Origin of the sequence: Kribbella sp. NPDC059898, from assembly GCF_042730855.1 — a bacterium.
Classification (GTDB): domain Bacteria; phylum Actinomycetota; class Actinomycetes; order Propionibacteriales; family Kribbellaceae; genus Kribbella.
Window position 1 is genome coordinate 284,620 of sequence record NZ_JBHWKR010000002.1, and the last position, 55,785, is coordinate 340,404.

55 protein-coding genes (2 of these 55 cut by a window edge) are annotated in these 55,785 nt (G+C 69.0%); 19 read left to right on the forward strand and 36 right to left on the reverse strand.

Translation table 11 applies throughout. The annotated features are described in order from the left end of the window. A protein-coding gene (locus ACFV9C_RS06900; protein WP_380191197.1) for a helix-turn-helix domain-containing protein crosses the window boundary here: on the reverse strand, nucleotides 1–134 show its start. Its footprint begins 751 nt before the window's first position; the window shows 134 of its 885 coding nt (coding positions 1–134); it begins with the start codon at nucleotides 132–134; the stop codon falls past the left edge of the window. A 264-nt stretch (nucleotides 135–398) separates the two neighbouring features. Here ACFV9C_RS06900 and ACFV9C_RS06905 point away from each other — a divergent pair, with 264 nt between their 5' ends. Further along, complete coding sequence (locus ACFV9C_RS06905; RefSeq protein ID WP_380191199.1) at nucleotides 399–584, forward strand: hypothetical protein; 186 nt, start codon at nucleotides 399–401, stop codon at nucleotides 582–584. A gap of 982 nt (nucleotides 585–1,566) precedes the next feature. Here ACFV9C_RS06905 and ACFV9C_RS06910 read toward each other — a convergent pair. The 5 genes from ACFV9C_RS06910 to ACFV9C_RS06930 form a co-directional block, all read right to left on the reverse strand. Then, entirely contained in the window at nucleotides 1,567–1,884 is a 318-nt protein-coding gene (locus tag ACFV9C_RS06910) for a hypothetical protein (RefSeq protein WP_380191201.1), read from the reverse strand. A 352-nt stretch (nucleotides 1,885–2,236) separates the two neighbouring features. Then, a complete protein-coding gene (locus ACFV9C_RS06915) occupies nucleotides 2,237–2,569 on the reverse strand; it encodes a hypothetical protein (protein WP_380191203.1) in 333 nt (110 codons plus the stop codon). Between the two features lie 3 nt (nucleotides 2,570–2,572). Next, nucleotides 2,573–3,109 carry a hypothetical protein gene (locus ACFV9C_RS06920; RefSeq protein WP_380191205.1) on the reverse strand — a complete coding sequence of 179 codons (537 nt, stop codon included), beginning with the start codon at nucleotides 3,107–3,109 and terminating at the stop codon, nucleotides 2,573–2,575. 181 nt (nucleotides 3,110–3,290) lie between these two features. Further along, the gene (locus ACFV9C_RS06925; protein ID WP_380191207.1) at nucleotides 3,291–3,842 is read right to left on the reverse strand and encodes a hypothetical protein; all 552 of its coding nucleotides are present in this window, start codon (nucleotides 3,840–3,842) and stop codon (nucleotides 3,291–3,293) included. A 950-nt stretch (nucleotides 3,843–4,792) separates the two neighbouring features. Further along, nucleotides 4,793–5,419: a DUF2461 domain-containing protein gene (locus tag ACFV9C_RS06930; RefSeq protein WP_380191209.1), complete on the reverse strand. Its 627-nt coding sequence runs from the start codon at nucleotides 5,417–5,419 to the stop codon at nucleotides 4,793–4,795. 42 nt (nucleotides 5,420–5,461) lie between these two features. Between ACFV9C_RS06930 and ACFV9C_RS06935 the strand changes: the two genes are divergently transcribed. Continuing rightward, nucleotides 5,462–6,412, forward strand: a complete 951-nt coding sequence (locus ACFV9C_RS06935) for a zinc-binding alcohol dehydrogenase family protein (RefSeq protein WP_380191211.1) — start codon at nucleotides 5,462–5,464, stop codon at nucleotides 6,410–6,412. On the opposite strand, the gene ACFV9C_RS06940 is transcribed toward ACFV9C_RS06935, so the two are convergent. From ACFV9C_RS06940 to ACFV9C_RS06950, 3 genes are all read right to left on the reverse strand, one after another. After that, a complete protein-coding gene (locus ACFV9C_RS06940) occupies nucleotides 6,402–7,514 on the reverse strand; it encodes an epoxide hydrolase family protein (protein WP_380191213.1) in 1,113 nt (370 codons plus the stop codon). The two genes, ACFV9C_RS06935 and ACFV9C_RS06940, sit on opposite strands and share 11 nt — an antisense overlap. Before the next feature lie 28 nt (nucleotides 7,515–7,542). Beyond that, a complete protein-coding gene (locus ACFV9C_RS06945) occupies nucleotides 7,543–7,815 on the reverse strand; it encodes a hypothetical protein (protein WP_380191215.1) in 273 nt (90 codons plus the stop codon). Between the two features lie 220 nt (nucleotides 7,816–8,035). Then, nucleotides 8,036–8,311: a DUF1905 domain-containing protein gene (locus ACFV9C_RS06950; RefSeq protein ID WP_380191217.1), complete on the reverse strand. Its 276-nt coding sequence runs from the start codon at nucleotides 8,309–8,311 to the stop codon at nucleotides 8,036–8,038. Nucleotides 8,312–8,378: 67 nt separating this feature from the next. On the opposite strand from ACFV9C_RS06950, the gene ACFV9C_RS06955 reads away from it, so the two are divergent. Continuing rightward, the gene (locus ACFV9C_RS06955) at nucleotides 8,379–8,894 is read left to right on the forward strand and encodes a GNAT family N-acetyltransferase (RefSeq protein ID WP_380191219.1); all 516 of its coding nucleotides are present in this window, start codon (nucleotides 8,379–8,381) and stop codon (nucleotides 8,892–8,894) included. On the opposite strand, the gene ACFV9C_RS06960 is transcribed toward ACFV9C_RS06955, so the two are convergent. Together ACFV9C_RS06960 and ACFV9C_RS06965 are read right to left on the reverse strand one after the other, a co-directional pair. Continuing rightward, nucleotides 8,845–9,822, reverse strand: a complete 978-nt coding sequence (locus ACFV9C_RS06960; protein WP_380191221.1) for a cation diffusion facilitator family transporter — start codon at nucleotides 9,820–9,822, stop codon at nucleotides 8,845–8,847. The genes ACFV9C_RS06955 and ACFV9C_RS06960 overlap by 50 nt on opposite strands. Beyond that, entirely contained in the window at nucleotides 9,819–10,238 is a 420-nt protein-coding gene (locus tag ACFV9C_RS06965; protein WP_380191223.1) for an ArsR/SmtB family transcription factor, read from the reverse strand. The genes ACFV9C_RS06960 and ACFV9C_RS06965 overlap by 4 nt, the downstream gene beginning before the upstream one ends. Nucleotides 10,239–10,285: 47 nt before the next feature. Between ACFV9C_RS06965 and ACFV9C_RS06970 the strand changes: the two genes are divergently transcribed. Beyond that, complete coding sequence (locus ACFV9C_RS06970) at nucleotides 10,286–10,801, forward strand: DUF664 domain-containing protein (RefSeq protein WP_380191225.1); 516 nt, start codon at nucleotides 10,286–10,288, stop codon at nucleotides 10,799–10,801. Here the strand turns inward: ACFV9C_RS06970 and ACFV9C_RS06975 are convergent. The 6 genes from ACFV9C_RS06975 to ACFV9C_RS07000 form a co-directional block, all read right to left on the reverse strand. Then, a complete protein-coding gene (locus ACFV9C_RS06975) occupies nucleotides 10,780–11,412 on the reverse strand; it encodes a response regulator (RefSeq protein ID WP_380191227.1) in 633 nt (210 codons plus the stop codon). The genes ACFV9C_RS06970 and ACFV9C_RS06975 overlap by 22 nt on opposite strands. Further along, nucleotides 11,409–12,560: a sensor histidine kinase gene (locus ACFV9C_RS06980; RefSeq protein ID WP_380191229.1), complete on the reverse strand. Its 1,152-nt coding sequence runs from the start codon at nucleotides 12,558–12,560 to the stop codon at nucleotides 11,409–11,411. Before ACFV9C_RS06980 ends, ACFV9C_RS06975 begins: the two co-directional genes overlap by 4 nt. A gap of 7 nt (nucleotides 12,561–12,567) precedes the next feature. Further along, nucleotides 12,568–13,050, reverse strand: coding sequence for a hypothetical protein (locus tag ACFV9C_RS06985; protein ID WP_380191231.1), 483 nt, complete (start codon nucleotides 13,048–13,050; stop codon nucleotides 12,568–12,570). A gap of 117 nt (nucleotides 13,051–13,167) precedes the next feature. Then, on the reverse strand, nucleotides 13,168–14,760 hold the full coding sequence (locus tag ACFV9C_RS06990) for an ABC-F family ATP-binding cassette domain-containing protein (RefSeq protein WP_380191233.1): 1,593 nt from the start codon (nucleotides 14,758–14,760) through the stop codon (nucleotides 13,168–13,170). A gap of 116 nt (nucleotides 14,761–14,876) precedes the next feature. After that, the gene (locus ACFV9C_RS06995) at nucleotides 14,877–16,292 is read right to left on the reverse strand and encodes an ATP-binding protein (RefSeq protein ID WP_380191235.1); all 1,416 of its coding nucleotides are present in this window, start codon (nucleotides 16,290–16,292) and stop codon (nucleotides 14,877–14,879) included. 2 nt (nucleotides 16,293–16,294) lie between these two features. After that, a complete protein-coding gene (locus ACFV9C_RS07000; RefSeq protein ID WP_380191237.1) occupies nucleotides 16,295–16,978 on the reverse strand; it encodes a response regulator in 684 nt (227 codons plus the stop codon). Between the two features lie 166 nt (nucleotides 16,979–17,144). Here ACFV9C_RS07000 and ACFV9C_RS07005 point away from each other — a divergent pair, with 166 nt between their 5' ends. From ACFV9C_RS07005 to ACFV9C_RS07030, 6 genes are all read left to right on the forward strand, one after another. Then, the gene (locus tag ACFV9C_RS07005) at nucleotides 17,145–18,932 is read left to right on the forward strand and encodes an ABC transporter substrate-binding protein (RefSeq protein ID WP_380191239.1); all 1,788 of its coding nucleotides are present in this window, start codon (nucleotides 17,145–17,147) and stop codon (nucleotides 18,930–18,932) included. Nucleotides 18,933–18,936: 4 nt separating this feature from the next. After that, nucleotides 18,937–19,914: an ABC transporter ATP-binding protein gene (locus ACFV9C_RS07010; RefSeq protein WP_380191241.1), complete on the forward strand. Its 978-nt coding sequence runs from the start codon at nucleotides 18,937–18,939 to the stop codon at nucleotides 19,912–19,914. Further along, the gene (locus ACFV9C_RS07015) at nucleotides 19,911–20,927 is read left to right on the forward strand and encodes an ABC transporter ATP-binding protein (RefSeq protein WP_380191243.1); all 1,017 of its coding nucleotides are present in this window, start codon (nucleotides 19,911–19,913) and stop codon (nucleotides 20,925–20,927) included. The genes ACFV9C_RS07010 and ACFV9C_RS07015 overlap by 4 nt, the downstream gene beginning before the upstream one ends. Then, the gene (locus tag ACFV9C_RS07020) at nucleotides 20,924–21,850 is read left to right on the forward strand and encodes an ABC transporter permease (protein WP_380191245.1); all 927 of its coding nucleotides are present in this window, start codon (nucleotides 20,924–20,926) and stop codon (nucleotides 21,848–21,850) included. The genes ACFV9C_RS07015 and ACFV9C_RS07020 overlap by 4 nt, the downstream gene beginning before the upstream one ends. Before the next feature lie 2 nt (nucleotides 21,851–21,852). Beyond that, nucleotides 21,853–22,812, forward strand: a complete 960-nt coding sequence (locus ACFV9C_RS07025; protein ID WP_380191247.1) for an ABC transporter permease — start codon at nucleotides 21,853–21,855, stop codon at nucleotides 22,810–22,812. A 112-nt stretch (nucleotides 22,813–22,924) separates the two neighbouring features. Further along, entirely contained in the window at nucleotides 22,925–23,911 is a 987-nt protein-coding gene (locus ACFV9C_RS07030; protein ID WP_380191249.1) for a 2-dehydropantoate 2-reductase, read from the forward strand. On the opposite strand, the gene ACFV9C_RS07035 is transcribed toward ACFV9C_RS07030, so the two are convergent. Next, nucleotides 23,876–24,784 (reverse strand): GNAT family N-acetyltransferase, encoded by a 909-nt coding sequence (locus ACFV9C_RS07035; RefSeq protein WP_380191250.1) that lies wholly within the window; start codon nucleotides 24,782–24,784, stop codon nucleotides 23,876–23,878. The genes ACFV9C_RS07030 and ACFV9C_RS07035 overlap by 36 nt on opposite strands. Nucleotides 24,785–24,865: 81 nt before the next feature. On the opposite strand from ACFV9C_RS07035, the gene ACFV9C_RS07040 reads away from it, so the two are divergent. Then, the gene (locus ACFV9C_RS07040) at nucleotides 24,866–25,747 is read left to right on the forward strand and encodes an NAD(P)/FAD-dependent oxidoreductase (protein ID WP_380191252.1); all 882 of its coding nucleotides are present in this window, start codon (nucleotides 24,866–24,868) and stop codon (nucleotides 25,745–25,747) included. Here the strand turns inward: ACFV9C_RS07040 and idi are convergent. After that, a complete protein-coding gene (gene idi / locus ACFV9C_RS07045) occupies nucleotides 25,724–26,281 on the reverse strand; it encodes an isopentenyl-diphosphate Delta-isomerase (RefSeq protein ID WP_380191254.1) in 558 nt (185 codons plus the stop codon). The genes ACFV9C_RS07040 and idi overlap by 24 nt on opposite strands. Before the next feature lie 230 nt (nucleotides 26,282–26,511). Here idi and tyrS point away from each other — a divergent pair, with 230 nt between their 5' ends. After that, the gene (tyrS, locus tag ACFV9C_RS07050; protein ID WP_380191256.1) at nucleotides 26,512–27,699 is read left to right on the forward strand and encodes a tyrosine--tRNA ligase; all 1,188 of its coding nucleotides are present in this window, start codon (nucleotides 26,512–26,514) and stop codon (nucleotides 27,697–27,699) included. A gap of 784 nt (nucleotides 27,700–28,483) precedes the next feature. On the opposite strand, the gene ACFV9C_RS07055 is transcribed toward tyrS, so the two are convergent. The 11 genes from ACFV9C_RS07055 to ACFV9C_RS07105 all read right to left on the reverse strand — a co-directional run bounded on the left by ACFV9C_RS07055 (nucleotide 28,484) and on the right by ACFV9C_RS07105 (nucleotide 42,296). Next, nucleotides 28,484–29,698, reverse strand: a complete 1,215-nt coding sequence (locus tag ACFV9C_RS07055; RefSeq protein WP_380191258.1) for a lytic transglycosylase domain-containing protein — start codon at nucleotides 29,696–29,698, stop codon at nucleotides 28,484–28,486. Continuing rightward, entirely contained in the window at nucleotides 29,695–30,537 is an 843-nt protein-coding gene (locus tag ACFV9C_RS07060; protein ID WP_380191259.1) for a phosphate ABC transporter ATP-binding protein, read from the reverse strand. Before ACFV9C_RS07060 ends, ACFV9C_RS07055 begins: the two co-directional genes overlap by 4 nt. A 32-nt stretch (nucleotides 30,538–30,569) precedes the next feature. Next, nucleotides 30,570–33,275, reverse strand: a complete 2,706-nt coding sequence (locus ACFV9C_RS07065) for a hypothetical protein (RefSeq protein WP_380191261.1) — start codon at nucleotides 33,273–33,275, stop codon at nucleotides 30,570–30,572. 200 nt (nucleotides 33,276–33,475) lie between these two features. Continuing rightward, a complete protein-coding gene (locus ACFV9C_RS07070; RefSeq protein WP_380191263.1) occupies nucleotides 33,476–34,474 on the reverse strand; it encodes a substrate-binding domain-containing protein in 999 nt (332 codons plus the stop codon). A gap of 159 nt (nucleotides 34,475–34,633) precedes the next feature. Then, a complete protein-coding gene (locus ACFV9C_RS07075) occupies nucleotides 34,634–35,389 on the reverse strand; it encodes a lytic murein transglycosylase (protein WP_380191265.1) in 756 nt (251 codons plus the stop codon). Further along, nucleotides 35,380–37,089 carry a PPC domain-containing protein gene (locus tag ACFV9C_RS07080; protein ID WP_380191267.1) on the reverse strand — a complete coding sequence of 570 codons (1,710 nt, stop codon included), beginning with the start codon at nucleotides 37,087–37,089 and terminating at the stop codon, nucleotides 35,380–35,382. The genes ACFV9C_RS07075 and ACFV9C_RS07080 overlap by 10 nt, the downstream gene beginning before the upstream one ends. Before the next feature lie 160 nt (nucleotides 37,090–37,249). Next, on the reverse strand, nucleotides 37,250–38,143 hold the full coding sequence (locus tag ACFV9C_RS07085; RefSeq protein ID WP_380191269.1) for a sortase domain-bontaining protein: 894 nt from the start codon (nucleotides 38,141–38,143) through the stop codon (nucleotides 37,250–37,252). After that, nucleotides 38,140–39,873: a phosphate ABC transporter substrate-binding protein PstS gene (locus ACFV9C_RS07090; protein ID WP_380191271.1), complete on the reverse strand. Its 1,734-nt coding sequence runs from the start codon at nucleotides 39,871–39,873 to the stop codon at nucleotides 38,140–38,142. Before ACFV9C_RS07090 ends, ACFV9C_RS07085 begins: the two co-directional genes overlap by 4 nt. 13 nt (nucleotides 39,874–39,886) lie before the next feature. Further along, complete coding sequence (gene pstA / locus ACFV9C_RS07095; protein ID WP_380191273.1) at nucleotides 39,887–40,954, reverse strand: phosphate ABC transporter permease PstA; 1,068 nt, start codon at nucleotides 40,952–40,954, stop codon at nucleotides 39,887–39,889. Further along, nucleotides 40,954–41,940 carry a phosphate ABC transporter permease subunit PstC gene (gene pstC / locus ACFV9C_RS07100; RefSeq protein WP_380191275.1) on the reverse strand — a complete coding sequence of 329 codons (987 nt, stop codon included), beginning with the start codon at nucleotides 41,938–41,940 and terminating at the stop codon, nucleotides 40,954–40,956. Before pstC ends, pstA begins: the two co-directional genes overlap by 1 nt. Next, nucleotides 41,937–42,296, reverse strand: coding sequence for a hypothetical protein (locus ACFV9C_RS07105; protein WP_380191277.1), 360 nt, complete (start codon nucleotides 42,294–42,296; stop codon nucleotides 41,937–41,939). The genes pstC and ACFV9C_RS07105 overlap by 4 nt, the downstream gene beginning before the upstream one ends. A 183-nt stretch (nucleotides 42,297–42,479) precedes the next feature. Between ACFV9C_RS07105 and ACFV9C_RS07110 the strand changes: the two genes are divergently transcribed. Continuing rightward, entirely contained in the window at nucleotides 42,480–43,301 is an 822-nt protein-coding gene (locus ACFV9C_RS07110; RefSeq protein ID WP_380191279.1) for an NAD(P)H-binding protein, read from the forward strand. Here the strand turns inward: ACFV9C_RS07110 and ACFV9C_RS07115 are convergent. The 3 genes from ACFV9C_RS07115 to ACFV9C_RS07125 are packed head-to-tail and all read right to left on the reverse strand — an operon-like array spanning nucleotide 43,290 to nucleotide 47,424. Further along, nucleotides 43,290–43,769 (reverse strand): DinB family protein, encoded by a 480-nt coding sequence (locus ACFV9C_RS07115; protein ID WP_380191281.1) that lies wholly within the window; start codon nucleotides 43,767–43,769, stop codon nucleotides 43,290–43,292. The two genes, ACFV9C_RS07110 and ACFV9C_RS07115, sit on opposite strands and share 12 nt — an antisense overlap. After that, nucleotides 43,769–44,293 carry an isochorismatase family protein gene (locus tag ACFV9C_RS07120; protein WP_380191283.1) on the reverse strand — a complete coding sequence of 175 codons (525 nt, stop codon included), beginning with the start codon at nucleotides 44,291–44,293 and terminating at the stop codon, nucleotides 43,769–43,771. Before ACFV9C_RS07120 ends, ACFV9C_RS07115 begins: the two co-directional genes overlap by 1 nt. Further along, nucleotides 44,290–47,424: a DUF2961 domain-containing protein gene (locus ACFV9C_RS07125; protein WP_380191285.1), complete on the reverse strand. Its 3,135-nt coding sequence runs from the start codon at nucleotides 47,422–47,424 to the stop codon at nucleotides 44,290–44,292. Before ACFV9C_RS07125 ends, ACFV9C_RS07120 begins: the two co-directional genes overlap by 4 nt. Nucleotides 47,425–47,544: 120 nt before the next feature. Between ACFV9C_RS07125 and gndA the strand changes: the two genes are divergently transcribed. Further along, entirely contained in the window at nucleotides 47,545–48,984 is a 1,440-nt protein-coding gene (gene gndA, locus ACFV9C_RS07130; protein ID WP_380191287.1) for an NADP-dependent phosphogluconate dehydrogenase, read from the forward strand. On the opposite strand, the gene ACFV9C_RS07135 is transcribed toward gndA, so the two are convergent. Further along, entirely contained in the window at nucleotides 48,912–50,297 is a 1,386-nt protein-coding gene (locus ACFV9C_RS07135; protein ID WP_380191289.1) for an MFS transporter, read from the reverse strand. The genes gndA and ACFV9C_RS07135 overlap by 73 nt on opposite strands. 81 nt (nucleotides 50,298–50,378) lie before the next feature. On the opposite strand from ACFV9C_RS07135, the gene ACFV9C_RS07140 reads away from it, so the two are divergent. Beyond that, complete coding sequence (locus tag ACFV9C_RS07140) at nucleotides 50,379–50,996, forward strand: TetR/AcrR family transcriptional regulator (RefSeq protein WP_380191291.1); 618 nt, start codon at nucleotides 50,379–50,381, stop codon at nucleotides 50,994–50,996. Between the two features lie 37 nt (nucleotides 50,997–51,033). Next, a complete protein-coding gene (locus ACFV9C_RS07145) occupies nucleotides 51,034–51,444 on the forward strand; it encodes a DUF6319 family protein (protein WP_380191293.1) in 411 nt (136 codons plus the stop codon). 122 nt (nucleotides 51,445–51,566) lie between these two features. Here the strand turns inward: ACFV9C_RS07145 and ACFV9C_RS07150 are convergent, their stop codons facing one another. After that, nucleotides 51,567–52,580, reverse strand: coding sequence for an alcohol dehydrogenase catalytic domain-containing protein (locus ACFV9C_RS07150; protein WP_380191295.1), 1,014 nt, complete (start codon nucleotides 52,578–52,580; stop codon nucleotides 51,567–51,569). Nucleotides 52,581–52,624: 44 nt separating this feature from the next. Continuing rightward, the gene (locus ACFV9C_RS07155) at nucleotides 52,625–53,359 is read right to left on the reverse strand and encodes an SDR family oxidoreductase (protein ID WP_380191297.1); all 735 of its coding nucleotides are present in this window, start codon (nucleotides 53,357–53,359) and stop codon (nucleotides 52,625–52,627) included. An 87-nt stretch (nucleotides 53,360–53,446) separates the two neighbouring features. Here ACFV9C_RS07155 and ACFV9C_RS07160 point away from each other — a divergent pair, with 87 nt between their 5' ends. From ACFV9C_RS07160 to ACFV9C_RS07170, 3 genes are all read left to right on the forward strand, one after another. Then, nucleotides 53,447–54,385, forward strand: coding sequence for a LysR family transcriptional regulator (locus tag ACFV9C_RS07160; RefSeq protein WP_380191299.1), 939 nt, complete (start codon nucleotides 53,447–53,449; stop codon nucleotides 54,383–54,385). A 97-nt stretch (nucleotides 54,386–54,482) separates the two neighbouring features. Beyond that, nucleotides 54,483–55,019 carry a DUF6817 domain-containing protein gene (locus tag ACFV9C_RS07165; protein WP_380191301.1) on the forward strand — a complete coding sequence of 179 codons (537 nt, stop codon included), beginning with the start codon at nucleotides 54,483–54,485 and terminating at the stop codon, nucleotides 55,017–55,019. Nucleotides 55,020–55,029: 10 nt separating this feature from the next. Beyond that, a protein-coding gene (locus tag ACFV9C_RS07170; protein ID WP_380191303.1) for an alpha/beta fold hydrolase crosses the window boundary here: on the forward strand, nucleotides 55,030–55,785 show its 5' portion. 174 nt of this gene lie beyond the right edge of the window; the window shows 756 of its 930 coding nt (coding positions 1–756); its start codon is at nucleotides 55,030–55,032; the stop codon falls past the right edge of the window.

Below are 55,785 nucleotides of genomic sequence, written 5' to 3' on the forward strand. Positions count from 1 at the left end.
CATAGGGTGCCCTGGTTGACGCCTGTCTGATCCTCGACCTGTTCCCTGGTGAGTTTGGCTTCGGCTCGGAGCGCCTTCAGTTCGGTTGCAAGTCGGCGGAGCCGAACTGTCGGAGGGCCGACTGGTCTCGCCATCGTCCACAACCTCTCATTTCGGGCCCGGCACGGTACACATCGAGAGCGGAACGATTGACCTGCCGACCACTCGGACGAGATTCGCGGCCCCTTCCGTCCCCAGATTCGTATGGTACAAGAGGTGTCACGCTCCGTACGTTCTTGTCATGACACGAGCGGAACGGGGTGGCCGGCAGTGATCACCGGCATGTGGGCACTGATCATCGGCACGACCGTCGTCGCGATCCTGATGATCCGCGACATCGCCCGGGACCTGGGCGACCGATGACCACGACCCAACTTCCCCACCCGACCGAACGCCGCGTCCGCGTGTGGTTCGGCGAGCACGTCATCGCCGACCACATCTCCGATCCAGCCTCGGCGGCGGACTACGAATCCGCGATGCGCCGCCGCTTCGTCTCCCTCCGTGTGACGAACGATCCGGTTGCCCAGCCCGCGGCAGACTCGTGAAAGGCCAGCGCCGACGCCGGTGGTGGGGGCGTCTGTGGACGCACCTCAACCACACCTTCCGCCGTTGGCACGACGAAGTATGAGCTGACGGAGCCGGCAACGGGCCTCCTCAGCCGCACCCTCGTGCATGATCGCCACGAGACTGCCGGCTCCGTCACCAACCGGCCCCTGCCCGAATCTCCTCCAGAACCGGGCGGGGACCCGTCAACGACGGTGAAGGGCCTCACCAGCCCAAAGCTGTATGCCCGCGTAGCGAGCTGACCGCGACTCCGCGTCGAACCAGTCCTTCGGCAACCGATGCCGGTCTGCAGACCAGCCCTGATCCTCGGCCACCAACGCGGCCGTGCAATCGACAAGCTGGACGAGAACTGCCGCAACGCCTCGCGCGTAACCTGCTTGAAGGCTCGGATTGTCTGCGTCGGATTCCCAGACGTAGTGACCCTCATCGTCCTTCGCGGCAGCTGCGTTCTGTGCGAGAGCGAAGTGGGCAGCCGCGTTCCGGCTGTAGCTCATCTGCGACACATAGTGCACCAACGCCGCGCGGTCCTCGCTGGGCGATGCCTGGTCGACTCTTCCACCCGCGCGGCCGGATCCCAGTCCAGCCTGACGCCGGGAACTTCGCTTCCCAACGTTCTGTCACCGAGCCGGTCGCAATTCGCAACCGCAGGAGGTGGCCGTCCAACGATTCTGGCCAGTGAGCGCCTGGCTTGGTTTTGTGCGCACCGGGCCCTTTCCACGCTTCGTTGTCTGGGCGTGGGGCGGCGGCACTCATCAGATCGCCGACGAATCGCTCCCAAGCACCCACCGCTGCGAGAACCGTGAAAGGGTTCAGCGTCGCCCGTGGCTGAGATCCACGCACAGGTTGCTCGGAATGTATGGCAATCAGATCGAGCGCCGTACGAAGGTTCTGCTTGGCAGCCTGCGCCACCTCGGCGAACCTTTCCTCAGTCAGCATGGTGAATCCCCCATCCGACGTAGCTGGTCAGCCTTTGTACATCCGAGCCAGGGTCAGGCCAGCTAGCTCCGAGAGCTCGCGAATGCGCCCAGTCGCGCCGGCTGGATCGCGCTGCTCGACGTGCTGCATGAGTCCGTCACGCAGGAGCGTTAGGATCCGGACCCGCTGAACATCCTCGAACTGGTCGATGCCGACCCAACCCAGGTTGTTCTCGGCAACTTCCTTCAGTGTCTCGACAGCCGGATCGCCGGCCAACTCGTCGATGAGGTACTCGACAACTGCTTCGAACGCCCAGGAAGGAACAGACCATCTGATCCCGCTCGTCAACTCGATCGTTCCAGCCACCCTTCAGTCCTCTCCCCGGAGAGCGGTCACGACTCCGGCGTTGGCAGCGCCTCGTCCGGATACAGTTCGTGCCACAGCCAAGCCAGGAACTCGTCTTCGGTATCCCGCTCGTCATATTCCGCTGCGAGTTCGATCGCCCGGGGCAGCAATCCCTCACGACGCCCTTGTAACAACTGGACAAACTCGCTCCTGAATGTCGCCCACTCAACGCCGTCCTGACCGGCCGATTATGCGCGCTGACTCATCATGCAGAAGTTCTGGTTCCGGTCCTAGAGGTGATAGTAGGCCCCGCAGCACGCCCAGGAAGGTAGCGAACGGGACGAGCGCCGCGATGCGGTCCTCCATCAAACGGTCACGTCTTCGGAGTTGGCAGCGCCTCGTCCGGATAGAGTTCGTGCCATAGCCAAGCGAGGAATTCGTCGTCGGAGTCGAAGTCGTCGTACTCGGCCGCGACGCTTAACGCCATCGGATCCAACCCATCGTGCTCACCCCGCAGCAGACGGACCAACTCGTGCTTGAAGGTCAGCAGATCAGGATCGTCGACCGGATTCTTCCGCGCGTATTCGACGAAGGTCGAGAAATTGTCATACCTGACTTCGGGGTGATAATAGGACTGCACGTAGGACAGAAAGGTTGCAAACGGGCCGTCGCGACCATCCAGCCAATACCTGTCAACACCTTGCACTGGTCAGCCCTTCTTGAGATCCGTATCCGGAGGGGAGGGAAACCTCGTGACCACCTCGTATCTGGCCGCGGCGGGATTGGCCCTGAAATTGATGACGATGTTGCCGCCTTCGAAGGTGGGGATTCGCTCTGCCTGCGGCGCTGGGATGCCTGTCAGGTCGCGTCCCTCGGCTCTGGCCTTGACCCACTCCTTCCGCGCCTTCTTCGACTCGACGCCCTCACCGACCAAGCGAAATCCGGAGCAGGCTTCATGACCCTGCGGCCCGAGTAGCTCGGCGATCAGAACCCTCAGCCCTCGGGGCGGCGGAACGCCGTCCAGCCACGGTGTGTCCAGAGCCGCCCGAACCCGCGGATGCTTCACAGCTCCAGCGAAGGCGGCGACGAATGCGGCCGGATCGTGAATTCTGGTCGACTCCTGAGCACAGTAGTGCGGTTGGCCGGCGACAAAGCCGTCAATGCTCCGGGCCCGCTCTTGCGGATCGACCTGCGCAGGGTCATCGAGGCGGGCGACTCGGTCGGCGTACAGCTGGTCGTCGCCCATCGGACCGTGGCGGATGTGGGCGTGGCCGTTGCCTTGGTCGATGGCGGCGAAGATCCGTTGGACTTGCTCCAGGGCTTCGGCGGCAGGTTCGAGCCACGGGCGTTAGTCCTTGTTCGCGGCGATGTACTCCGCGGCGCCTGATACTCGAGGATGCGGCGTACGTCGGGGTTCATCGCGTTGATCACCTCGACGCTGAGGCTCTTGGCGGATTCAGGTAGCGGTCCCGCTGGGAGAGCCGCCTCGGTTGTGCTCCAAGTCTTGTCATGTCGGGCGACAAGTTCAGCGATGTGGGCGGTGCGGTTGCTTTCAGGCTGCTCGGCGTACCGTGATCCTCGGTCGCGGCGGCGGGCGCTGGGTCGACCATGACCGGTTCGTCGGCATCGACTTGCTCCGGGTTCGAATATTCATCCGTTCCCCAGCCGAGGCGGGTGAAGCTGGCGTCCTGGAGCATCTTCTCGCGCAGGTTCGCGGGCACCTCGTCAGAGGCGTCTCGGACCGATGTAACGGAGGGTTCGAACCGCTGATCCGGGGCGTCATCCGCCTGCGTGGGTTCCTCCTGGACAGGCGGCGGCAGCGCGGAGCCGGCGTCCGATCGGTCTCCGGTGGTCGCGGCTTGAGGCTCCTCACCGTTTGCCGTTGGCGCCAGTACCGGCTCGACGGCCTCGGAGGGAGTTTCGTTGTGCTCGGAAGCATCAACAGCCGTCGGGTCGCGGCGCTCGCTGCCGGTGTCCACATGCGCTGAGAATCTTGGGGCTCAGGAGGCTGGGCCATGGCGTCGGACTCGGCTGGGGGATCGCTCAGATACTGGAGGCGCGCCAAAGTGTCGTCGCGCTGCATGTATGCCCGGAGCTCCGCGGGATAGGACGCAGACGGATCTCGCTCGTCTCCACCGCGATCTGCCGGAGTACGGGTCGGAGACGACGGTTCATCGGATCGAGCCGGTCCATCGACTCGTTCGTGGTCAGGATTGATCTGAGCGTGACCGTCTGAGGCGGCAGCGGTTGCCGTCAACCTGTCGTCTGCCACGGTCTCAGCCGGCTTCGCCGACCGGGACTCCCGCCGTACCTCCGGGGCTTGCTCGTTCCGATCCTCGGACCGGATCGGCGGCAGTTCGGCCGAAGCGTCGACCCCTTGGGCAGCTTCTTCGCCCCGCGACTTCTCCACGGGTCGCCGGTCCTGAGGAGCATTGACGCCCGGACCGGGTGCCGCGCTCTCGCCGCGATCCACCGCTGCAGAGCCGTTTCGACCGGAACCCAGGCCCTCCGCATCCCCTGCATCACCTCCGCGACGCCCGCGCAGCTCAGCCATCCAGCCTCCCTCCACCAGTTCTCAGCCGCCAAGCTGTCTGACAAACAGTAGCCGGATGGTCACCAATAGCATGCGACTGGCGAGTCTAGCCGCCGAGCCGGTTCAGCCTCTACGGATCACCAGTCGACAAGCAACCTGCGCCCCGCCAACGTGCCCGAACCTCGTAAGTTTCTTTTGAACTGTTGCCCTTGCAAGTCCGGCTCCACACCCGACCCGGCCACACCCCTCTCCCCTCTTTCCTTCCCTCGTCTTTCCTTCCCTTCGACCCTCACCCCACCCAGGCCCGGCTCCACACCCGACCCGGCCACACCCCACTCCCCTCTTTCCTTCCCTTGCCTTTCCTTCCCTTCGCTCTTCTCCTCCCCCTCTGTTCAGTTAGGTGTTGTCGGTTAGCCAGGTGATGAAGGGTTTGGTGGTTTGCCAGTCGGTGCGGATTTGGGTGGTGAGGGCGGGGGTGTGGATGAAGGGGTCGAAGCCGTAGTTCTTGCCTACGTTGAGGGATTTGTGGCGGAGGAGATCTATGCGGGGGTGGTCGGGGTCGTAGCCGCGGGGGGTGGTTTTGAGTTTGTCGCCGCCGATGGTCCAGCCGGCGGCGGTGAGGGTGGCCAGGAGATCTTCGAGTTGTTTGCCGCGGCGGTTGTCGGCGATGGCGGTGCGGACGCGGGCGAGGCGGTCGGAGCTTGCGTCGTAGAAGCCGGCGCCGACGCGTACGCCGGGGGCGGAGACCTGGACGTACCAGCCGGTGGCGGGGGCGACCGCGACGTACGCGCCCTGATGGGTCTTGTACGGCGTCTTGTCCTTCGCGAAGCGGACGTCGCGGTACGGGCGGAACAGCTTCGCCGTACCGAACTCCTCCTCGAGCTCGGCCATCAGCTCCGCCATCGGGGCCCGCACCGACTCCTCGTAGACGTGCTTGTGCGCCGTCCAGAAGCTCTTGGTGTTGTCCATTTCGAGATCGTCGTAGAAGTCCAGCGCGGCCGCGGGGAAACCGGTAAAACTCATGTGGTAACGATAGTTCGCCCAGCAGATCGGACAGGAACCCCTATGCGCGCGATCCAGGTCACCGAGTTCGGCGGCCCCGAAGTACTCGTACCGGCCGAGCTGGATCCGCCGGTCGCCGGCAAGGACCAGTTGCTCGTCGAGGTCAGCGCCGCGGGCGTGAACTTCGCCGACACGCACCGCACCGACGGTTCGTACCGCGGCGGCGTGACACTGCCGTTCGTGCCGGGTGTGGAGATCGTCGGCCGTACGACGACCGGCCGCCGGATCCTCGCACCGATCTTCGCGACGGGCGGAGGGTACGCCGAGTACGCCGTCGCGCCGAAGGACCGCGCTGTCGACGTACCGGACGAGGTCACCGACGGGCAGGCGCTCGCGCTGCTCATCCAGGGGCTGACGGCCTGGCATGTACTGCGGAAGAGCGCCCGGATGGACTGCGGCGACTCCGTGCTGGTGAACGCGGCCGCGGGCGGTGTGGGCTCGCTCGCGATCCAGCTCGCCAAGCACTTCGGCGCCGGCCGGGTGATCGCGGCGGCGTCCACGCCCGCCAAGCGCGAGCTGGCGCTGGGACTCGGCGCGGATGTTGCCGTGGACAACGACCTGGACGGCTACGTGGAACGGGTCCGGGAAGCCGCGGGCGGCGGTGTCGACATCGTCCTGGATCCCACCGGCGGCGCGGCGACGCAGGCCGGGCTGGACTGCCTCGCGGACTTCGGGCGGCTGGTGAACTACGGCAACGCCAACCGCGAAGGCCGGCCGCCGATCGACCCGAGTGCGCTTGCCCAGCGCAACCTTTCGGTGGCGGGTTTCTGGCTCGTGCCCGCGATGAACCTGCCCGGGATGTACGAACACCCGCTGTCCGCGATGCTCGATCTCACCGCCCGCAAGCAGCTCCGCCCGCTCGTCGGCGCCGAGTACCCGCTGGAAGAGGCCCGCCGTTCGCACGAGGACCTGCTGGCCCGCCGTACGACCGGGAAGCTGATCCTCAAGCCCTGAAGAACGCGCGGATGTCCGCGGCCAGCACCTCCGGCTGCTCCAGTGCCGCGAAGTGGCCGCCGTGCGGATGCGACGTCCAGCGCACGATGTTGTTGCTCTGCTCGGCCTTGTGCCGCAACGGGATGAAGTTCTCGTGCGCGAGGTCGAGCAGCGCGGTCGGCGTCCGCGACGGCTCGGGCGGCTGACCCCAGTACGCCGCGTGGGCGCGCTCGTAGTAGATCGCGCCGGACGACCCGCCGGTCCGGGTGAGCCAGTACAGCATCACGTTGGTGAGCAGGATGTCCCGGTCGATCTCCCCGTCCGACCAGGTCGCGAACTTCTCCGCGATCCACGCCAACTGCCCGACCGGCGAGTCCGTCAGCGCATAGGCGAGCGTCTGCGGCCGCGTCGACTGCAGGTCGGCGTACCCCTGCTGCTCGGCCGCGAACGACTGCTGCCGCCGCCACGACGCCCACGTCCGCTCCTGCTCGAGGTCGGACAGCCCGGCAAGCTCCGAGGCGGAAGGCTCGGACGTCGCGCCCGCGCCCGGGATCAGATTCAGATGTACGCCGAGCACGCGCTCAGGGTCGATCCGCCCGACCTCACGCGAGATCGCGGCGCCCCAGTCCCCGCCCTGTACGCCGTACCGCTCGTACCCGAGCCGCGTCATCAACGTGGTCCACGCGCGCGCCACCCGCTGGAACTCCCACCCGGCCTCCCGGGTCGGGCCGGACAACGTGAAGCCCGGAATGGTCGGGAGGATCAGATGGAAGTCGCGCAGCAGCGGAGCGACGGACGTGAACTCGACGATCGATCCGGGCCAGCCGTGCGTCAGCACCAGCGGGATCGCGTCCGGCGACGTCGACGGGAGGTGCGCGAAGTGCACGGTCGCGCCGTCGATGACCGTCGTGTACTGCGGCCACGTGTTCAACCGCGCTTCAGCCGCCCGCCAGTCGTACCCGTCCCGCCAGTACGCGGCCAGGTCCCGCAGGTAGTCCAGCGGTACGCCGCGCGACCAGCCGGCACCGGGCAGCTCCGACGGCCACCGCACCAGGTCCAGCCGGAGGCGCAGGTCGTCCAGCTCGCTCTCCGGCACGTCCAGCCGGAACGGTTCGATCGTCACCGCCGCACTGTGTCACACACCGCGCGGATCAGGCGGTGACTTTCTGCTGGCCGCGGTCGCTGAGCATCTTCACCGCGATCGCACCGATCAGGCAGAGCACGCCCGCGACGATGACCACCGTCGTCAGTGTGCTGGCACTGTTCAGCGCGTTGTCGCAGGACATCGGCGTGATCCCGCCGGCCGGCCGGAACGCCGAGCCGCAGCTCGTCCCGCCCGAGGAGACCGTCCGGAACCCGAGCAGCGCCCCGCCGAGCAGCAGCACCGCCCCGGCAACGCCGAGCACCTTGTTCAGCACGCTCACGGAACGTCCGGAACCGCTGATGTTGGGCATGCCAACGGCATGCCGCCTGAGCCCCGTAGCACTTCGTTCACTCCTCTTCGTCGGACCACCCGCTCCGAACTTACGGTCCGGCCGGAAGGATCCCCACCCCGAGCAGCGGGTCAGCACCGATTCTTCACACAGTCCTTACTCAGAACATGACCCGCTGTGACGGTGATCTCAGATCAAATGGAAGTCACTCTCATCCGAGACGCTCTTCCAGATGCACCGTGACCGAGTCCCCCGGCTGCTTGCCGAGCAGGTCCCGCAGCGCACCCTTCACGGGAAGTTTGTGGGTCCCGTCGCCGAGCGCCATGAACGAGCTCTCGAACGGGTGCCCGTCCATCGTGCCGCGAACCTTGACCAGCCCGCGGGTCCCGAAGTACTCGGCCGACCCCGGCATTTGCACGTAGGTCCAGCCGCCCTTGGCGTCGCTCTTCAGCAGCGGCGCGGTGAACGTCTTGTCCAGCTTGCTCATCGTGAGCTCCTCTCTACACCCCATAGGTAGAGACCGCCGTCGGTGTTTCGACACTATTCTGAAAATCGTGCAGATCACGATCCGCCGGGCCGGGCGGGACGACGTACCGGCGGTTCTGGCGCTCCTCGACGGCGCGACCCTGTGGCTGGTCTCCCGCGGGCGTACCGACCAGTGGGGGACCCGGTTGCATTCGACCAGCCCGCAGCGGGTCGCGCAGATCACCGGGTTCGCGGACGACGGCGGCCTCTGGGTCGGCGAGGCGGACGGGCGCGTGGTCGGCGCGGTCGCGGTCGGTACGGCGCTCGCGCACATCCCGCCCGTCGCCGAGCCGGAGCTGTACGTGCGGCTGCTCGTCTCCGAGCGGGCGTCCGCCGGGCAGAACGTGGGCGGCGTACTGCTCGACCACGCCCGGGACCTGGCGCGTGCGGCCGGGGTGGGGTTGCTGAGGGTCGACTGCTTCGCGGGCGGTGACGGCGCGCTCGTCCGGTACTACGAGCGGCAGGGGTTCACCCGGACGGAGACGTTCAGCGAGTTCAGTGGGCCGGAGGAATGGCGGGGTCAGGTGCTGGCGCAGCGGTTGTAGGTGACCGGTGTACGGCGCCGTGGGAGTCGCTGCAGTGCTCCTCGACCCGACCCGCGGACGCGTGGTCGACCTGGAGCGTGGAGTGCGTCAGGTGGTGGCGCTCCGCAAGCACCTCCTCGATCCGGATCCGGATCTGGTGGCAGTCGAGGCCTTCCGCGACCAGGATGTGCGCGGACGCGGCCGGCTCGCCGGAGGTGATCTCCCAGACGTGCAGGTCGTGGACCTCGACGACGCCCTCGATCGCGCACAGCTCGGCGCCGAGCGCCTGCGGGTCGATCGCGGCCGGCGCGGCCTCGAGGAAGATCCGGCCGGAGTCGCGGACCAGCCCGATGCCGGCCTTCAGCATCAGTACGGCGACCACGAACGCGGCGATCGCGTCCGCCCGGGCGAACCCGGTCAGCAGCACGATCAGACCGGCGATCGCGGTGGCGATGAACGCGAACAGGTCGTTGAGGATGTGCTGGAACGCGCCCTCGACGTTCAGGCTGGAGCGGTTCGCCTTGCTGATCAGCCAGGTGGCGAGCAGGTTGACCACGATGCCGACGAGGCCGGTGATCAGGACCAGCGCGCCTTGGACCTCGGGCGGGTGGATCAGCCGGTTGACGGCCTCGTACACGAAGTAGACCGCCAGCAGGAGCAGCGTGATGCCGTTCGCCTGGGCGGAGAGGATCTCGACGCGCTTGAAGCCGTACGTGAAGCCGCCGCGCGGGGGTTTCGCGGCGAGCCGGATCGCGAGCAGCGCGAGGGCGATCGCGATCGCGTCGGTGAGCATGTGCGCGGCGTCGGTGACCAGCGCCAGCGAGCCGGCCGCGAGTCCGACGATCACCTCGGCGATCATGAAGCCGACGATCAGCGCGAGCGCGCCGCTGAGCAGCTTCCGGTCGGCGGCCGCGTTGACGGCGTGCCCGTGCCCGTGGCCGGCGCTCATGCCTCGGCCCTTTCCGGGTGGCCGTTCTTTTCCGGATGGATGGCGTCGGTGTGCTCGGTGTGCGCGACGGCCAGATCCAGCAGCATCCGCACGTGCGCGTCGTCGAGCCGGTAGAAGGCGTTCCGCCCGTCCCGGCGTACGGCGACCACACGGTGCGCACGCAGCAGCCGGAGCGCGTGCGAGGTCGCGGACTCGCTCAGCCCGGTGATCGCGGCGAGATCGCAGACACACAGCTCCCCGTCGAGCAACGCCACCAGCAGCTTCAGCCGCCGCGGATCCCCGAGCAGGCCGAAAACATCCGCCGTGTCGACGATGTCCTGCTCCCCCGGCATCCTGGCATCAACACTCGCCACCCGCTCCGGATCCACCAGCCGCACGCTACACGCATCCTGCTGCACATCTGCAGAACTCTTCATACATTCACGGTAGAGCACGGACCGGTCCCCACGCAACACTGTCCGTCGTGACCGGTCATCCAGCAGTAGCCGCGCCCGAACGGCGCTCGCTCGAACAGTTCCTCGACTTCCACCGCGCCGGCGTACTGCGCACCCTCGACGAGGTAACCGACGCCGAGGCGGCAGCCCGTCCGCTCCCCGCGACCGACCTGACGGTCGGCGGGGTGGTCAAGCATCTGGCTGCGATGGAGGATCTGTGGTTCAGCCACAAGTTGCTGGACGTGCCGTCGGCTGAGCCGTGGCGGTCGGCGCCGTTCGCGTCGGATCCGGACTGGGAGTTCCACTCGGCCGGAGCCAACTCTGTGGCTGAGCTACGGGAGTTGTACGAGCAGGCGTGCGCTGCCAGTCGAGCGACGGCTGGGCGGGTCGCGTCGCTGGACGAGCTCGCCGCGCGGGGGTCGTTCGGCGGGCAGTTGGTGAGTCTGCGGTGGATCTATCTGCACATGCTCGAGGAGGTCGCGCAGCACCGCGGGCACCTCGATCTGTTGATGGATGCGGTGCGTCAGGCGAGGCCTAGGCGGTAGGCGTAGGCGACGGCTTGGGCTCGGTCGCGGAGGTTGGCTTTGGCGAAGAGGTGGTTGATGTGGGTTTTGACCGTGGCCTCGCTGACCACCAGGTGGCGGGCGATCTCGGTGTTCGAGAGGCCTTCGGCGATCAGGCGGAGGACTTCCAGCTCGCGCGGGGTCAGGCCGGAGTCGGCGACCGGTTTGGCCGGTGTGGTGGTGCCTTCGATCAGGCGGCGCTGGACGTCGGCGTCGAGGATGGACTGGCCGTTGGCGGCAGCCTCCAGGGCCCGGCCGATCGACTCGGCGTCGGCGTCCTTGGTGAGGAAGCCCCGGGCACCGGCACGCAGCGCGGACAGGACGGAGTCGTCGTCGCTGTACGTAGTCAGCACCACGACCTCGGTCCGCGGGTGCTCCGTCCGTACGATCCGGGTCGCCTCCACCCCGTCCATCGCCGGCATCCGCAGATCCACCAGCAGTACGTCGGGATCGTGCTCCGCCACCAACGCCACCGCCTCGCGCCCGTCGGACGCGGCCGCGATCACGTCGATCCCGGGCAGCAGCTTCAGCAACGTCACCAGCCCGTCCCGAACGACGGTCTGGTCGTCGGCGACCACCACTCGCACACTCACGCCGGCACCTTCAGTTCTACCCGCCAGCCCGTTGATGTCGGGCCGGCCTCCAGTGATCCGCCGACCAGGTCGGCACGTTCGCGCATCCCGAGCAGACCATAGCCGCCCGGCGCCGCCCGCTCCGGGCGCTTGTCCTGCTCGTCGTCCACAGTCAGCCCGACCACCGCGCCGTACGACAACCGCACCCTGACCGGCGCGCCCGGAGCGTGCTTCCGGATGTTCGCCAGCGACTCCTGCAACGTCCGGTACAGCGTGCTCAACACGTCGGCCGGCAACTCCCGCTCCTCCCCGTCCACCTCGAACACAGCAACAGCCCCACTCTCCAGCCGGTACGCCGTCACAAGATCCGCAAGCGCCCGCACGTCGGGAACCGCGTCCTCCCGCAGCGCCGCAACCGCCCGTCGCGCCTCGGCCAGCCCTTCCGCGGCCAGCCCCTGCGCCCGCGTGACCTGCTCGATCGCATCCGGCGACGCCCCGTCCCGGACCAGCATCAGCCGCGCACCCTGCAGGCTCAGTGACAACCCGGCCAGCGAATGCGCCAGTACGTCGTGCACGTCGCGAGCGATCCGCGCCCGTTCGGCCAGCGCCGCGGCCCGGCCGTGTTCCTCGATCGCGGCCTGCTTCCGGGCCAGCGACACCTCGAGCTCCTCCAGCCGCTGCTCCCGCGACCGACGGTTGATCGCCGCGAGCGTCAGCGCGACCACCCCGAACGCCGCACCGCACGCACCCGGCACCGAGCGCGTGGTCAGGTACAGCGGCACGCTGACCCCGACGATGCTGGCGCCGACGATCACCCACTCCAGGGGCTTCGCGCGGAAGTACCGGACCGCCGCACGGGCGGCCCAGAATGGGATCACGAGCATCGCGCTGGACGGCAGCACGTACCAGAGCGCGGATCCGGCCAGCGTGAAGGCGAGCATCCCGTACCCGGCCACGCCGGGCGGTTCGCCGTACTTCAGCGGGAACAGCGACAGGTTGCCTACGACAACGACCGCGCCGAGCACCAGGACCACCCAGTACGGCGCCCGCCGGTCGTCGCTGCGCGCCGCGACCACCACGGAGATGATCGTGATCAGCCCGGGCACCGCGCGCAGCAGCAGGCCAGGCACGGAGGAGTCCCGTACCTGGCCCGACAGCGTCCAACTCATGCTCACATCATGCCCGCTGGGCGGCGAGCGGGAGGTTCATGGCGAGCGCGCGGCGGTAGACCATCGCGCTCTGCGCGCCGATCGTGAGGCCGACGGTCAAGGCGATCGACGCCTGGCCGAAGGTGTTGTGCGGCCAGAGCGCGGCCGCGGCGAACGTCGTACCGACCCGGAAGGCGATGGTGACCAGCCAGAGCACGAGCGTCGCGGCGGTGCCCTTCTGGAACGGTCCCGCGTCGGTCGGAGTCAGCCGGATGCTCGCACCGCGGGCCAGGCCCAGGGCGATCAGCACGACGCTTTCGAGGGCGAGGAAGCCGAGCTCTCCGGGCGTCGCGGTGTGGATCACCGAGGCGAGCGAGAGGAGGCCGACGCCGAGCAGGACGGCCGGCATCAGCGCCAGCGACTTCGGGGTGACGAGCGAGCCGGTCACCTGCCGGCCGATCACCCGTACCAGCACCAGGACGCCAATCAGGATTCCGATCAGGGCCGACATTTCAGTTCCTTCCAAGGGGGTTCGTTGTTGGTCCCAACACTCCTCGGATTCGCGCTCCGGATCCTCAGCCCGGAGGTGAGACCCGGGTGGATCCCGGGCCTCAACCCCAGGGTTGACCTACGCCAGCGAGACGAGGTCCAGGTAGTCGTCGGACCACAGGTCCTCGGTGGCGTCCGGCAGGATCAGCACGCGGTCCGGGCGCAGCGACTCGATGGCGCCCTCGTCGTGGGTGACCATCACGATCGCGCCCGGGTAGCTGCCGACCGCGCCGAGCACCTCGTCCCGGGACGCCGGGTCGAGGTTGTTCGTCGGCTCGTCGAGCAGCAGCACGTTCGCGCTCGAGTGCACCAGCCCGGCCAGCGCCAGCCGCGTCTTCTCGCCGCCGGACAGGACGCCGGCCGGCTTGTCGACGTCGTCCCCGCTGAACAGGAACGACCCGAGCACGTTCCGCACCTCGCCGTCGGTCAGACCGGGCGCGACCGCGGCAAGGTTCTGCCGTACGGTGCCCGCCAGGTCCAGCGTGTCGTGCTCCTGCGCGAAGTACCCGAGCCGCAGGCCGTGCCCCGGTACGACGTGACCGGCGTCCGGCTGTTCCCGCCCCGCGAGGAGCCGGAGCAGCGTGGTCTTGCCGGCACCGTTCAGTCCGAGGATGACAACCCGGCTGCCGCGGTCGACGGCCAGGTCCACGCCGTTCAGCACCTGGTGGGCGCCGTACGACTTCTTCAGGCCGGCCGCGGACAGCGGGGTCCGACCGGACGGTGCCGGGGCCGGGAGGCGGATCTTCGCGACCCGGGAGGCCCGCCGTACCGGCTCGAGGTCGGAGAGCAGCTTGTCCGCGCGCCTCGCCATGTTCTTGGCCGCGACCGCGGTGCTCGCGCCCGCCTGCATCTTCGCCGCCTGGGTGTGCAGCGCGGCGGCCTTCCGCTCGGCGACCGCGCGTTCCCGCTGCCGCCGCCGCTCGTCCAGCCGCAGCTGCTCGAGGTACTTCGTCCAGCCGGTGTTGTGCAGGTCGATCGTCAGCCGCTGCGGGTCCAGGTGGAAGACCCGATTGACCGTTGCCTTGAGCAACTCCCGGTCGTGGCTGATGACGATCAGCCCGCCCGGGTACCCGAGCAGGAACTGCCGCAGCCACAGCACCGAGTCCGCGTCCAGGTGGTTGGTCGGCTCGTCGAGCAGCAGCGTGTCGTGCTCCGCGAACAGGATCCGCGCCAGCTCGACGCGCCGGCGCTGCCCGCCGGACAGTTCGCCAACCGGTTGCTCCAGCGCTCGATTGGGCAGACCGACGCCGGCCGCCAGCCGGGCCGCCTCCGCCTCCGCCGCGTACCCACCGGCGGCCTGGAAAGCGGCCTCGGCACGCGCGTACGCCGCCATCGCCTTCTCCTGGGTCCCACGATCGGCCATGGCGGTCTCGGCCGCACGCAACCGCCGTACGGCCTCGTCGAGACCGCGGGCGGACAGGATCCGGTCGGTGACGGTGATCGCGGGATCGGCCGCCCGCGGGTCCTGCGGCAGGTAGCCGACCGACCCGGTGACGGCGATGTCGCCGGCGGCGGGACGGGCCTCGCCGGCCAGGGTCTTCATCAGCGTGGTCTTGCCGGCGCCGTTGCGGCCGATCAGCCCGACGCGGTCGCCGGCGCCGACGGTGAACGAGATGCCGGTCAGCAGCAGCTGGGCGGCGACGCGAATATCAACACCGCGAGCGGTGATCATGATGGTTACTCTCCGTGATAACTAGTAGACGCACTTCACCTGTGGGAGTGAGTGCGCCAGCTAGACACAGAGGCAAGTAGCCATGTGACAACGGTAACCGGTGCGGACAACCGCCGTCAGCTGGTTTTCGCCGGCAGCTCGATGACGAACCGCGCGCCGCCGCCCGGGCGCTCGGTGACGCGGATGGTTCCGTGGTGCCACTGGACGTGCCGGGCGACGATCGCCAGGCCGAGGCCGACCCCGCGGCCGCGGCCGGAGGTCGCACCGCGGCCGAACCGCTCGAAGATCCGCGCCCGGTCCTCGACCGCGATCCCGGGACCCGCGTCGTCGACCGTGATCACCACGCCGAGACCGCCGGTCCGGACGCCGACGCCCTTGCAGCCGCCGGCGTGGTCCTCGGCGTTCTCCACCAGGTTCGCGACCACACGTTCCAGCCGCCGTTTGTCCGCCTGCAGCGTGAGCCCCTCGGCCTCGTGCTCGACCTCGGTCACCTCGCGCCCGGCGGCCGCGTCGGCCGCGGCCCGGACCAGGTCGGCGATCCGGACGGTCTCCCGGCTGCCCCGGTCGCCGCCGTCGTCACGGGAGATCTCCAGCAGGTCGATCACCAGCCGCCGGAACCGGTCCAGGTCGTCGCCGAGCAGCTCGACCGGCTCCCGGACCGCCGCCGGCAGCTCGTCACGGTGGTTCTGGATCAGCTGCATCGAGTTCAGCATCGTCATCAGCGGCGTCCGCAGCTCGTGGCTGACGTCGCCGGCGAACCGGGCGTCCGCGGCCACCCGGCGTTCCAGGTCCGCGGCCGTCTGGTTGAACGACCGCGCCAGACTGCCCAGGTCCTTGTCGTTCTCGGCCTGCAGCCGGGCGTCCAGCTTGCCGCGCGCGATCGCGTCCGCGACCCCGGCGAGCTCGGCCAGTGGGCGGAGCGCGACCGTACTCGCCAGCCGGCCGACCGCGAGGCCGATCAGCGTGGTCGCGACCGCCGCCGCGATCAGCGTGATCTTCAGCGTCCGCAGCGTGTCCTCCAGGGTCGTCAGCGGATGCCATTCGAAGAACGCGTCGCCCCGGGTGCCGATCCCGAGCGGTACGCCGACCGCCAGCACGGGCTGCCCGTTGATGTCGAGGCGGCGCTGCACCGGCGTCCCCGCGAGCGCCGACTGGATCATGTCCGGCGGCAGGTCCGACGGCTTCCCGGTCAGCGCGTACCAGTGCTCGTCGACGTACAGCATCGAGGCCGCCGCGTCCGTCGACGGCAGGCTGTTCAGCACCGCCATCGGGGAGACGCCCTTGTCCATCGTCGGCTCCGGGCACTCGGCCCGCTCCCGGGCGGGCTGGCACGGGTCCGGTACGCCGAACAGCCCGTACCGCAAGGCCGTCGTACTCTCCTCGGTGACGAGCTTCGCGGATTGCTCGCGCTGGTGGGTCAGGTAGTCGGAGACCACGCCCCAGGTGACCATCGCCAGGACGGCCGACAGCCCGAGGGCGAGCAGGCCGTACGCCAGCATCACCCGGCCCCGGAGGGTGAATCGCCCCAGCAAGGTCAGCTCACCAGTCGGTAGCCCAGGCCGCGGGCGGTGACGAGGTGCTTCGGGCTGGCCGGGTCGCGCTCGATCTTCAGCCGCAGCCGGCGGACGTGCACGTCGACGATCCGGCTGTCCCCGAAGTACCCGTACCCCCAGACCTTCGACAGCAACTGCTCGCGGCTGAGAACCTTGCCCTCGGCACCGGCCAGCTCGGCGAGCAGCTTGAACTCGGTCCGGGTCAGCGGCAGCACCTCGCCGTCCCGGGTCACCTCGGCACCCGGAACGTCGATCCGCAGGTCGCCGACCTCGAGCAGCTCGGCCTGCCGCGCGTTGGCCGGCTCGACCCGGCGGAGCAGCGCCCGGATCCGGGCCGACAACTCCTTGGCAACAAGCGGTTTCGTCACGTAGTCGTCGGCGCCCGCCTCCAGGCCGGCGACCACGTCGTGGCTGTCGGTCCGCGCGGTCACCATGATCACCGGTACGTCGCTGGAGCGGCGGATCTCCCGGCAGACCGTGAAACCGTCCCGGTCCGGCAGCATCAGGTCCAGGAGCACCACGTCCGGCGGCTGCCGGCGCAGGGCCGCCAAGGCGTCGTACCCGTTCGCGGCCTCCGCGACCTCGTAGCCCTCGTCCTCCAGGGCGAGGCGCAGTACCCGCCGGATCCGCGGTTCGTCGTCGACCAACAGCAGGCTGTGTGCCACGGGACCAGTGTCGCTCACCCGCGGGCTAACCGCCGGTAACGGATGTCATGAATCCGACACATTCGGGCGCGTCCCCGGTGACATCTCCTTGACGGTTCCGTGACCGGGGTTCCCGGCAGATCCGGAAGTCCTAGCTTCGGCCGTATCGAGTCCCGGAGGAGGACCAATGGCCAGAAGACGGCTGGCGGCAGTATCCCTTGCCGCCGTGGCGAGTATCACGCTCGCGGCTTGCAGCAACGGCGGGAACACACCGTCCGGATCCAGCACGGCCGGCACCCCGGTCACCGGCGGCACCCTGAACATGCTCGGGACGGGCGACGTCGACTACATGGATCCCAACGTGAGCTACTACTCGATCGGCTATCTGAACCTGCGGATGTGGAGCCGCCAGCTGTTCACCTATCCGGCCGATCCGGGTAGCGACAACACCAAGCCGGTGGCCGACCTGGCCACGGACATGCCGACCGCGGCGAACGGCGAGGTCAGCGCCGACGGCCTGACCTACACCATCAAGCTCCGTCCGGGCGCCAAGTGGGACACCTCCCCGGCCCGCCAGGTGACCGCGGCCGACATGGTCCGCGGCGTGAAGCGGACGTGCAACCCGGTGCAGCCGTTCGGCGGTATCCCGGACTTCGCGAACCTGATCGACGGGTACAAGGCGTACTGCGACGGCTTCGCGAAGGCCCCGAAGACGGTCGCCGGGATCAAGGACTACATCGAGAAGACGCCGCTGCCGGGCGTGGCCGCCAAGGACGACACCACAGTGGTGTTCAAACTGACGTCGCCGGCCACGTACTTCGTCGACATGCTGACGCTGCCGGCCTTCTCGCCGGCTCCGGTCGAGTCGCTGAACTACCTCCCGGCCAGCACCGAGCTCGGCAACCACTTCCCGTCCGACGGTCCGTACAAGGTCGACTCCTGGGTTCCGACCAAGTCGATCACGTACTCCCGCAACCCCGCCTGGGACGCCGCCTCCGACCCGGTCCGCAAGGCGTACGTGGACAAGATCGTCGTGAACGAGACGGTCAGCCAGGACTCGATCCAGCAACAGCTGCAGACCGGCACCCCGACCGCCGACATGGAGTTCGACGCCGGCCCGCCGCCGTCGCAGCTGCCGGCCCTGATCGCGAAGAAGGACCCGAACCTCAACCTCGGCCCGACCGCGTCCAGCAACCCGTACGTCGTCTACAACACCGCGTCGCCGAACAACAACAAGGCACTCGCGAACGTGAAGGTGCGGCAGGCGATCAGCTACGCGATCAACCGCTCCAACATCCTGCAGGTGCTGGGTGGACCGACCATCAACCCGCCGCTGACGCAGGTGCTGCCGGACAACATCGTCGGCTCCAAGAAGAACGACCTGTACCCGTACAACGTCGACAAGGCCAAGCAGTTGCTGACCGAGGCGGGCTACCCGCACCTGAACCTGAAGTTCCTGTACCGGAACGCCTCCGAGGGCAGCAGCAAGGCCTTCCAGACGATCCAGCAGGACCTGTCGAAGGCCGGCATCACGGTGACCGGCGTACCGTCGCCGAACGCGGACTTCTACGTGAAGTACCTGCAGGTGCCGAGCGTCGCCAAGCGTGGCGTGTGGGACCTGTCGCTGGCCGGCTGGGGCGCTGACTGGTACGGCAACGCGGCGCTGTCGTTCTTCAACCCGCTGTTCTCCGGCGAGCCGTCGTACCCGCCGATCGGCAGCAACTTCGGGCTGTACAACAGCCCGGCGACGAACGCGCTGATCGACCAGGCGATCAAGGCGCCGACCGAGGACCAGGCGGCGACGCTGTGGGCCAAGGCCGACGCGCAGGTGATGACCGACGCGCCGTTCTTCCCGCTGACCAACCCGAAGAACCCGAACTACCACGCGGCGCAGGTACACAACGCGAACTACGTACCGGCGATGCAGAACTTCGACCCGACGAACGTGTGGATCGACAAGGACAAGCAGGGCTGACCTCATGGCTCTGCTCGAAGTAAGGGACCTCAAGGTCTCCTTCGACACCCCGGACGGCACCGTCCGTGCCGTCCGGGGGCTGTCGTACGACGTGGAAGCCGGCCAGACCCTCGCCGTGGTGGGTGAGTCCGGATCCGGGAAGAGCGTCTCCACCCAGACCATCACCGGCCTCACCCGGGGCGCGCAGGTGTCCGGTACGGCGTACTTCGACGGCACGGACCTGATCACCGCCGACGAACGCACGCTGCGCCGGTTGCGCGGCGCGCAGATCGGGATGATCTTCCAGGACCCGCTGTCCAGCCTGCACCCGCAGTACCGGGTCGGCTGGCAGATCGTCGAGATGATCCGGGCGCACGACCAGGAGATCAGCAAGCAGGCGGCCCGGAAGCGGGCCGCCGAACTGCTCACCCTGGTCGGCATCCCGCGGGCGGCGGACCGGATCGACGACTACCCGCACCAGTTCTCCGGCGGTATGCGGCAACGCGTGATGATCGCGATGGCGATGGCGCTCGACCCGGCGCTGCTGATCGCCGACGAGCCGACCACCGCGCTCGACGTGACCGTGCAGGCCCAGGTGCTGAACGTGATGCGCCGGCTGCAGGAGCAGTTCGGTACCGCGATCATCCTGATCACCCACGACCTCGGCGTGGTGGCCGAGATGGCAGACGAGGTCGTGGTGATGTACGCCGGCGCGGTGATGGAACGCGCGCCCCGCCGGGACATCTTCTACCGCAACCACCACCCGTACACCCAGGGTCTGCTGGCCTCACTGCCGGCCCGCAGCGAGGACCGGCTGACGCCGATCCCGGGGACGCCGCCGAGCCTGATCAACCTGCCCAAGGGCTGCCCTTTCGCGGCCCGCTGCTCGCACGTGTTCGAGAAGTGCTCCGAGCCGCCGCCGCTGCTGAACGTCGGCGGCGATCCGCGCCACCAGTCCGCCTGCTGGCTTCCCCACAACGTGAACGAGGCGGTCGCATCGTGAACGACGAAGTACTGCTGAAGGTGGACGACGTCCGCAAGGAATTCCCGACCCATTCGAAGGAGGTGGTCCAGGCCGTCGCCGGCGTCTCGCTCGAGGTGCACAAGGGCGAGACCCTCGGACTGGTCGGCGAGACCGGTTGTGGCAAGTCCACACTGGCCCGGTGTATGGCCCGGCTGTACGACGTGACGTCCGGCTCGGTGTGGTTCGAGGGCAAGGACATCACCAAGCTGTCCCGGAAGGCCATGCAGCCGTTGCGCCGCGACGTCCAGGTGATCTTCCAGGACCCGTACGGATCGCTGAACCCGCGCCGCCGGGTCGGCTCGATCATCGGCGACCCGTTCGCCATCCACAAGATTGCTTCCGGCAACGAACGGAAGAAGAAGGTGCAGGACCTGATGGAGCTGGTCGGGCTGAACCCCGAGCACTACAACAGGTTCCCGGCCGAGTTCTCCGGCGGTCAGCGGCAACGGATCGGGGTGGCTCGCGCGCTCGCGCTGCGGCCGAAGCTGGTGATCTGCGACGAGCCGGTGTCGGCGCTGGACGTGTCGATCCAGGCGCAGATCATCAACCTGCTGGCCGACCTGCAGCAGGAGCTGAACCTGACCTACGTCTTCATCACGCACGACCTGTCCGTGGTCCGGCACGTCAGCGACCGGATCGCGGTGATGTACCTGGGCAAGATCGTCGAACTGGCGCCGACCGACCAGCTGTTCGGGATGACCCGGCACCCGTACACGCGGGCATTGCTGTCCGCACTGCCGGTGGCCGACCCGGACACCGCCGACAGCCGTGAACAGATCATTCTGGGTGGCGACATCCCGGCCGCGACGAACCCGCCGGAGGGGTGCAGGTTCCACACGCGGTGCCCGAAGGCCCGGCTCGACTGCGCGGCCGAGGTACCGCCGCTGGAGCCGGTGCTCGACGACGGACCCGGTCACCGGACCGCCTGTTTCTACCCGTTGACGGTGGGCGAGGACCTGTCCACCGCAGTACCTGACTTGAAGGCGTCATGACCGCTGCCATCGAGATGGTCGATGTTGTCGATGAGCCGAAGGCCATCGAAGGGCGCAGCCCGTTCTCGCTCGCGATGCGGCGGCTGCGCAGGGACAAGGTGGCGATGATCTCGCTGGCCGTGATCCTGCTGATCGTGCTGATGGCACTGCTGGCACCGCTGTTCGCGGCGGTCACCGGGCATCCGCCGAACGAGCAGTACCGCTCCATCGGGCTCACCCCGGACGGGTTGCCGCGCGGGCCGAACGGCACGTTCTGGCTCGGCACCGACGACCTCGGCCGGGACATCCTGGTGCGGATCGCCTACGGCGCCCGCATCTCTCTGCTGGTCGGGGTGATCGCGACCGCGATCACGGTCGCGATCGGTGTCGTGCTGGGTCTCGCGGCGGGGTTCCTCGGGGGGATCACCGACACGATCCTGGCACGGCTGATCGACGTCGTACTGTCCGTACCGTTCCTGCTGGTCGCGATCGCGCTGGTGTCCGTGACCGGGCCCAGCCTGACCGTCACAGTGCTGGTGATCGGCTGCTTCAGCTGGGCGTCGGTGGCCCGGATCGTCCGCGGACAGGTGCTGTCGATCCGCGAGCGCGAGTACGTCGAGGCCGCCCGATCACTCGGGGCCGGCGACGGCCGGATCATGTACGTCGACGTGCTGCCGAACGTGATCGCGCCGGTGATCGTCTACACGACGCTGCTGATCCCGGTCGTGATCGTCACGCAGGCGACACTGTCGTTCCTCGGACTCGGACTGCCGCCGCCAACGGCCGACTGGGGCGGGATGATCAGCGAGTCGCAGAACTACTACACGACCGCGTGGTGGTTCATCCTGTTCCCCGGTCTGGCGCTGCTGATCACCACACTCGCCTTCAACCTCTTCGGTGACGGGGTCCGGGACGCCTTCGACCCCCGCGCGGATCGGAGCTGACCATGGCGATGTTCCTGGTACGACGGCTCGGTCACGGGATCCTGGTCCTGTGGCTGATCAGCCTCGCGGTGTTCGGGCTGTTCTTCGTTGCCCCCAGCAACGTCGCGCAGACGCTCGCGGGCCGGCAGGGGACGCCGGAGACGATCGCGCTGATCAAGCACCGGCTGGGCCTGGACCTGCCGGTCTGGCACCAGTACCTGAATTTCCTCGGCAACGCGCTGAAGGGGAACCTCGGGTACGACTACTACCACCAGGTGCCGGTGACCACGATCATCGGGCAGGCGCTGCCGGTGACGATCTCGCTGGCGCTCGGCGCCTCGGTGCTGTGGCTGCTGCTGGGCGTGTTCAACGGGGTCGTCTCGGCGGTCCATCCCCGGTCGCTGGCGGACCGCGGGCTGACGTTGTTCTCGCTGTTCTTCTACTCGTTCCCGTCGTTCCTGCTCGGCCTGCTGCTGTTGTACTTCCTGTACTTCCGCCTCACGCTGGCCGGTTTCCGCTGGTTCCCGGCCGGCGGGTACTCGCCACTGACCGGCGGGTTCGGGACCTGGTTCCAGCACCTGTTCCTGCCCTGGATCGCGCTCGCACTGTTGCTGGCGGCAACGTACACCCGGTTGACCCGGGCCTCGATGCTGGACGTGCTCGGCGAGGACTACATCCGGACCGCGCGGTCGAAGGGCCTCCGCGAGAACCGGGTGATCTACGTCCACGGCCTGCGCAGCGCGCTGACGCCGGTGGTCACGCAGTTCGGCATCGACCTCGGGCAACTGGTCGGCGGCGTGGTCGTGACCGAGACCGTGTTCAGCCTGCCGGGACTGGGGCAGACCGCGGTGGTCGCGATCAACCAGCAGGACCTGCCGGTGATCATCGGGATCGTGCTGTTCGCCTCGGCCGCGGTGGTGGTCGCGAACATCCTGGTCGACATCGGTTACGCCGTGCTGGATCCGCGGGTGCGGCTGCACTGAAAGTCTGCCTGGGTGCACGGAAGGACAGGAGGTAGTGGCCCCGTTCGGCCCGCCGGAACGTGCCAATACGGATTGGCTCCGACTACCTCCTGTCCTTCGGTACGTTGTCCTCATGATCGCGGTCTATGGTGCGGGCGGGATCGGCTGCTATGTGGGCGGGCGACTCGCGGCGACGGGCTCGCCGGTGACCTTTGTCGGGCGGGCGCGGGTGGCGGCGGAGGTCGCGGCGCACGGGTTGCGGTTGACGGACTATCTGGGGGCGGATCTTCGGGTTCCCGAGGTGGCTTTCGCGACGTCGCCGTCCGGTGCCGCGGGGGCGGAGCTTGTGTTGGTGACGGTGAAGTCGGCGGCTACTGCGCAGGCTGCGGACGAGTTGGCCGGGGTGCTGTCGCCGGGGGCTGTGGTGGTGAGCTTCCAGAACGGTGTGCGGAACGCCGAGGTACTGCGGTCCCGGCTGCCGGGGCGAGTGGTGGCCGGGATGGTGCCGTTCAACGTGCTGAATCGCGGCGGCGGGGTCTTCCACCAGGGCACCGAGGGGAAGCTCGACGTACAGCGGGATGCGGCGTTGGCGCCGTACGCCGAGGCGTTCGAGCGGGCGGGGTTGCCGGTCACCCAGCACGACGACATCCTGCCCGTGCAGTGGTCGAAGCTGCTGCTGAACCTCAACAACCCGATCAACGCGCTCTCGAACCTGCCGTTGCGGGACGAGCTCTCGCAGCGGGCGTACCGCCGTTGCCTGGCCGCGGCGCAGGCGGAGGCGCTGGGGTTGCTCGCCGCGGCCGGGATCCGCCCGGCGCAGCTGCTCGCCGTACCGATGGAACGCTTCCCCGCCGTACTGCGGCTGCCGGACTTCCTGTTCCGCCGGGTCGCGGGCAAGGTGCTGGCCGTCGACCCGCTGGCCCGGACGTCGATGTGGGAGGACCTGGAGGCGGGCCGCCCGACCGAGGTCGACTACCTGAACGGCGAGGTCGTCCGGCTCGCGTCGTCGCTGGGGCGGACCGCACCGCTCAACGCGAAGCTGGTCGAGCTGATCCGGGCGGCCGAGTCCGACCGGCGGTCGTGGTCAGGACCCGAGCTGCTCCGGGAACTGCAGCGGTAGCTCCGCGCGGACGTTCACGCTCACCGTCCGGTACGTGAACCCGAGGTGCTCGTTCAGGCGCCGCATGTTCTCGTTGCCTTCCTGGGTCCAGGTGTAGATCTCGGTGATGCCGTGCTCGGCTGCCCAGGCCATGCTGGTCCGTTTGAGCGTCGACGCCACCCCCTTGCCCCGCCAGTCCGGCCGGACGGCCGTGTAGCCGACCTCGGCCCGCTCGGATACGTCGGTGTCGAGCCACAGCCCGGCGACACCGATCACCTCGTCACCGGCCACGGCCAGGAACATCGAGGCCGGATCGTTGATCCACTCGGTCGCCCACTCCTCCGGTGTCACGTGCATCGGCGACGTGGTGTCGAGGTCCGGGAGCGTCGGGATCGCGACCTGTTCGTACGCCGCGGCCCACAGCTCGGGCCGCTCCGCGACCGGTACGACGGCGTACTCGGGCGGCACGTCCGGCCACGGCTCGTCGGTGATCCGGCGTACCTGCTCGACCTGGCGGAGGAACTCGGTGAACCCGAAGCGCTTCGCGAACGCCAGCGAACCGTCGTCGTCGATCGTGCACCCCGCGATCGTGAAGCCCTGTCCCGCGGCGTGCTCGGACAGCATCCGCAGCAAGCCGGTACCGACACCCTGCCGGCGAGCCTCGGGGCGGACCCGCGCGATCACGGAGGCGCGGTCCGCCTCGTTCGAGCGGTCGGAGTTGCCGTGGGCGACGACCTCGCCGGCCAGCTCCGCGAGCACCATCAGCCGCTGCGGCGTGTGCGCCTTCCGGAGCTCGGCGACGCTTGGCGCCCGCTCGTACGGCAGGACGGCGAGGCGCACCTGGCGCCAGGCCTCGTAGTCGGCGTCGGTCTCGACAGGCCTGATCCGGATCACCCGGTCATTAGGCGGTCCAACCGTCGGGCACGGCCAGCGAATTTCAGAGTATGAGACCGGCCGTCTCGTATGATGGCGGACATGGATGTTGCGGTCATCGGTGGAAGTGTGGCGGGACTGCAGGCGGCGTTGACGTTGGGGCGGGCGCGCCGGCAGGTGGTGCTGTTCGACGACGGGCGGGCGCGGAACCGGACGGCGTCGCACGTGCACAACTACCTCGGCGCGGTCGACCTCGCGCCGGCGGAACTGCTCGCGGTCGGGCGGCGGCAGTTGGCTTCTTACGGCGTCGACGTACAGGACAGCAGGGTCGAGGACGTGACGCCGGACGACGACGGGTTCGTGGTCGACGGGCGGCACGTGCGGGTCGTCGTACTGGCGACCGGGTTGTGGGACGAGTTGCCCGACGTACCCGGGGTCGCCGACGGGTGGGGGCAGTCGGTGGTGGCGTGTCCGCACTGCCACGGGTGGGAGGTGCGGGATCAGCCGTTGGTGCAGGTGGGGATGCGGGGTGCGCCGGATCGGTCGGTGGCGCGGGCGTTGCTGTTGAGCCGGTGGAGCGACGACGTGGTGCTGTGTACGGACGGCGACGTTCTGCCGGGGACGCAGCTGGATCGGCTCGCCGTGGCCGGGGTCAAGGTGCGGACCGAGCGGGTCATTGAGGTGGGTCCAGGGGTCCAGTCAGGGGTGCGGCTGGTCAACGGGGAGATGTTGGCCGCGGCGCGGGTGTTCGTCGTGGTGCGGCAGCATCAGCAGAGCGATCTGGCCGAGCGGATCGGGTGCCAGGTCGCCGACGGTGCGGTCGTGGTCGACGACGGCGGACGGACGACCGTGCCCGGGGTCTATGCGGTCGGTACGACGGCAGCGCCGGCGTTGCTCGCGATCGGGGCGGCGGGGCACGCCAGTACGGTCGCAGTCGCCGTACACGGTGATCTGCTGGAGTCAGATCTGGGCGGCGGCTGGTAGCCGGGACGGGTCGCCGATCGGCCAGTCGGCCGGAGCGCCGCGGAGTTCGTCGAGCTGCAACAGGCACCAGGGCGAGAGGCCGGGGGTGTTGCGGACCTCCTGCCAGGAGGCCCAGCGGTAGTCGGCGACCTCGTCCGGGTTCGGGGTCGGGTCACCGGTCCACCACGCTCGGTACACCGGGCAGATCTCGTTCTCGACCATGCCGTTCGGCATCTCGGCGCGGTACCGGAACTCGGGCAGCACCAGGTCGACCACGTCCACCACGATCCCCAGCTCGTCGACCAGCCTGCGGCGGACCGCGTCCGGGACCGGCTCCCCCGGCAGTGGGTGCCCGCAGCAACTGTTCGTCCAGGTGCCCGGCCAGGTCGGCTTGTGCAGTGCGCGCCGGGTGAGCAGCACCCGCCCGCCGGCGTCGACGACGTAACTGGAGAACGCCAGGTGCAACGGCGTCGCCGCGTGATGGACCGCGGCCTTCGCCTCGGTCCCGATCGCGCGCCCGCCGTCGTCCACCAGTACCACCCGCTCGTCGGTCACGTACTCGAGCCTAATCGGGTTCACTCGCCGGCCGGGTGACTGCTAGCCTCACGATGTGACCAAGCACTGCGTGATCTATCGACCGGCTCTGGGAGGGGCCGGCGTTCGGTAGTCCCCGCAGTCCGCACCACCCAGAGCCTCCGAGGCAGGAACCGTCCGGTTCCTGCCTCTTTTCCGTTCGCCGGAGGCACTGGCTGGGTGCGAGGTGCCTCGTCTTCGAGAGGAACCTCATGAACGCTGTGATCGACCGGTTACGACGTACCACCGACCTGATCGTCGGTGCGGACGACCTGCGCGAACGCCTGGACTCCGGGCGGCCCTTGCGGATCAAGTACGGCGTGGACTGCACGGCGCCCGACCTGCACCTCGGGCACGCGGTCAACCTGTGGATGATGCGCCAGCTGCAGGACCTCGGGCATCGCGTGGTGTTCCTGCTCGGCGACCTCACCACCCGCGTCGGCGACCCGACCGGGCGCTCCGAGACCCGCCCGGTCCTCACGCCGGCGCAGATCGACGCGAACGCGGCGTCGTTCCTGTCGCAGGTGTCGCTGGTACTGCGGACCGATCCTGAGGTCTTCGAGGTACGGCGGAACTCCGAGTGGTACGACGCGATGCCCGTGGCGGAGCTGCTCGGGCTGTTCGCACAGGTCACGCATGCGCAGCTGATGGCGCGGGACATGTTCCGGGACCGGGTCGCGGCGGGGCGCGAGATCGCCGTACACGAGCTGGTGTACCCGGTGCTGCAGGGGTACGACAGCTTCGCGATGCAGAGCGACCTGACGATCGTGGGATCGGACCAGCTGTTCAACGAGCAGCTCGGGCGGCACTTCCAGCAACGGCTCGGGGCACCGCCGCAGGTGGTGATCACGACCACGATCACCCCCGGGATCGATGGTCGCGCCAAGCAGTCGAAGTCGCTGAACAACTACATCGGGCTGACCGACAGCCCGCGGGACAAGTTCGGGAAGCTGATGAGCATCCCGGACGAGCTGGTGGAAGCGTACGCGCGGGTCTACACCGAGCTGCCGCTGGACACGGTGGCAGCGCTGGCGGACGCTTCGGGACCGGCGGCGCGGGATGCGAAATTGCGGCTCGCGGCGGCGGTCGTCACCCGGTACCACGGCGCGGGGGTGGCGAAGGCGGAGCTGGACGCGTTCCGCCGTACGTTCACCGACCGCTCGGAGCCGACAGACATCCCGGAACTCACCGTTGCGTTGGACCACCCCACGGTCATGGACATCCTCCGCGCCGCCCACCCCACCACCAGCAACTCCAACCTCCGCCGCCTCCTCCACCAGGGCGCCATCACCCTCAACGGCACCCGCCACACCGACCCCACCACCAAGATCCCCCTCCCCACAACCCTCAAGTCCGGCCCCCACACCTGGCACCGAATAACCAGACCACCCGAGAACTGACAGGCAGGTGGTGGGCCGGGGGTGGTGGGCAGGGGTGGTGAGCAGGGGGTGGTGAGCAGGTGGTGGTGAGAGGCAGGTGGCAGGTCCCACACCACGGTCGGCCCGACGCGACCGACAAGCGGCGGCTCCTCCACCACACCCCGCCCGTGGGTCCTCCCCCGTACCCGTCAGCAGGTCCTCCGCTACACCCCACAGCCAGGTTCACCACCACAGCCCGCCAATGGGTTCCACGACAGTCCGCCGGTACGTCCTCCACCACAGCCCGCCCGCGGATCCCCCATACCCGTCAGCGGGTCCTCCGCTACACCCACTGGCAGGTCCTCCACGCAGCCCACCAGTGGGTCCGTCACCTCAGCCCGCCAGTGGGTTCCACGACAGCCCGCCTGTAGGTCCCCCACCACAGCCCCGCCGGCAGGACCTCCACCACTCGCCAACCGGCCCACCCGACCACGCCATCCGCTTGACGACCGCGGCGAAGCCGCCCGATGGAGCGGTTGGTGAGTGGAGGCGGTCCGCCGACCAACCGGCAGATCCTCCACCACAGCCCGCCCGCGGGTCCTCCGCTACTCCCACCGGTAGGTCCTCAACACAGCCCGCCAGTGGGTCCGTCACCTCAGCCCGCCAGTGGGTTCCACGACAGTCCGCCGGTAAGTCCTCCACTCAGCCCGCCGGTGGGTCCGGCACCTCAGCCCGTCGGAGGGGCCTTCACCTCAGCCGCCGGTGGGTCCTCCACCACAGCGCGCCGGCAGGTACTCCACTACAGCGCCGTCCGCGGGGCGGGCGGTTACGGGGTGCCGGTTGGGGTGGTGGGGGTGTTTGAGGTGGTGGTGTCGGGTGGGGGTGTTGTGTCGGGGGTTGTGGTTTCGGGGGTTGGGGTGTCGGGCGGGGGTGGGGTGGGGGTGTCCGGCGGGGTGGTGGGTGGGGTGGTCGGGCGGGTGGTTGACGGTGGGATGTACGGCGGTTTGGGGGTCGCCGGGGTGGTGGGACGGGACGGTTGGGTGGTGTGGGTGGGGGTCGGGATCACGATCGACGGTGGGGTGGTGGGGGTGGGGCCTTCGGTGGGTGAGGTGGTGGGGGTGATGCCAGGGGTTGGGGGTGGGGTGGTGGGGCGGGACTTGTCGTCGACGTTGCCTTTGTCGTCGGCGCCGGGGATCTGGTCGTGGGAGTCGGGGATCGACACCGTCTGCCGGCTGTACGACTGCATCCACCGCAGCACCGTGGACACGTAGCTCATCGAGTGGTTGTACCGAAGTACGGCCTGCACCAGCTGTTGCGGATTGCTCAGATCAGCGCCGCCCTGGCACAGGTAGTCCCCCGTCGCCCGCGCCGCGTCGAACACGTTGTGCGGATCGCGCACCCCGTCACCGTTGCCATCGGCACCGAATGTCGCCCACGTCCCGGGGATGAACTGCATCGGCCCAACAGCCCGGTCCCACGTCGTGTTCCCGTCGTACACCCCATGATCGGTGTCCGGGATCGCCGCCATCCCAGGCCCCCCGTTCAGCACCGGACCGAGGATCCGGCCCCGGGTGTTGCCCTGGGCATCGACGCGGCCGCCGCTCGCGTGCGACGACTCGACCTTCCCGATCCCGGCGAGCAACGGCCAGGTGAGATGACACCCAGGCATCGACAGCGCCAGGTCGCGGGCAGCCTTCTGGTACGCCGCGAGCACCGTCCCCGGGATCCCCGACACGTCCCCGGTCACGCCGACAGGCGGCTGCACCGGCCCGTCCGTCGTACCGGTGTCGGGTACGTCGGCCTCCCCCGGCCGGATGGGGTCGGTCGCCAACTGCCCGTCCGCACCGACCTGCGGCAACTCGGCCGGCAGGTCGATGAACCGCCCCGGAATCAGGCTCGCCGAGCTCACCACCAACTGCCCGTTGAACGTACTCCCGCCCCCGGCCACCACCAGCACCATCGCCCCGAGCGGCGCGGCGCAGGCCCATGCGGCGGCGATCTTCACCCGCCAGCTGTCCCGGGAGGTCCACGGCCGGTTCATCCGAAACGTCCTTCCACGTAGTCGGCGGTGCGCTGGTCCTCGGGGCTGGAGAAGATCTGCCCGGTCGGCCCGGACTCGACGATCACGCCCGGCGTACCCTGCTCGGCCAGGAAGAACGCGCACGACTGCGACACGCGGGCCGCCTGCTGCATGTTGTGCGTGACGATCACGATCGTCACCTCCCGGCGGAGCTCGTGGATCGTCTCCTCGATCCGCCGCGTCGACGTCGGGTCCAGCGCCGAACACGGCTCGTCCATCAGCAGTACGTCGGGACGTACGGCGAGGGACCGCGCGATGCACAACCGCTGCTGCTGCCCGCCGGACAGCGCGCCGCCCGGGGAACCGAGCCGGTCCTTGACCTCTTTCCAGAGCCCCGCCTTGGTCAGGCACTCCTCGATCAGGTCCTGCCGCTCGTCGCCGCGGACCCGGGTGCCGGTGAGCTTCAGGCCGGCGGTGGTGTTCTCCGCGATGCTCATCGCCGGGAACGGGTTCGGCTTCTGGAACACCATCCCGATCCGCTTGCGGGTGTCGGTGATCCGCCGTTCGGGCTCGTAGATGTCCTCCCCGTCGAGCAGCACCTTCCCGGCCAGCGCGGCACTCGGCACCAGCTCGTGCATCCGGTTCAGGATCCGCAGGAACGTCGACTTCCCGCACCCGGACGGGCCGATGAGGGCGGTCACCTGCCCGGCCTCCATCTTCAGCGACACCTCGGACAGCACCTGATGCGCCCCGAACCAGGCCGCCACCCGTTCACTCTCGAGATCACTGCCACCTTCGATCGGAGGCAGTACGGCGGTCTCTTCGTCAGCGGCCGGCACCACAGGCAGTACGGACGTCATCAAGCAGGTCCTTCCGATCGGGTGGTTGCTGGTCAGCTGTTGCGGCGGCGGCCGCGACGGAACAGGCCGGACAGGTACGTCGCGCCGGCGACGACGCCGCGGCGTACCGGGTGGCCGGGGGTGGCGATCAGGCGGATGCCTGGGGAGGCGACGCCGGCGACGAGGCCGGCGATCAGGAACGCTGGGATGCCCCACGACAGCCAGCCGAGTGAATCGCCTTGCGTGGTGGCCGAAACGGGCTTGATGCTGCCTTGCGCCTGCGGCTTGTCGCTCGGGGATCCGGTCGACGGGGTCGCACCCGGCGTGTTCGGGCCCGCGCTCGGCGACCCGGTCGGGTTCGGGGTGGTGCCGGTGTTGGTGTTACCACCATTATTGTTGCCATTGGCACCGTTTCCGTTGCCGTTGTTCCCCGTGCTGCTGCCGGTGGTGTTCGGTCCGCCGCCCGGCGCGTTGGTCGTCGGGGTGCTGGTCGGGTTCGGCTTGTTCGGCACCGGGTTCTGGGTGGGCGGCGGGGGCGGCGTACCGTTCTGGGCCTGGACCGCGTCGGCGACCTTCGCCGCCTGGGCCTGCATCGGCTCGGTCAGCGCCAGGTACCCGTCCGGCAGGTTGCCCGGGTCCGACCCGTAGACCTGCCCCTCGGTCGTCATCCACCGCAGCGTGTCGGCGTACCGCTTCGGCTCGTCACCCTTGAGCGAGGTCGTGGGTACCTCGGCATAGCTGATCATCGTGCCCGGATACCCACGGATGTCCATCTTCGTCAGGTCCGGCCGCCACATCCCCGAGTCCTTGTCGACCGTCGCACCGTCGATCCCGTACGTCAGACTCTCGGTGCTCGGCTTCACGAACGCACCCTGTGTGTTCTGCAACGCCGCGTACCGCAACCCGGCCTTCTCGACCTCGGAAGTCGTCGACAGAATCAGCATGTGCCGAAACCCGGCCTGCTGGGCATCGACTCTCTTGATCTGCGTGCCGACGTTGTTCGGGCCGGGACCTGCGCCCTGGTTCAGTGGCCACCCGGTCATCGCCGCGTCGGCGCCACGCGCCCAGGAATCGATCGTCTGTGCCCCGAGCTCTTGCGGGGACTGTCCGGCCCAACCCGCCCCGACCCCCGGAACATTCGGTAGCACCCAGCCGTCGTTCAACTCGTAGTCGCTGCGCGGCATCGGCCAACTGCGGTAGGTCTTGTTGACGGTCATGCCCCACGGATCCGACTTACCTTGCAGGAATGCACGTGCCGAGGGATCGGACCAGATCCATCGGGTCAGCGCGAGCATTACGTCGGTGTTCGCGACCGGGAGCGCAATCTGTGTGCCGACGGCGTCCGACAGGCCTGCCCAGTTCGGTGCCTCCGGATTCAGTTGCACGAACTCCGGATCACTCAGCAGGTTCTGGGGGTTCGTCGGCGCGTTCGGGTTCACCGGCAGGCCGTACTTGTCCACCCGATAGGCGCCCGGGTACGACTGCGTCAGCAGCTTCGCGACGAGCCGCTGGTTGAGCTTGATGTCCGGTACCAGTCCGCCGCCGACTGTTTCGCTCCGCTCCCAGTTGTAACCGATCGCGAACCCGGAGATCCCGATCGGCGCGTACGCCGGTTTGCGTGCCGCCGCCGGATCGTCGGCGCTCGACGGTTCCGACACCACGACCGCGTCGGCCTCGTACCCAGAGGGCGCCACCGGGTCGGACTGGCCGAACTGTCGCCGCGAGTCAGGCTCCCAGCCACGGGTGTAGTCGAGCCCCACCGGACTGGACGTCTGGCAGCGGGCCGGCAGCCAGCGCCGCATCGCCTCCGCCATCAGCTCGGACCCGAGGAAGCCGGCAGAGTCCGACCGTCCTTCACAGGTCGTCGCGGCCGGGGCGAATGACAGCTTGAAGACGTATCGCTGGTACCAGTTCGCCAGCAATGCCCAGTTGCTCCCAGTGACATCGTTTCCGCCGGTCGCCAAACCCGCACACCGGGTGGCCTCGGCCGCGGAGATGACGCTGGTGCTCCGGCAGGGGTGGCGAGTGATCGGCACGACCACCAGCGAGCAGGCGGTGCCCTGTGAACAGCCCAGATTTGGATTCTCCGCTGCGGTGTTCGCCCAGGTCTGGACCTCGCCGGTTCCGTTCTGCCGCGTGATCCCGAGGCGCTGGTTCGCGGTTCCGGGGGTGTAGTCGTCGACACTCGAACCGGTGACCTTGCCGCCGAGGCCCGGGACAGTCCATCTGTCCGTCCATCCCGCCCGGGGGATCGCGTGGTAGGTCCCGTCCGCCTTGCGGAACGGGATGTTCCACAGCGCGTACGGCACCGCCGGATTGCTGGTCCGCCATTGCGACGTCTCCGGCGGCAGGTATGCGGTCCCGAGGATCGGTGAGAGGGCCCCGCCGAGGACCGGGCTCGCCATCCAGCAGTCGGACCGGTCGGGGTCGTTACCGCGACACTGCATGACGACCACCGGGAACCCGAACGACGTCTGGTTGGTATCTCCGGTGCTCGGCGTCATGCCCGTCCAGGACACGGTCAGCATCTGCCGACTCAGGTCGGCCGTCCGGGAGACGGTAACCGACGAGCTCCCCTTGGTCAGGGTCACCGGTTGTGCTGCCGGCTCCGCGAACACCGGGGTGTCGGGGATCACCGGTTCGTCAGCCGTGGCGGCCACCGGGCGTTCGGGAACTGCCGCCAGGGCTGCCGGTGCGGACAAGGCGAACAGGAACGCGACCACGAACAGCGCGGCGGAGCGCCTGTGGATCAGCCTCACGATGACCTCCAGGAAACTGCGAACAGGCCGGGCCAGAGCGGGGCACCGACTGTGAGAAGCGTTTCCCGCGGTGCGTTCGGTCAGTTCGCCAGCAGGTGAACTGGACATGAATCGGGTCATGGCCGAAATGACGGACCGGTGGGCGGGAGAAGCTCCCGCCCACCGGCGTGTCAGTACTGCGACGATGTCAGCCTGGCTGATCAGGCAACGCCGCAGAGCCCCGCGCCCAGCTCGACGAAGCCGTTGGCCTTGATCACGTCGCCGGCCGTGGTGGTGGCCGGGTCGGAGTCGGACGGCTCGCAGATGAACGGCGTACCGCCGGTCGAGGAGAAGCCGGAGCCGTCACCGAACAGGTCGGCCAGGTAGTCCGGAACCACACCGTCGACCGTCTTCACGACCTGGTACAGCGTGCGGTCGTAGGAGTCCGAGTCCGGAGCCGGGATCGAGCCCAGCACCGTGCCGGCCTGCTGGGCCGGGGTGAGCAGGCCGTAGCGACCGACCGAGACCGGCGCGATCGCACCGGAGGTCGCGGCGACCGGCGCCGGATCGTGCTCCTGAACCTGCGCGCCGTTCACGCTGTCCTTGACACAAGCCGGCGGGTTCGTGCTGTTGATGCCGACCAGACCGGCCCAGGTTGCCCGGGTGCCGGAGTTGATCTGCGGGATGAGCGGAACGATCGCCAGGTTGTTCCCGCCCAGCTGGCTCCAGTTGGTGATCGTGCAGTTGTAGATGGCGGTCAGCTGCGCGTCGGTGAGCGAGGTGACACCGGTCGCGTCGGCGTTCTTCATCCAGCGCAGCTGGTCCTTGGCGTACGGCAGGAACGTCGCGTCGGCGCAGTCGGCGGCCTGCTTGCCACGCGACGACCGGGCCGAGTCGATGTCGGTCCGCGAGCAGAGCGCGGAGATGCCGGCGCCGGAGCCGTTCGGCCGGGTGATCGAGACGCCCGAACGAATGGTGATGGTCGAGGAGCCGGTCGCGTCGAACGACGCGAGCCGGCGGGCCGGGGTGGGGGTCCGGCCGTTGTAGAGGTTCATCAGGTCGTCGAGCACCAGTTCGCTGGCGTCCGAGCCGACGATGACGACGTCGTCGGAGTCCGGCGTGAAGGTCGGGTCGGCGGCGGCCGAGAGGGCGGAGGTGGCGACCACGGCGAGCGCGGCGGCGGCGATCGCGGTGGCACGGGCGGTACGGATGAAACGCATCTCGGGAATTTCCTTCCTTACTGCGTTCTAACGCGGGTCTGCTTGACCCGCGGCCACCGTGTCCGACGGTGACGGCTCCAATTCATCGGGTCAAGGCCGACAACTCCCGGCTATTCGGTGAACCAGACATGATGCTGTGGCCAGCCGGAAACGCATTCGTTATCCGAGACTGTCCCGGGCGTATTCGTTCGAGCGGTCGAGAACCTTTTGCGCGTACTCGCCCGACCGGTTGTACGCCGTGATCGCGGCCCACCACCCCGCGCCGGTCCGCATGGTCGTCGTGGACGCGCACAGGTAGCGCGCCGCGGTCGCCGCCGCGTCGTCGAGGTCGTCCGGTCGCGCGCTGCCGTCGCCGTCGGCGTCCACACCCCAGCGCCGCCAGGTGCCCGGCAGGAACTGCATCGGCCCGACGGCACGGTCCCAGACCCGGTCGCCGTCGTACTGCCCGTCGTCGGTGTCCGGAATCGCTTGTACGCCGGGACTCCCGTCGAGGGGCGGTCCAACGATGGCCGGCGTACTCGTCCCGTCGTCGCCGACCACCGCGCCGCGGAACGAGCCGTGCGCGGACTCGACAGAGCCGATCGCGGCGAGCGTCACCCAGCTCAAGCCGCAAGACGTCGGCGCGGACTGTTCACCCAATGCGTACGCAGCGAGGACGCGCGGGGCAACCGGGACCAGCGTGCTCATCCGGGTGGCCCAGGCCCGGTAGCGGCCGGCCCGGCCCCACGGGTCGGTGGGAGCCGGGCCGGCCGCCGGTGTCGCGCCGGCGGCCGGAGGCGTGGGCGGTACGCCGCCCGAGACCACCAGCGGACCGTCCGTGCCGCGCCCGGAGGGTGAGCGCGCCACGGTGATCGCCACGGCCGCGATCAGCAACAGCGCTGCCACGGCCGTGCCGAGTTTGGCTTTCAGTTGCACGGCTCCGTCAGACCCCAGGCCGCGACGTTCAGGGTGTCCTGGGTGCCGGTGAGGCCGAGGGCCGGGTTGTACGCGTCCTTGGCGAAGTCCACGTCGACGTCGTCGGCGGTGCCGCCGATCCCGTCGGCGCCGACGCCGTACAGGGCGGGGAAGTTGCCGTCGGCATCCATCAGGTTCGCGACCGGGCTCGCCGGGTCGGTGTCGTAGTCGCCGGCCAGGTGGCCGATCTCCCGCGACACCAGGTTGCCGATCGCCTGGCCGACGAACGCGATCCGGTTGCTGTCCGCGGTCAGGTACCGGTTGATGCTCGACGCACCGCCCGCGGCGCTGATCCGGTCGAGCTGCACGAGCGCGGTCTCCTGCTGGGCGAAGTTGCCCGGGTCGATCGACTGCGCCGACCCGATCCGGCCGATCCCGGACTCCGCCGTACCGCCGCCGATCACGACTCGCGACACGCCCGCGCTGCCGAAGGTGTCGGCGTCGTCCCGGCTGTTCCGGATCCGTACGTCGACGTTCGGGTTGCTGCTGCGAGCCCTCAGGTCGGACTTCACGTTCTCGCTGACCACAGCGACGACCTTGTCGATCACCGCCGACTCGTCGGCGGCGGTGAGCCCCCAGTTCGGCAGGTACGCCGCCAGCCCGGAGAGCTGCTTGACCCCGGAACCGCCGAGCGGTGTGGTGTCGATCTGGCCGCCGTCGAAGTCCAGGAAGAAGGTCTGCGGCGCGGCCGCGGACTCCGTTCCCGGACGGAAGGTTCCCAGCGTCAGGTCGTACGGGCCGAAGCCGTCGGTGACCGACACCGAATACCAACCGGACCGGTCGGCGACGTAGGCGAGATCGACCGCACCGCGCGGGAGCGGCGACGAGGCCGGGAGCTTCGTGCTGGTGACGAGGCCGGAGCTCACCGCCTGCGTCCCGTCCGGCTTCACCACCGTCAGCCGCTTGCCACCGGTCGCCAGGCTGCCGCCGAGTACGTCGCCCTTCACGAGCTGGACGGCGTAGAAGTCCTTGTCGGCCGGGGCCGACGCGATCAGCAGCTGGTACGCGCCGGTCTCGGCGCCACCGTGACCGCTGCCCGAGTTGTGCGGATCCGCGGGCAGGCTGCCGGCAGCGCTCTCACCTGCGACCACCACGTAGTAGTCGCCGGTCGCGGTCAGCGCGTACGTGAGCTTGCCGGCCAGACCGCCGCCGCTGTTGTCGTCGGAGGCGAGCAGTACGCCGGACCCGTCGTACAGGCCGACGACGGTGTTGGTGCTGGCGGCCGAGCCGGCGGTGCTGACGGTCACGGTCTGCCCCGCCGTACCGGAGAGCTTGTAGAAGTCGAAGTCGCCGGTCTTGTCGCCGAGGTCACCGTGCGGACCGTCACCGAGCTGCCCGGAGGTGGTGATCGCGCTGACCCCGGAGCCGATCCCGGTCGCGGTGGCGAGGTCGAGCGAGCCGTTGTCCTCGGCACCGGTCGTGATCGCCACCGGCGTCGGAGAGAGCGTGCCGTGGACGGTGGCGGTGGACTGCTGCCAGCCCGCGGTACCCAGCGCGTACAGCCGTTGCGCGGCGGCCGGGCTGTCGTTGCGGCCGGCCGCGGTGGCCGGCTCGGATTCGGTGTACGAGAGCCCGGCGGCCGAGGCGGCCGGTACACAGAGCAGCGAAGCGAAGGTGACCGCCGACACGGCGAACAGCCCGCGGCGGATCATCGGATTCATGACGAGTTCCTCCAAGAAAGCTCGACGGCCGCCGGCGGAATTACCCGCGGCCGAACACTCCCCCGAGCGAAGAACAATTCCCGCCTGCAATCCTAGGGAGGAAACCCCCGGTCGATGCCTTTCCGCTGGTTTGTTCAATTTCTGGGAATGACCAGTTAATTCACGCCAGGTTCGGCAGCATTCCGGCCACCAGCTCGAAGATCCGCCAGACCAGCGCGAGCAGGACCGGCGCACCGATCAGGTACGACTCCCAGCGGCCGATCCGGCTGCGGAACCAGATCACCCCGGCGCCGACCGCGAGCAACGCCTCGAGCCACAGCACCAGCGGCCAGATCGCGGACAGGTCCACCCCGAACGCCTTCTGGCTGCCGGGTACGTGCGCGCGGCCGCCGGGGTCCGGCTGCACCTGACCGTCGGCGAGGTCCGCGTCGACGTACACCGTTGCACTCGGCAACAGCTTGCCCTCGGCCGTGACCAGCGTCAGCCGAGAAGTACCGTCCGCGGGCGCCGCCGGCAGCGGGTCGCCGCCCCGCCGGATGCCGATCACCCGGTAACTGAAGGTGCCCTGACCGGTGACGACCTGGAACTGGGTGCCGACGTTGAGCCTCGGCACACTCCGGAACGGCGCGCCGAAGGTCAGCCCGCGCCCATAGATCACCGAGATCCCGACCTGTCCCGGGAGCGGCGTGTCCGCGCGGTGCCCCGGCCCGTCCCGCAGGATCGCGCCGGTGGTCCCTTCCTTGATCACCTGCCGCAACTGCAACCCCGGTACGTCGAGCACCGCGACCGGATCGCCCGGTGTGATGCCGGGACCCAGTGGTGCGGTCGCTTCGGCGAGTTCGCCGCGGATCTTGTCGTAGGCCACGTCCTGCGCGCGGTTGAACTGGAGCGCCCCGAGCAGCGTCACATAGACCAGGAAGCTCAGGATGCCGAGCGCGAACAACCGCAGCGCGTCGGCGGTGAGCTGTGGACGCAGGTTCAGCTCGGCCTCGACGCGGGCCTTGACCTTCGCCGGGGCGGTCCGCAGCGCGGGCGCCGTACCGATCGCTGTCACTTGCCGGACCGCTTCTGCTGCAGATAGCGGGAGACGAGCGTCGGGACCAGCAGGATCAGCAGTACCTCGACCGCGGTCAGGATGCCGAGGTTGCGGAGCATGCTGCCGCCGCCGCGGTTGCCGTTCAGCTCGGTCACGCTGCCGGTCGGGGTGTACGCGTTGTTGTTGCCCGAGGCATTGACCACCTGGCCGGTCTCGGGGTCGATCGACTGACCGGACGTCGGGCCGCCGCTCGGCAGGACGGCTCCGGGCGTGGTGCTCGTCGTACCGGCGCCCGGCTGGTTCGGGTTGCCGGTGTTGTTGTTCGTGCCGTTGTTGTTGCCGCCGTTGTTGTTGCTGCCCGTGTTGTTCCCGGTGTTGTTGGACCCGTTGTTGTTCCCCGTGTTGTTGTTGGACCCGTTGTTGTTCGAGCCGTTGTTGTTGCCCCCGTTGTTGTTCCCCGGCTTGTTCGGCTGGCTCGGGCCGCTCGGGCACTGGCCGTTGACGGACGGTCCGGCGCCGTCCTTGTCGCACGGCAGCGGCTGCGGTGCCTGCTCGGCAAGCAGGTTGCGGCTGAGGTTCTTGCCGTCGAACGTCGGGTTGCCGCACTTCTTGATGTCGGTCGCCGTCGACGGGCTGCCAGGGACCTTCGCCACCTGGGTGAACGCGGCCTGCACCAGGTTCAGTGGCAGCGGTGAGTACCCCAGCGCCTGGGCCTTCTGCTGACCTTGACAGAGGAAGTACGACGCGAAGTCGGCGAGCGTCTGGCCCTTGTCCGCACTCAGGTTGGTGGTCGGCAGGATCATGTACGAGTACGACGACAGCGGGTAGGTCCGCGGATCCGGGTTGTTGTAGACCCCGGTGAGTTTCTGGGTCAGGTACAGCGGCCCGGGCTTGGTCTCGATCTGTGCCTTGGTCAGCGCGACCGCGGTGTTGAACGCGGTCGGCGCCGTGTAGTAGCCGTTGCTGTTCTTCACCTTGACCACCGGGTAGTTCTTGCCCAGCGCGTAGGAGTACTCGACGTACCCGATCGCGCCGTCGGCATAGCTCGCCGAGATGTAACCGGCCATCTGGCTCGAGCCGCCCTGCGACTTCACGCCCGGGAAGTTCGTGGTCGGATAGTACGACGTCTGCCCGCACTTGCGGCCCTGCGTCGACTGGCAGAAGCCGTCCCAGAGCGCCTTGTACTGGGTCGCCATCCAGAGCGTGAACTGCGCCGTCGTTCCGGAACCGTCCGAGCGCACCACCGGGATGATCTTCTTGCTCGGCAGCACCTTGCCGTTGTTGTCCCTGGTGATCTGCGCGTCGTTCCAGTTGGTGATCTTGCCGGTGAAGATCTTGGTGATGGTGTCGCCGGACAGGCGCAGGTCCTTGTACAGCTGGCCGCCGACCCTGATCTGGTACATGAACGACGTACCGCCGGCGACGATCGGCATGTACGCGTACGGCCGGTTCGAGGTGTCGTTGGCGCCGGTCAGCGGATCGGTGCCCTGGTACGGGATCTCGCTGATCGCGAAGTCCACCAGGTTGAAGGCGAAGTCCTGCCGGCCGCGCGACGATCCGCCGCCGCCGTACTCGACCCGCATCCCGCGTGGCTCGACGTCGCGGATCCATTGGTCGAGGGCGTTCTGCGACCAGGTGGACCCCGTCCCGTAGATCGGCACGTACGCCGTACTCCGCGCGTCGGCCGGCAGCGCGGCGAACGCGCAGGTGAGCAGCAGAGCGAGCACGAAGGCACTGAGCCGTCGCATCAGAGGGATCCTCTCATCGGGTGGCGGAGCGGCCGCGGGCGGCCATCCAGCGGGAGAACACGAACAGCAGCAGGACCAGGACGAGCAGCAGTGCCGCGGCACCGAACGCGCGGCTGATGTAGTTGCCCTCGGGCGACTGCGACATCTTGAAGGTGAACAGCGGCAGCGAGACCATCGGCCCGGAGAACGGGTTCAGATTCATGTACGTCGTGAAGCCCGCGGTCAGCAGTACGGGCGACGTCTCGCCGACGCCACGCGCCGTACCGAGGACGAGTGCGGTCGCGAGACCGGGACGCGCCGTGGGCAGCACCACCGACCAGACCGTTCGCCACTGCGACGCACCGAGGGCGAGTGACGCCTCCCGCAACCCGCCCGGGACGAGCCGCAGCACAACCTCCGACGAGCGCGCGATGATCGGCAGCATCATCACCGAGATCGCCATCGCGGCGACGAACCCGGACAGCCGGAACCCGAGCCCGATCAGCAGTACGACGTACGCGAACAGGCCGGCCACGATCGACGGCAGCGCGGTCATCGCCTCGACCACCGAGCGGACCAGTCGCGAGCCGCGGCCGCCGATCTCGGTCAGGTAGACCGCACAGAGGATGCCGAGCGGCAGCGTGACCGCGATCGCCATCGAGATCTGGATCAACGTGCCGGCCAGCGCGTGCAGGGCACCGCCGGTGGTGAGCGGCTCGAGCGGTCCCGCCGTCCGCAGGTCCCGAGTGAAGAAGTTCTTGTGCACCAGGGACTTCGAGCCACGGGCGAGCGTGTAGCCGATGACGGTGGCGAGGGCGAAGCCGACCAGGCTCGCGGCGCTGTGAGCGAGAAGCACGGCGAGGCGGTCGGCGAGTGCTACGCGACCGCGGCGCAGGCCGGTGAGCAGCAGGTAGAGGGCCGTGAACGACAGCCACCAGCAGACGATGAAGCCGAGCGTCCCCTCCGTGGGCAGGATCCGGCTGTAGAGCACCCAGGTGAGCGACAGGCCGGCGACGGCGGCGCCGGCCAGGCAGGCCCGGTCCTCGACGTCGACGACCCGCAGCTTGCGGCGTTCGGGTTCCGGCAGGGCGGCAGTAGTCATCAGATCTCCGTTCCGGCGCCGCTGCGGCTGCGGGCGACCACGAAGCCCGCGATCAGGTTGACGATCAGCGTGATCACGAACAGCACCAGGCCGGCCGCCATCAGCGCGTGCAGCTGGGAGCCCGAGGCCTCGCCGTACCGGAGCGCGATCATCGACGAGATCGTGATCGACCCGGACTGCAGCACGTGCCAGTTGATCTCGAACAGCGGCGACACGATCATCACCACCGCGATCGTCTCGCCGAGCGCGCGGCCGAGGCCGAGCATCGTGCCGCCGATGATGCCGCCGCGGCCGAACGGCAGCACGACCGCCTGGACCACGCCCCAGCTGGTCGAGCCGAGTGCCAGCGCCGCCTCGCGTTCGCCCTGCGGGGTCTGGTCGAACACCTCGCGCATCACCGCGCAGGCGATCGGCAGCACCATCATCGCGACCACGATCCCGGCGATGAACGCCGAGGAGGCGTACGTCGCGCCGTCGAAGACCGCGGCCCGCGGATCGGTGTCGACCTTGAAGAGCGGGATCCAGCCGAACCAGGTGGTGATCCACCGGGACACGTGGATGACCCACGGCTGCAGCAGGAAGAACCCCCACAGCCCGTAGACGATCGACGGCACCGCGACCATCAGATCGACCACCGCGACCAGCGTCTTCTTCAGCCCGCGCGGCGCCCATTCGCTGATGTACAGCGCGGTCCAGAGGGCGAGCGGGAACGCGATCAGGATCGCGATCGCCGCGATCACCACGGTCCCGAACAGCACCGCGGCGACACCGATCTTGTTCGCCTCCGGGTTCCAGGACTGCTCGGTGAAGAACCGCCAGCCGTACCGCTGCAGGGTCGGCTTCGCCTGGTAGGCGAGGAAGACGCCGATGCCGCCGGTGATCAGCAGCACCAGACCGCCGCCGCTGCGGGCGATCACCCGGAACGCGAGGTCGGACGGGGACAACGACGACCGGAGCCGTCTCGGGGTGAGGGTCTCTTCGCTCACTGCTCCGGCTCTCGCTGGACGATGACTGGGGACAGGTACGCCGTCGTCACGACGGCGTGCTCAACCGCTTGCGTGAATCGATGGAAAGCACGACGTGCGTCGATCCGGCGGGCGAACACGACCGGGCACTGGACGTCGGTCCCGTCGGCGGAGATCTCCCACCGCCAGCGGCCGTCCGGGTCCCGGCGCAGCGTCGGCTCGGCCTCCCGGGCGAGCCGGCGGACGGCGGCCAGCACGTCCAGCGGGGACCGCAGGTCGCCGCGGCCGATCGCCAACGGGCGGTTGTTCCCGGACAGCAGCCGCCAGATCCGGTCGCCGCCTCGTGGGTCCTCGAGGAACTGCATGCGCACCCCCACCGATTCCTCCAACCTCTCCCCCAGCGCAGTCGGTATGGAGCGTCACCAGATGCGAACAACGTGTAGTGAACTAGACCGAAGCGGGACATGAACACGATCGATGACGAATCGACATTTCGCTGTAATGTACGGACAAAAGATTCCTGCTATTGCCGGTCCAGCTTTTTGTGCCAGGGTTGGGCAATGACGATCCTCATTACGGGCGCGACCGGAAACGCCGGCGGCGCGGTGGCACAATCGCTGGCGGCACAAGGCATCCCGGGCCGCGGGTTGGTCCGGACCACGACACAGCTCCCGGCCGGGATCGAGCCGGTGACCGGCGACCTCAACCGGCCGGAATCCTTCGCCGGCGCATTACCCGGGATCACCGGGATTTTCCTGCTCAGCGGTTACGAACGGCTCGGCGAATTACTCGCGAACGCGGTCCGGGCCGGGGTCCGGAAGGTCGTCGTACTGTCCAGCAGCTCGCTCGACGGCGAGCCGGCGAACGCGGTCGCGGCGTACCACCACGCGACCGAGGAGGCGGTCCGGGAATCCGGGCTGGCGTGGACGTTCCTGCGGCCGAACTCGTTCATGTCGAACACGCTGCGCTGGCGCGACCAGCTGCGCGCGGGCGACGAGGTCCGCGTGCAGTTCCCCGACGTTCCGGTGTCGACGATCCACCCGCTCGACATCGGCGAGGTCGCGGTCCGGGCGCTGCGGGGCGCGCACGATTCCGAGGTACTGCGGCTCACCGGGCCGGTCGCGCTGACGCCGGTGGAGCAGGTCGCGGTCCTCGCGGAAGGCCTCGGCCGGCCGTTGACGGCTTACCCGATGAGTCGCGCGGAGACGCACGCGGAGCTGCGGGCCACGATGCCCGCGCCGTACGCCGCCGCGATCGAGTCGTTCTTCGGCGACGGCACGATCGACGAGACCTCGGTGACCACGACCGTTGCCGAGGTCACCGGTCACCCGGGCCGCACGCTGCGGGAATGGGTGCGGGAGAACGGTTCGCTATTCGGCTAGGAGTTGTTCGCGCAGGATGTCGGCGTGGCCACGGTGCTGGGCGAACTCGCGCAGGACCTGCAGGTACACCCACCGGAGCGTGCGCGGGCCTCTCGGGTGCCCGGTCACGACCGTGTCCAGCGTCAGGCCGGCGGCGATCTCCCGCGCGGTCGCGCACGCCTCCTGGTGCGCGGCCGTCAGCGACGCGATCGTCTCGTCGTCGGCCAGCCGGAAGGAGTCGGCCGGGTTCTGCCCCAACCCGAGCTCCCGGCGGGATTTGCCGCCCACGCACTCCTCGAACCACACCCGCTGCATCCACGTGAGGTGCTTCAGCAGCCCGAGCAGCGTCGTCGCCGACGGGACGAGCCGACGGCGAGCCTGCTCCTCGGTCAGACCGTCCAGCGTCGCCTCGATCGCACTGCGATGCTCCTCGAGGAAGGCCTCCAGTTGCGTACGTTCGTCGTCCAGCAGTACGTCGAACGAACCCATCAGACTCCCAACGCTTCCAGGTACTCCGCCGAAGTACAGGTACTGCCCAGCCGCGGGAAAGCGTAGCTGACGGCGAACGTGTGGGCGTCGGCGTCCAGGCCCGTCATCGCGTCGGTGAGGAAGAAGGTCTCGTACCCGAGATCGGACGCCGCCCGCCCGGTCGACTCGACGCCGAAGTTGGTGGCGATCCCGGCCAGTACGACGTTCGCGATGCCGCGGGACTGGAGCTCGCCATCGAGCGCCGTACGGCCGAAGGCGCCGATCGTGCGTTTCACGATCTCCAGGTCGCCCGGCTGCGGCTCGGCACCGGGCGCGAACCCGCTGCCGTCGGGCTGGACCTCGACGCCCGGGCGTTCCACCCGGACGTTCACCACCAGCCCGCCGGCTTGGCGGGTCGCCGCGGCCAGGGCCACGGACCGTTCCAGTACGTCGGGACCGCTCAGCGGCGCGGTGTCCACCGCGACGATCCGTGACATCAGGTCGATCAGGACGAGCGCGGTACGGCGTCCTTCCAAAGGGTTCACGCGCCGAGCTTAAGGTCGACCACGTCGACCCCGGCGAGGTAGCCGATAGCTGCCGCGTTCTTGCCGGTAACTGTCACCGTGAACTGATGCGTACCCGCGTTCAGCTGAACGGTGCCGAGGTCAACGGTCTGCGTGCCGACGCCGGCGGCCTGGTACCCGTCGAACGACACCGGGGTGCCGCCGTCCACCTGCACGTCCACGGTGCCGTAGTCGGCGGCCTTGGTCAGTACCGTCGACAACTGGTAGCTGCCGGTCGTCGGGACGGTGAAGGCGAACACGGCCTTGTCGCCGGCCTTCGCCCCGTGGATCCACGCCTGCGCACCGCCCGACCAGCTGACCCCACAACAGTTCCCTTGCGGGTCAACAGCAACTGTCGAGGACACGGGCGGCAGCATCGACTCGCCTTCGACCCGCAAGGTCCGCCCGCTGGTCCCATCTGCGGTGGCCGACTTGACCCCAACATTCCCCGCCAGATCAACAGCCGCCACCCGATAGCTCCAGCTCTCCCCCAGCCCTAGGCCTCGGTGCAAGAAGCCGGGTAGCGGACTCGTCCCCAGCAACTTCTCGGTCCCACCCGCCTTCGTCCCGTACACGTTGTAGTACGCGATCCCACTCTCGTCCGGCACGTCCGTCCACGTCACGTTGATCGCGTTGTCGGGTCGGCCGGTGGCGGTGAGCCCGGTGACAGCCGCTGGGGCTTTGCGGTCGGCGTACGGCTTGGTGAGGGACTGGACGACGTACGACGACGCCGTCCACGCCGGGCCGGTGGGCCGGAGCTCGATGTCCAGGTGGTCGCGACCGGCCGTGAGTGCTGCCGGGAGCTGGTAGTTGTCGTCGAGCCAGCGTTGATGGGTGTTGCCGAGGGGTTGTAGCCAGGTGCCCGAATCCTTGCCGTTGACAAGCACCTGTACTGACTGCCCAGGACTGTTCTGGTCACTGGTTCGGCGCAGGGTGACTCCCTGGTTGGCTGGGTCCGTGTGGACGGTGAAGTGGATCGGTTGAGTGGTGGAGCGGACCTGGTCGGTGAGGGTGATGTCGTCGTGGTCGCCTTCGTAGACCGAGGTGAGGTCGGCTTGCGTGGCGTTGTCGGTATAGGCATGCTGATCGCGGCTTGTGGCGGAGCCGATGTCGATGCGGTCGGTCTCGCGGGCGCCGAAGCCGGCCGCCTGGTAGAGGAACGCGGTCGAGCCGTAGATCGCCGGGTGGTCGTCCTGCTGGCCGTGTTCGATGCCGAAGTCGAGCTGGTTCTCGAACGCGACCGAGTCGGTGATGTGCAGCCGCCACGCGCCGTCGCACTCGTTCGTGCAGAACCCCGCCCGGACCTCGTGCGCGGAGTTCCCGTGGAACGGCGTCGAGTACGTGCCCGCGTTGAAGTACCAGCCGGACTCGTAGAAGTCCTCGGTCCCGGTGCCGTGGATGGCCGGCGTCCGCTCGCCGTCGGCGTACACCCGCTCGTCGCCCTCGAGGTACCCGCGGGTGTTGCCGTCGGCAAGCAGTCCTTCCATCGTCTGCGAGACACCGACGAACTTCCCGCGCCCGGCCACGTCCGCGAACGTCCAGTCGCTGCCCTGCGTGGTCTCGCCGCGCTTCGAGACCGCGGTGAAGTACCCGATCTTCCCGGTCGCCAGCTCGGTCGCCTTGCTCCCGTCGCGCGCGGCCGTCACCTCGGCCTGGCCCGTCAGCGGGTACGTCGTCGGGTTCACCAGCGTCACGGTCGCGCGGGCGACGTACGGCATCGGCCACCAGGAGGAGTACCAGCCGTTCGGGTCCATCGCGAAGAAGAGCGAGCGGACCGGGTTCTCGCCGAGTCCGGAGCCGAAGAACTCGCCGAGCGGGGCGTCGACGCGCTTCCGGCCGTCGATCGTCACCTGGACGCGGACGCCGGCGAGCAGCGTGTCGGACGGCTTCACCCGGGCCGCGTCGGCGTCGGTCGCGGCGTACGTCATCGCGTGCTCGCCGCTCCAGTTCTGCTGGGTGATGGAGTAGTTGTGGGCCTGCTCGTCGGCGAGGTGGTTCGGGCCGACGTCCAGCTTGTCGCCGGAGTCCACCCAGTAGGCGAACTCGTTGAAGTCCAGGTCCGACGAGACGAACTGGTTGGTGATCGTGATCTGCGACTTGCCCGCGGTGAGCGCGGCCGGCAGGTCGACCGACTGGTCGTACCACTGCGCGCCCTGCGCCTTCAGCGGCGCCCACTCACCGGCCGGTACGCCGTCGACGAGGATCTTCGCGCGCTGGTTCCCGATCCGCAGGTCCATCCGCCGGGTCAGCTTCACGCCGGTGTTCTTCGGGTCGATCGTCATCGTGAACGAGCTGCCGCCGAGGAACGCGCGGCCGTCGTCCGCGAGGCTCTTCAGGTCCAGGCCGACGATGCCGGGCAGCTTCAGCCGGAGCGCGCTCAGCTCACCGGGACCGTACGTGTCGGCCAGTGTCACTTGCTTGCCCGGGGCAAGGTTCAGCGGCGTGGCAGTGGTCCGCGCGCCGGCCTGCGCCGGCTTCGGGTCCTTCGTCCCGGCGGCGTTCAGCAGCTTGAGGACGTCCTCGGCCTTGTCGGTCGGGTCGAACGTCGAGATGCCGTTCGCGTCCGGGAACTTGCGGTAGTCGACGTGGTAGAAGAGCGGGTTGTTCTGGGTGGTGATCCGCATCGAGGACCGGTACGGCATCGGCACCCGGAGGTACACGCCGCCGCTGGACTGCACGCCGTTCGCGACCAGCGGGTAGCTGAACGGGGCGCCGAGCTTGCCGTCGACGATGTCCTGCAGCGACCCGTGCAGCACCTGCTTGCCGTCCAGCTCGACCGTGATCGTGCCGGTCTTGGTCACGTTGCCGTCGTCGCGGGTGAACCAGATCGACGCGACCTCGCCGGCGCCGCTCGCCTCGGCGATCACGCACCCCGCGGACGTCGTCCGCAGGCAGGAGTAGGTGCCGTCGAAGCCGTCGTTGTTGGTGCCGTCGCGGCCGAAGCTGGACAACTGTTTGGTCCGGACGCCGGTCTGCAGCTCGGGCAACCGGTCCAGATTCCGGTACACGTCCCAGCCGACCGGGCCGTTGTCGTTTCCTGGTGGAGAAGCTGATGCGGTGGTGGGCAGAGCCAGCAGTGCGCAGGCGGCCAGAGCGACGACACGACGGAGCATGGGCGGTTCCTTCGTCATGGGAAATCGATTTCTGAGATGTCTACCACCGATGTTTCCCGATGAGAAGGCCTCAGGCAGACTGGACCTCGCACACAACTTCAGACTTTCGCGGGAGATTCGATGAGTTCTGCCAAAGCCCAGATCGGCGTCACCGGCCTCGCGGTGATGGGCCGCAACCTGGCCCGGAACCTCGCGCGCAACGGGTTCCGTGTCGCCCTGCACAACCGGTCCCAGGCGCGGACCGACTCCCTGGTGGCGGAGTTCGGCTCCGAGGGCGAGTTCGTCCCGTCCACCGACCTGGCGGGCTTCGTCGAGTCGCTGGAGCCGCCGCGCCGGGTGATCGTGATGGTCAAGGCCGGCGCCCCGACCGACGCGGTCATCGACGAACTGGTGCCGCTGCTCGACGAGGGCGACATCGTCGTCGACGCCGGCAACGCGCACTTCCTGGACACCCGCCGGCGCGAGGCAGCGCTGAAGGAGAAGGGGCTGCACTTCGTCGGCTCCGGCGTCTCCGGCGGCGAGGAGGGCGCGCTGAACGGCCCGAGCATCATGCCCGGCGGCTCCCCCGAGTCGTACGCCGCGCTCGAGCCGATGCTGACCAAGATCTCCGCGCACGTGAACGGCGAGCCGTGCTGCGTGCACGTCGGCCCGGACGGCGCCGGCCACTTCGTCAAGATGCTGCACAACGGCATCGAGTACGCCGACATGCAGCTGATCGCGGAGGCGTACGACCTGCTCCGGCACGTGCTCGGGCTGTCCCCGGCCGAGCTCGCGGACGTGTTCCGGGACTGGAACACCGGCGACCTCGAGTCGTTCCTGATCGAGATCACCGCCGAGGTGCTGAGCCAGACCGACCCGACCACGGGTGGCCCGTTCGTGGACGTCGTCCTCGACCAGGCCGAGCAGAAGGGCACCGGCCGCTGGACGGTCCAGTCCGCGCTCGACCTGGGCATCCCGGTCAGCGGCATGGCCGAGGCCGTCTTCGCGCGCTCGCTGTCGGGTGACGTCGTACGGCGGGAAGCGGCCGCCGGCGTACTACCCGGACCGGGCGACGTGAAGGTGGACGTCGACCGGAAGGCGTTCGTCGAGGACGTGCGGCACGCGCTGTACTCGTCGAAGATCGTCGCCTACGCGCAGGGCTTCGACGCGATCCGGGCCGCCAGCGAGGAGTACGGCTGGAACATCGACCTCGGCGCGATGGCGAAGATCTGGCGCGGCGGCTGCATCATCCGGGCCCGCTTCCTGGACCGCATCATGGAGGCGTACGACCGGAACCCGGAGCTGCCGTCGCTGCTCGTCGACGACTACTTCCGGGACGCGGTCGGCAGCGGCCAGGAGGCGTGGCGCCGAGTGGTCGCGACCGCGGCCACCGTCGGCGTACCGGCTCCGGGGTTCTCCGCTGCGTTGTCGTACTACGACGGCCTGCGCGCGGAGCGCCTCCCGGCCGCGCTGATCCAGGGGCTGCGCGACCTGTTCGGCGCGCACACCTACAAGCGCGTCGACCGGGAGGGCAGCTTCCACCTGGAGTGGTCGGGCGACCGCTCCGAGAGCACCCAGTAGACAGCGACAGCAGCAACACACAGGAAGGCTGCGGCGCCGCGGCTGGCCACGTTGAACCCGTGCCCGGCCGCAACGGTGCTCAGCAACGCAGTACCGAGTGATGCGCCAACCTGCTGCGACGTCATCACCATGGCGCCGGCTACCGCACTGTCGGAGCCGGCGCCGAGGGTGGCGGTGCTGTTGGCGGTCACCAGCACCCAGCCGGCCCCAAGACCGACCAGCAGGAACACAGGCATCACGTGCAGCCAGTAACTGCTGTCTGGTTGCAGCCACCCCAGCAGGGCGAGCCCTGCGGCGATGGTGAGCAGGCCAGGGCAGATGAGCGCTCTGACGCTGGCTTTCGCGAGCAGCCGACTCACGGCACGTACGCCGACCATCAGGCCGACTGTAAGCGGCAGGAAGCTCAGCCCGGCCCGGATCGGCGAGTAGTGGCGGACGGTCTGCAGATAGAACGTCAGGAAGAACAACGCGGCGAACATGCCGATGGCCAGGCTGAACACGGCTAAATACGAGCCGCCACGCTTGCGGTCTTGCAGGACCCTCAGCGGCAACAGCGGGTTGCTCACACGAGCCTGCACCGCCAAGAACGCCGCCAGGAGTGCAACACCCGCGCCTAGAGACGCGTAGGTCACCGGTGCGCCCCAGCCGTCCGACTCTGCTCGCGCGAACCCGAACACGACCGCCATCAGACCGGCTGTCGCCAGCAACGCGCCCAGTACGTCGACACGCACTCCGCTGGTGCGTGGCGCCGGGTGGACGGCGTACAGGATGCCTGCTGCTGCCAGAGCGGCGATCGGGACGTTCACGTACATGGACCACCGCCAGTCCAGGTACTGCGTCAGTACGCCGCCGGCCAGGACGCCCAGGCCCGAGGCGCTGCCCATGACCGCGCCGTAGATGCCGAACGCCTTGCCGCGCTCGGCCGGCAAGGGGAACGAGGCCGCGAGCGTGGCAAGCACTGCCGGCGTCAGGAGCGCACCGAACACGCCCTGCAACGCCCGTCCGGCCAGCAGCATCGAGCCGCTCGTCGCGGCGCCGCCCAGCGCGGAGGCTGCCGCGAAACCGGTCAGCCCGATCAGGAGCGCCCGCCGCCGGCCGATCAGGTCGCTCATCCGGCCGCCGAGCAGGAGGAATCCGCCGTACCCGAGCGCGAACAGCGTGATCACCCACTGCCGTGCGGGATCCGACATCCCCAGGTCCTGCTGCATGGACGGCAGCGCGATGTTCACGATGGTCAGGTCGATCCCGACCATCAGCTGCGCCGTGGCCACCGCACCCAACGCCCACCAGCGGCGCGTCTCGATCCGTGTCATCAGTACGTCCCGTCGATCCTTAAGTGAACAGCTGTAGTGCTACGACTGTAGGGCAACGTGCGTTGCAATACAATCGGATTCATGGACGGTGGGACGACGCGGAGCCGGAACCGGCGTGGGCAGGGTGAGCTGCTGCGCCGCGAGATCATCGACGCGGCGCTGCGGATGCTGAACGAGCTCGGCGACGACGAGGCGCTGTCGCTGCGCGCGGTCGCCCGCGAGGTCGGAATCGCGGCCACGTCCGTCTACATCCACTTCACCGACCGGGACGAGCTCGTGTTCGCGGCCCTCGAGCAGAGCACGGGTGACCTACTGCGCGACCTCGAAGCGGCCGAGGCGAGCGGCGGCGACGATCCGGTCGCCCGGCTGCGGGCGCGGGTCCTGTTCCTCGGCACCTGGTCGAGGGAACACGTCGGCCTCTACAAGGTGCTGCACGAGAGCACGCTGAACCGGCGGATGCACCTGATCTTCAAGGAGGAGCTGTCGGTGCGCGCGACCGCCGCCGTCCAGGCCTGCATGGACGCCGGACTCGCCCCGGCGGGCGACGCGGCGGCCGTCGCGCTCGACCTTCGCTCGGCGGTGCACGGCGCGGTCTCGATCCGGATCAACGAGCCGGAGGCCGGCCTGCCGCCACTGGCGGACCAGGTCGATCGCTTCCTGTGTAAGCTGGTTGGCGTGTCTGTCGAACATATGTTCTAATAGGCGTCCAGCCAGTCAGAAGGAGATCGCCGCAACGATGACTGTAGACACCTTTGCAGTAGAAGCGCCCTCGGACCTTGTCGACACTCCCGAGGTTGTCGAGACTCCGGTCGAGACCGCCGAGGTCGTCGAGGCGCCGAAGCCGAAGAAGGCTCCGGCGAAGAAGGCGGCCGGCAAGAAGACCAAGACCATCGAGCTCACACTGACCGTCACCGGTACGGCGGACGGCGAGTGGCACGCCGAGCTCAAGCAGGGCACGACGTACCTGGCGCGGGACCTGGCCGTCGCCGCGGCCGCGGTGTCGCGCGCGGCCAAGGAGCTGCACGAGGACCTGTCGACCCCGATCGACGAGGTGATCGAGGAGGCCCGCTCGCAGCAGGCCGCCAAGGTCGCCGCGCTCGAGGCGGAGCTCGAGGCCGCTCGCAAGGCCCTCGCCGACCTGGACTGACCTCAGCACCCTCCCGACGAAGACTCCCCGTGGTAGTCACCTTCCCTGATCACTACGGAGGATGCTAGGTACAGGACCCGTCCGCAACTGTGTGAGGTGGTTGCGGGCGGGTTCTGGGACCACTACTCGGCTTGGGTCGTCAGCACGATGCGCAGGTTCGCCTTGGGCTGGTGCTGCCAGGCTTCCTCGGCCTGCTCGAGCGGGTAGGTCTCGATGATCGGCCGGACGTTCTTCAGTACGGCGAAGTTCAGCGTGTCCTCGGAGTCCTGGGCCACCCCGGAGTACCAGCCGGACACCGACAGCCGGCCGTCGGCGAGCGTGTGGCCGGTGACCTCGATCGGGTCGCCGCCCTCGAGCACGATCAGCTGACCGTTCGGGCGCAGGCCTTTCACCAGGTCGGTCTGGAGCTCGGCGCGGGACACCGTCGCGAGGATCGCGGCCGCGCCACCGAGCGCCTTGAGCGCCTCGCCGGCGTCGCCCTCGGTGCTGTCGATGTACTCGTCCGCCCCGAGCTGCCGCGCGAGCTTCTCCTTGTCCCGCCCGCGGTTGATCGCGACCGTCCGGAAGCCCATCTTGTCGGCGAACTGGATCGCCAGGTGCCCGACGCCGCCGACCCCCTGCACCGCGACCGTGTCCCCCGGCCCGGCGTGCGCGTGCCGGAGCGCGTTGAACGCGGTGATCCCACCGCACATCAACGGCGCCGCGTCCTCGAAGCTCAGCCCGTCCGGGATCCGCGCCACCGCGTCCTGCGGCACCACCAGGTACTCCGCGTACCCGCCGTCGTACGACGTCCCGACGATCGTCCGGTTGACGCAGTTCGTGAAGTCGCCGCGCCGGCAGTACTCGCAGGTGAAGTCGACCCCGCCGGACCAGCCGACGCCGACCCGCTGCCCGGGCTCCCAGAGCGTGACGCCCGCGCCGACCGCGTCCACCACGCCGGCGATCTCGTGCCCGGGGATCCGCGGCAGCGTCGTACCGAAGAGTGCGTTCCGCGGGATCGCGTCACCGCCGCAGATCCCGCAGGCATGCACCTGGACGCGGATCTGCCCCGCGGCCGGCTCCGGGATCGGTACGTCGGTGACGACGAACGGGCCGCCGGCCTGCTGCACCTGGGCCGCTCGCATGGTTCCAGTCATTGTTCTCCTCAGTCTCAGTGCATTTCAGTCTCGGTGCATTCCGGTCAGTGCATTCCGCCGGCGGCGACGATCTGCTGGCCGGTGATCAGCCCTGCCTCGTCGCTCGCGAGGAAGGCCGCGATCCCGGCCACGTCCTCGGTGGTTCCCAGCCGCCCGATCGGCACCATCGCGACCAGGGACCGCTTGTACTCGTCGTTCGCCGGATCGGTGAAGATCCCGGCGCCGTCGATCGGCCCCGGGACGATCGTGTTCACGGTGACGCCGCGCGGCCCGAGCTCCAGCGCGAGGACGCGGGCCAGGTACCCCGTCGCGACCTTGCTGGTGCCGTACAGCCCGACGCCGAGTTGCGGGACGGTCGTGGTGTTGGACGAGATCGTGATGATCCGGCCGTTGTCGGCGATCCGCCGGGCAGCTTCGCGCAGGACGAAGTACGGCCCCTTGGTGTTGACCCGGAACAGCAGGTCGAAGTCCTCCTCGGTGACGTCCGTGACCGGGACGTTCACCTTCTCCATGCCGGCGTTCGCGACCACGACGTCGAGCCGGCCGAACTCCTCGAACGTCGCGTCGTACAGCCGCTGGATACCGTCGACCTCGGACACGTCAGCGGCGACCGCGATCGCCCTGACGCCGAGCGCCTGCGCGGCGTCGAGCACTTCGTCGGCAGCGGACTTGTCCCGCGAATAGTTGACGACGACGTTCGCACCCTGGGCCGCGAGCCGGAGCAGGATCGCTCTGCCCAGGCCCTTTGACGAACCGGTGACGAGCGCGGTTTGTGCCATGTCCCGATCGTCCTGCGCCGAAGGGCCGCGGCGGAAACAGAGATTTGCTGGCGAGGGCACAACGGATCGTTGTGGCACGATGAGACGGTGGACTTGAGCTTGCGGCTGTTGCAGGCGCTCGACGCGGTCGCGGCGGAGGGCAGCATGACCCGCGCGGCCCGGACGCTCAACCTGACCCAGCAGGCAGTCAGCGGTCAGATCCGCCAACTGGAACGCGTGGTCGGTACGCCGCTCGTCGAACGCCGCCCGACCGGGATCGAGCTGACCGCGGCCGGCGAGGTCGTGCTCAAGCAAGGTGCCACGTTGCTGTCGTCGGCGCAGGCGATGGTGACGGAGGCGCGGCTGGCCGCGTCCGGGCGGCCGGATCCGCTGCGGATCGCGTTCAAGGCGCAGAGTACGGCGCACTTCATGCCGGCGGTCGAGGCGGCGCTGCGGGCCGAGGCGCCGGACCTGGAGATCCGGCCGATCGCGTCGCACACGCTGCCGGAGGAGCTCGACGCGCTCGTGGCGGGGCGCGCGGACGCGGCGTTCCTGTGGCTGCCGATCGGGGACGACCCGCGGTTCACCGTGCACCCGCTGCTGCCGGAGGACCGGTGGGTGGCGCTGCCGCCGGGGCATCCGCTGGAATCGCGGACATCGTTGCGGATCGCGGACCTGGCCGGCGTACCGGTGATCGGGCCGCGGGACGGGATGCCCGCGGCGGTCGTGGACTTCTGGTTCATCGACCCGCGCCCGGACGGCTCCCGGGCGGTCTTCGGGCCGCAGGCGAGTACGCCCGAGGAGTGCCTGCACCTGGTCGCGGCCGGTCACGGCTGCTGGATCGCGCCCGCGTCCACGGTCACGTACTTCGCCCACCCGCGGCTGACCTGGCTCCCGCTGGTCGACGCCGAGCCGAACGTGCTCGCCCTGATCTGGCCGCGGCACGCGGCGAACCCGATGCTCCACCTGCTCCTCGAGCAGACCCGCCGTACCCTCACTCCTTTGCCGACGGCAACGACCGGGGAACGGGGCATGAACACGGTGTGACCGGAACGGCACGCCGAAGTGGTGGGCAGGGGGCGGGCAGAGGCCTTACCGTAGGTGATCTGCGGGACATGGCCGCTCCGGGGTGAGAAGGGGTCAGATGAGCACTCTCGAGGACCTGGGTTCGCTGCTGCTGGTGCGCGGCGCCGACGAGCTCGACCATGCGGGCGGCACGCTGTACGTGCACCTGCACCGGGTTGCCAAGCGCCTCGGGTCGCTCGGCGCCTCCGACACGCTGGTGCTGGCCGGGCTGGCGCACGCGGCGTACGGGACCGACGGTTACCCGACGCACCTGTTCGACTGGCAGACCGAGCGCCCGGTGCTGGCATCGGTGATCGGGCCGGAGGCCGAGGCGATCGTCTACCGGTACGGCGCCTGCGAGCGGGAGACGACCTGGCGGGACCTCGCCGAGCACCGCACGGTCACCGACCGCTTCACCGGGACCTCGGAGGAGCTCGGGGCCGCGGACCTGCGGGACTTCGTCGACCTGACGATCGTCAACGAGCTCGACGTCCTCGACAACGACGCGAAGCGGGCCGTGACGCTGCGCCCGTTCCTGCAGGAACAGCTCCCCCGCTGGCAGTCGCTCGCCTCGCCCGCGGTCCTCGCCGAGGCCGGGCGGATCGTGCACCTGTAACACTGGGGCGGTGAAACGGTTCCTGTGGCGGGGGTTCCTGGGACTCCTCGGGCTCTGGCTGATCGTCACTGTCGCGTCGTTCGGCTACAACTTCGCCACCAACGGGACGGCCGCGCCGCCGCCCGGTCTGAAGTACGTCGAGGCCGGCGGCATCAACACCCGGTACGAGACGTGGGGTACGGCGGGCACGCCCGTGGTGCTCGTCCACGGGGCCGCGGAGTCCGTCGACACGTGGTCGCGGCTGGTACCGCTGCTCGCGAAGACCCACCGCGTGTACGCGTACGACATCACCGGCTACGGGTACTCCGAGCGCAAGGCGCCGTACACGATCGAGCATCTCGCGGGGCAGCTGCTCGGGTTCCTGGACGCGATGCACCTCGGCGGGGCCGGGCAGCCGCGGCCGATCCTGGTCGGGCACTCGCTCGGCGCCGGGGTCGCGGCCGAGGCGACGCTGGAGGCACCGGGCAAGGTCGGCGGGATCATGTTCCTGGACGGCGACGGCCTGCCGCTGCCGGGCGGGAAGGCCGGGCCGCCGCGCTGGCTGATCGTCCCGCCGTACCGGACGTCGCTGTTCCGGCTGGTGCTCGACCAGGGCTGGCTGCTCAAGAAGATCTACAACAGCGTCTGCGCGCCGGGCTGCCCGCAGATGGACGTCGACGAGTGGACCCGGCCGTTCCGGCAGCCCGGCGCCGAGCAGGCCGTGTGGCAGATGACCGCGAACGGGATCCCCGCGGTCGCGGCCGACCGGCTGGCGAAGCTGAAGGAC

Coding starts and splice junctions, on each gene's coding strand:
- ACFV9C_RS06905 (WP_380191199.1), top strand. CDS start 399: ATGACCACGACCCAACTTCCCCACCCGACCGAACGCCGCGTCCGCGTG.
- ACFV9C_RS06920 (WP_380191205.1), bottom strand. CDS start 3,109: ATGGGCGACGACCAGCTGTACGCCGACCGAGTCGCCCGCCTCGATGAC.
- ACFV9C_RS06930 (WP_380191209.1), bottom strand. CDS start 5,419: ATGAGTTTTACCGGTTTCCCCGCGGCCGCGCTGGACTTCTACGACGAT.
- ACFV9C_RS06935 (WP_380191211.1), top strand. CDS start 5,462: ATGCGCGCGATCCAGGTCACCGAGTTCGGCGGCCCCGAAGTACTCGTA.
- ACFV9C_RS06950 (WP_380191217.1), bottom strand. CDS start 8,311: ATGAGCAAGCTGGACAAGACGTTCACCGCGCCGCTGCTGAAGAGCGAC.
- ACFV9C_RS06960 (WP_380191221.1), bottom strand. CDS start 9,822: ATGAGCGCCGGCCACGGGCACGGGCACGCCGTCAACGCGGCCGCCGAC.
- ACFV9C_RS06965 (WP_380191223.1), bottom strand. CDS start 10,238: ATGAAGAGTTCTGCAGATGTGCAGCAGGATGCGTGTAGCGTGCGGCTG.
- ACFV9C_RS06980 (WP_380191229.1), bottom strand. CDS start 12,560: ATGAGTTGGACGCTGTCGGGCCAGGTACGGGACTCCTCCGTGCCTGGC.
- ACFV9C_RS06985 (WP_380191231.1), bottom strand. CDS start 13,050: ATGTCGGCCCTGATCGGAATCCTGATTGGCGTCCTGGTGCTGGTACGG.
- ACFV9C_RS06990 (WP_380191233.1), bottom strand. CDS start 14,760: ATGATCACCGCTCGCGGTGTTGATATTCGCGTCGCCGCCCAGCTGCTG.
- ACFV9C_RS07005 (WP_380191239.1), top strand. CDS start 17,145: ATGGCCAGAAGACGGCTGGCGGCAGTATCCCTTGCCGCCGTGGCGAGT.
- ACFV9C_RS07010 (WP_380191241.1), top strand. CDS start 18,937: ATGGCTCTGCTCGAAGTAAGGGACCTCAAGGTCTCCTTCGACACCCCG.
- ACFV9C_RS07020 (WP_380191245.1), top strand. CDS start 20,924: ATGACCGCTGCCATCGAGATGGTCGATGTTGTCGATGAGCCGAAGGCC.
- ACFV9C_RS07025 (WP_380191247.1), top strand. CDS start 21,853: ATGGCGATGTTCCTGGTACGACGGCTCGGTCACGGGATCCTGGTCCTG.
- ACFV9C_RS07030 (WP_380191249.1), top strand. CDS start 22,925: ATGATCGCGGTCTATGGTGCGGGCGGGATCGGCTGCTATGTGGGCGGG.
- ACFV9C_RS07040 (WP_380191252.1), top strand. CDS start 24,866: ATGGATGTTGCGGTCATCGGTGGAAGTGTGGCGGGACTGCAGGCGGCG.
- tyrS (WP_380191256.1), top strand. CDS start 26,512: ATGAACGCTGTGATCGACCGGTTACGACGTACCACCGACCTGATCGTC.
- ACFV9C_RS07055 (WP_380191258.1), bottom strand. CDS start 29,698: ATGAACCGGCCGTGGACCTCCCGGGACAGCTGGCGGGTGAAGATCGCC.
- ACFV9C_RS07060 (WP_380191259.1), bottom strand. CDS start 30,537: ATGACGTCCGTACTGCCTGTGGTGCCGGCCGCTGACGAAGAGACCGCC.
- ACFV9C_RS07070 (WP_380191263.1), bottom strand. CDS start 34,474: ATGCGTTTCATCCGTACCGCCCGTGCCACCGCGATCGCCGCCGCCGCG.
- ACFV9C_RS07080 (WP_380191267.1), bottom strand. CDS start 37,089: ATGAATCCGATGATCCGCCGCGGGCTGTTCGCCGTGTCGGCGGTCACC.
- ACFV9C_RS07090 (WP_380191271.1), bottom strand. CDS start 39,873: ATGCGACGGCTCAGTGCCTTCGTGCTCGCTCTGCTGCTCACCTGCGCG.
- pstA (WP_380191273.1), bottom strand. CDS start 40,954: ATGACTACTGCCGCCCTGCCGGAACCCGAACGCCGCAAGCTGCGGGTC.
- ACFV9C_RS07110 (WP_380191279.1), top strand. CDS start 42,480: ATGACGATCCTCATTACGGGCGCGACCGGAAACGCCGGCGGCGCGGTG.
- ACFV9C_RS07115 (WP_380191281.1), bottom strand. CDS start 43,769: ATGGGTTCGTTCGACGTACTGCTGGACGACGAACGTACGCAACTGGAG.
- ACFV9C_RS07125 (WP_380191285.1), bottom strand. CDS start 47,424: ATGCTCCGTCGTGTCGTCGCTCTGGCCGCCTGCGCACTGCTGGCTCTG.
- gndA (WP_380191287.1), top strand. CDS start 47,545: ATGAGTTCTGCCAAAGCCCAGATCGGCGTCACCGGCCTCGCGGTGATG.
- ACFV9C_RS07135 (WP_380191289.1), bottom strand. CDS start 50,297: ATGACACGGATCGAGACGCGCCGCTGGTGGGCGTTGGGTGCGGTGGCC.
- ACFV9C_RS07140 (WP_380191291.1), top strand. CDS start 50,379: ATGGACGGTGGGACGACGCGGAGCCGGAACCGGCGTGGGCAGGGTGAG.
- ACFV9C_RS07145 (WP_380191293.1), top strand. CDS start 51,034: ATGACTGTAGACACCTTTGCAGTAGAAGCGCCCTCGGACCTTGTCGAC.
- ACFV9C_RS07150 (WP_380191295.1), bottom strand. CDS start 52,580: ATGACTGGAACCATGCGAGCGGCCCAGGTGCAGCAGGCCGGCGGCCCG.
- ACFV9C_RS07155 (WP_380191297.1), bottom strand. CDS start 53,359: ATGGCACAAACCGCGCTCGTCACCGGTTCGTCAAAGGGCCTGGGCAGA.
- ACFV9C_RS07165 (WP_380191301.1), top strand. CDS start 54,483: ATGAGCACTCTCGAGGACCTGGGTTCGCTGCTGCTGGTGCGCGGCGCC.